This window comes from Agromyces albus (assembly GCF_004134825.1).
Classification (GTDB): domain Bacteria; phylum Actinomycetota; class Actinomycetes; order Actinomycetales; family Microbacteriaceae; genus Agromyces; species Agromyces albus.
Window position 1 is genome coordinate 55,543 of the sequence record NZ_SDPN01000011.1, and the last position, 55,779, is coordinate 111,321.

General features: G+C 67.0%; 57 protein-coding genes and 2 tRNA genes (2 of these 59 cut by a window edge). 32 read left to right on the plus strand and 27 right to left on the minus strand.

Annotated elements, in window-relative coordinates:
• Positions 1-1,202 carry the 3' portion of a Stk1 family PASTA domain-containing Ser/Thr kinase gene (gene pknB, locus ESP51_RS07970; RefSeq protein WP_129520368.1) on the plus strand. 493 nt of this gene lie to the left of the window's left edge, so the window shows 1,202 of its 1,695 coding nt (coding positions 494-1,695); its start codon lies off the left edge, out of view; its stop codon occupies positions 1,200-1,202.
• Positions 1,203-1,212: 10 nt separating this feature from the next.
• Here the strand turns inward: pknB and ESP51_RS07975 are convergent, their stop codons facing one another.
• The 3 genes from ESP51_RS07975 to ESP51_RS07980 are packed head-to-tail and all read right to left on the minus strand — an operon-like array spanning position 1,213 to position 2,820.
• Complete coding sequence (locus ESP51_RS07975; protein WP_129520369.1) at positions 1,213-1,851, minus strand: anthranilate synthase component II; 639 nt, start codon at positions 1,849-1,851, stop codon at positions 1,213-1,215.
• Positions 1,848-2,009 (minus strand): DUF4175 domain-containing protein, encoded by a 162-nt coding sequence (locus tag ESP51_RS20580; protein ID WP_164990458.1) that lies wholly within the window; start codon positions 2,007-2,009, stop codon positions 1,848-1,850. Before ESP51_RS20580 ends, ESP51_RS07975 begins: the two co-directional genes overlap by 4 nt.
• Position 2,010: 1 nt before the next feature.
• Positions 2,011-2,820 carry a class E sortase gene (locus ESP51_RS07980; RefSeq protein WP_241843053.1) on the minus strand — a complete coding sequence of 270 codons (810 nt, stop codon included), beginning with the start codon at positions 2,818-2,820 and terminating at the stop codon, positions 2,011-2,013.
• A gap of 72 nt (positions 2,821-2,892) precedes the next feature.
• On the opposite strand from ESP51_RS07980, the gene ESP51_RS07985 reads away from it, so the two are divergent.
• Positions 2,893-3,132 carry a cell division protein CrgA gene (locus ESP51_RS07985; protein ID WP_129520370.1) on the plus strand — a complete coding sequence of 80 codons (240 nt, stop codon included), beginning with the start codon at positions 2,893-2,895 and terminating at the stop codon, positions 3,130-3,132.
• A gap of 186 nt (positions 3,133-3,318) precedes the next feature.
• Here the strand turns inward: ESP51_RS07985 and ESP51_RS07990 are convergent, their stop codons facing one another.
• Positions 3,319-4,032, minus strand: coding sequence for a rhomboid family intramembrane serine protease (locus tag ESP51_RS07990; RefSeq protein ID WP_241843054.1), 714 nt, complete (start codon positions 4,030-4,032; stop codon positions 3,319-3,321).
• Positions 4,033-4,183: 151 nt separating this feature from the next.
• Complete coding sequence (locus ESP51_RS07995; protein WP_129520372.1) at positions 4,184-4,723, minus strand: peptidylprolyl isomerase; 540 nt, start codon at positions 4,721-4,723, stop codon at positions 4,184-4,186.
• Between the two features lie 119 nt (positions 4,724-4,842).
• On the opposite strand from ESP51_RS07995, the gene ESP51_RS08000 reads away from it, so the two are divergent.
• Both ESP51_RS08000 and ESP51_RS08005 read left to right on the plus strand, forming a co-directional pair.
• Positions 4,843-5,367, plus strand: a complete 525-nt coding sequence (locus ESP51_RS08000; protein ID WP_129520373.1) for a hypothetical protein — start codon at positions 4,843-4,845, stop codon at positions 5,365-5,367.
• A gap of 550 nt (positions 5,368-5,917) precedes the next feature.
• Entirely contained in the window at positions 5,918-6,169 is a 252-nt protein-coding gene (locus ESP51_RS08005) for a hypothetical protein (RefSeq protein ID WP_129520374.1), read from the plus strand.
• Positions 6,170-6,385: 216 nt separating this feature from the next.
• Here the strand turns inward: ESP51_RS08005 and ESP51_RS08010 are convergent, their stop codons facing one another.
• The 10 genes from ESP51_RS08010 to dnaA form a co-directional block, all read right to left on the minus strand.
• Positions 6,386-6,832 (minus strand): NUDIX hydrolase, encoded by a 447-nt coding sequence (locus tag ESP51_RS08010; RefSeq protein ID WP_164990459.1) that lies wholly within the window; start codon positions 6,830-6,832, stop codon positions 6,386-6,388.
• A 171-nt stretch (positions 6,833-7,003) separates the two neighbouring features.
• Positions 7,004-7,076: transfer RNA gene (locus ESP51_RS08015), tRNA-Ala, on the minus strand.
• A gap of 49 nt (positions 7,077-7,125) precedes the next feature.
• Positions 7,126-7,199, minus strand: a tRNA-Ile gene (locus ESP51_RS08020).
• A gap of 63 nt (positions 7,200-7,262) precedes the next feature.
• Positions 7,263-7,667 carry a DUF3566 domain-containing protein gene (locus tag ESP51_RS08025; RefSeq protein ID WP_129520375.1) on the minus strand — a complete coding sequence of 135 codons (405 nt, stop codon included), beginning with the start codon at positions 7,665-7,667 and terminating at the stop codon, positions 7,263-7,265.
• A gap of 6 nt (positions 7,668-7,673) precedes the next feature.
• Entirely contained in the window at positions 7,674-10,199 is a 2,526-nt protein-coding gene (gene gyrA, locus ESP51_RS08030; RefSeq protein ID WP_241843064.1) for a DNA gyrase subunit A, read from the minus strand.
• A gap of 79 nt (positions 10,200-10,278) precedes the next feature.
• Positions 10,279-12,288 carry a DNA topoisomerase (ATP-hydrolyzing) subunit B gene (gyrB, locus tag ESP51_RS08035; protein ID WP_129520377.1) on the minus strand — a complete coding sequence of 670 codons (2,010 nt, stop codon included), beginning with the start codon at positions 12,286-12,288 and terminating at the stop codon, positions 10,279-10,281.
• A 123-nt stretch (positions 12,289-12,411) separates the two neighbouring features.
• Positions 12,412-12,891 carry a DciA family protein gene (locus ESP51_RS08040; RefSeq protein WP_129520378.1) on the minus strand — a complete coding sequence of 160 codons (480 nt, stop codon included), beginning with the start codon at positions 12,889-12,891 and terminating at the stop codon, positions 12,412-12,414.
• Entirely contained in the window at positions 12,884-14,083 is a 1,200-nt protein-coding gene (gene recF, locus ESP51_RS08045; protein WP_129520379.1) for a DNA replication/repair protein RecF, read from the minus strand. Before recF ends, ESP51_RS08040 begins: the two co-directional genes overlap by 8 nt.
• A 104-nt stretch (positions 14,084-14,187) precedes the next feature.
• On the minus strand, positions 14,188-15,336 hold the full coding sequence (gene dnaN / locus ESP51_RS08050; protein WP_129520380.1) for a DNA polymerase III subunit beta: 1,149 nt from the start codon (positions 15,334-15,336) through the stop codon (positions 14,188-14,190).
• A gap of 457 nt (positions 15,337-15,793) precedes the next feature.
• Positions 15,794-17,215: a chromosomal replication initiator protein DnaA gene (gene dnaA, locus ESP51_RS08055; protein ID WP_129520381.1), complete on the minus strand. Its 1,422-nt coding sequence runs from the start codon at positions 17,213-17,215 to the stop codon at positions 15,794-15,796.
• Positions 17,216-17,627: 412 nt separating this feature from the next.
• On the opposite strand from dnaA, the gene rpmH reads away from it, so the two are divergent.
• The 8 genes from rpmH to ESP51_RS08095 all read left to right on the plus strand — a co-directional run bounded on the left by rpmH (position 17,628) and on the right by ESP51_RS08095 (position 22,104).
• Positions 17,628-17,765: a 50S ribosomal protein L34 gene (gene rpmH / locus ESP51_RS08060; RefSeq protein ID WP_010204566.1), complete on the plus strand. Its 138-nt coding sequence runs from the start codon at positions 17,628-17,630 to the stop codon at positions 17,763-17,765.
• A gap of 7 nt (positions 17,766-17,772) precedes the next feature.
• The gene (gene rnpA / locus ESP51_RS08065; RefSeq protein ID WP_129520382.1) at positions 17,773-18,249 is read left to right on the plus strand and encodes a ribonuclease P protein component; all 477 of its coding nucleotides are present in this window, start codon (positions 17,773-17,775) and stop codon (positions 18,247-18,249) included.
• Entirely contained in the window at positions 18,242-18,676 is a 435-nt protein-coding gene (gene yidD / locus ESP51_RS21025) for a membrane protein insertion efficiency factor YidD (RefSeq protein WP_422386834.1), read from the plus strand. The genes rnpA and yidD overlap by 8 nt, the downstream gene beginning before the upstream one ends.
• 8 nt (positions 18,677-18,684) lie before the next feature.
• Positions 18,685-19,638, plus strand: a complete 954-nt coding sequence (gene yidC, locus ESP51_RS08075; protein ID WP_129520384.1) for a membrane protein insertase YidC — start codon at positions 18,685-18,687, stop codon at positions 19,636-19,638.
• A 2-nt stretch (positions 19,639-19,640) separates the two neighbouring features.
• Entirely contained in the window at positions 19,641-20,138 is a 498-nt protein-coding gene (locus tag ESP51_RS08080) for a Jag family protein (RefSeq protein ID WP_129520385.1), read from the plus strand.
• A gap of 16 nt (positions 20,139-20,154) precedes the next feature.
• On the plus strand, positions 20,155-20,784 hold the full coding sequence (gene rsmG, locus ESP51_RS08085; protein ID WP_164990460.1) for a 16S rRNA (guanine(527)-N(7))-methyltransferase RsmG: 630 nt from the start codon (positions 20,155-20,157) through the stop codon (positions 20,782-20,784).
• Between the two features lie 517 nt (positions 20,785-21,301).
• Entirely contained in the window at positions 21,302-21,682 is a 381-nt protein-coding gene (locus ESP51_RS08090; protein WP_241843065.1) for a helix-turn-helix transcriptional regulator, read from the plus strand.
• 5 nt (positions 21,683-21,687) lie between these two features.
• Positions 21,688-22,104, plus strand: a complete 417-nt coding sequence (locus tag ESP51_RS08095; protein ID WP_129520387.1) for a VOC family protein — start codon at positions 21,688-21,690, stop codon at positions 22,102-22,104.
• A gap of 1,782 nt (positions 22,105-23,886) precedes the next feature.
• Here ESP51_RS08095 and ESP51_RS21175 read toward each other — a convergent pair.
• A complete protein-coding gene (locus ESP51_RS21175) occupies positions 23,887-24,018 on the minus strand; it encodes a hypothetical protein (RefSeq protein ID WP_277871072.1) in 132 nt (43 codons plus the stop codon).
• Positions 24,019-24,330: 312 nt separating this feature from the next.
• On the opposite strand from ESP51_RS21175, the gene ESP51_RS08100 reads away from it, so the two are divergent.
• Both ESP51_RS08100 and ESP51_RS08105 read left to right on the plus strand, forming a co-directional pair.
• Complete coding sequence (locus tag ESP51_RS08100) at positions 24,331-25,167, plus strand: ParA family protein (protein ID WP_241843055.1); 837 nt, start codon at positions 24,331-24,333, stop codon at positions 25,165-25,167.
• On the plus strand, positions 25,167-26,150 hold the full coding sequence (locus tag ESP51_RS08105) for a ParB/RepB/Spo0J family partition protein (RefSeq protein WP_129520389.1): 984 nt from the start codon (positions 25,167-25,169) through the stop codon (positions 26,148-26,150). The genes ESP51_RS08100 and ESP51_RS08105 overlap by 1 nt, the downstream gene beginning before the upstream one ends.
• A gap of 89 nt (positions 26,151-26,239) precedes the next feature.
• Here ESP51_RS08105 and ESP51_RS08110 read toward each other — a convergent pair whose 3' ends face one another.
• The 6 genes from ESP51_RS08110 to ESP51_RS08135 form a co-directional block, all read right to left on the minus strand.
• Positions 26,240-27,202 (minus strand): D-alanine--D-alanine ligase family protein, encoded by a 963-nt coding sequence (locus ESP51_RS08110; protein WP_129520390.1) that lies wholly within the window; start codon positions 27,200-27,202, stop codon positions 26,240-26,242.
• Between the two features lie 15 nt (positions 27,203-27,217).
• Complete coding sequence (locus tag ESP51_RS08115; protein ID WP_241843056.1) at positions 27,218-28,540, minus strand: aminotransferase-like domain-containing protein; 1,323 nt, start codon at positions 28,538-28,540, stop codon at positions 27,218-27,220.
• Positions 28,541-28,638: 98 nt separating this feature from the next.
• The gene (gene trxA, locus ESP51_RS08120) at positions 28,639-28,962 is read right to left on the minus strand and encodes a thioredoxin (protein ID WP_129520392.1); all 324 of its coding nucleotides are present in this window, start codon (positions 28,960-28,962) and stop codon (positions 28,639-28,641) included.
• A gap of 38 nt (positions 28,963-29,000) precedes the next feature.
• A complete protein-coding gene (gene trxB / locus ESP51_RS08125) occupies positions 29,001-29,975 on the minus strand; it encodes a thioredoxin-disulfide reductase (protein ID WP_129520393.1) in 975 nt (324 codons plus the stop codon).
• Positions 29,976-30,126: 151 nt separating this feature from the next.
• Positions 30,127-31,749, minus strand: a complete 1,623-nt coding sequence (murJ, locus tag ESP51_RS08130) for a murein biosynthesis integral membrane protein MurJ (RefSeq protein WP_129520394.1) — start codon at positions 31,747-31,749, stop codon at positions 30,127-30,129.
• Positions 31,742-34,246 (minus strand): DUF6049 family protein, encoded by a 2,505-nt coding sequence (locus ESP51_RS08135; protein WP_129520395.1) that lies wholly within the window; start codon positions 34,244-34,246, stop codon positions 31,742-31,744. Before ESP51_RS08135 ends, murJ begins: the two co-directional genes overlap by 8 nt.
• A gap of 187 nt (positions 34,247-34,433) precedes the next feature.
• Here ESP51_RS08135 and ESP51_RS08140 point away from each other — a divergent pair, with 187 nt between their 5' ends.
• From ESP51_RS08140 to ESP51_RS08170, 7 genes are all read left to right on the plus strand, one after another.
• On the plus strand, positions 34,434-35,870 hold the full coding sequence (locus ESP51_RS08140; protein ID WP_129520396.1) for a CCA tRNA nucleotidyltransferase: 1,437 nt from the start codon (positions 34,434-34,436) through the stop codon (positions 35,868-35,870).
• A 168-nt stretch (positions 35,871-36,038) separates the two neighbouring features.
• Positions 36,039-36,452, plus strand: a complete 414-nt coding sequence (rpsF, locus tag ESP51_RS08145; RefSeq protein ID WP_129520397.1) for a 30S ribosomal protein S6 — start codon at positions 36,039-36,041, stop codon at positions 36,450-36,452.
• Between the two features lie 5 nt (positions 36,453-36,457).
• Entirely contained in the window at positions 36,458-36,988 is a 531-nt protein-coding gene (locus ESP51_RS08150; RefSeq protein WP_129520398.1) for a single-stranded DNA-binding protein, read from the plus strand.
• Between the two features lie 69 nt (positions 36,989-37,057).
• Entirely contained in the window at positions 37,058-37,318 is a 261-nt protein-coding gene (gene rpsR, locus ESP51_RS08155; RefSeq protein WP_129520399.1) for a 30S ribosomal protein S18, read from the plus strand.
• Positions 37,319-37,329: 11 nt separating this feature from the next.
• Complete coding sequence (gene rplI / locus ESP51_RS08160; RefSeq protein WP_129520400.1) at positions 37,330-37,782, plus strand: 50S ribosomal protein L9; 453 nt, start codon at positions 37,330-37,332, stop codon at positions 37,780-37,782.
• Between the two features lie 591 nt (positions 37,783-38,373).
• On the plus strand, positions 38,374-39,747 hold the full coding sequence (dnaB, locus tag ESP51_RS08165; RefSeq protein ID WP_129520429.1) for a replicative DNA helicase: 1,374 nt from the start codon (positions 38,374-38,376) through the stop codon (positions 39,745-39,747).
• 52 nt (positions 39,748-39,799) lie between these two features.
• Entirely contained in the window at positions 39,800-40,162 is a 363-nt protein-coding gene (locus ESP51_RS08170) for a hypothetical protein (RefSeq protein ID WP_129520401.1), read from the plus strand.
• Positions 40,163-40,322: 160 nt separating this feature from the next.
• Here ESP51_RS08170 and ESP51_RS08175 read toward each other — a convergent pair whose 3' ends face one another.
• The gene (locus ESP51_RS08175) at positions 40,323-41,144 is read right to left on the minus strand and encodes a hypothetical protein (protein ID WP_129520402.1); all 822 of its coding nucleotides are present in this window, start codon (positions 41,142-41,144) and stop codon (positions 40,323-40,325) included.
• A 324-nt stretch (positions 41,145-41,468) separates the two neighbouring features.
• Between ESP51_RS08175 and ESP51_RS08180 the strand changes: the two genes are divergently transcribed.
• Genes ESP51_RS08180 through ESP51_RS08195 form a run of 4 tightly spaced genes read left to right on the plus strand, consistent with a single transcriptional unit; the run spans position 41,469 to position 43,793 of the window.
• Positions 41,469-41,819 (plus strand): PadR family transcriptional regulator, encoded by a 351-nt coding sequence (locus ESP51_RS08180; RefSeq protein WP_129520403.1) that lies wholly within the window; start codon positions 41,469-41,471, stop codon positions 41,817-41,819.
• Between the two features lie 2 nt (positions 41,820-41,821).
• Complete coding sequence (locus tag ESP51_RS08185; protein WP_129520404.1) at positions 41,822-42,196, plus strand: DUF1048 domain-containing protein; 375 nt, start codon at positions 41,822-41,824, stop codon at positions 42,194-42,196.
• Entirely contained in the window at positions 42,193-43,032 is an 840-nt protein-coding gene (locus tag ESP51_RS08190) for an ABC transporter ATP-binding protein (RefSeq protein WP_129520405.1), read from the plus strand. Before ESP51_RS08185 ends, ESP51_RS08190 begins: the two co-directional genes overlap by 4 nt.
• Positions 43,029-43,793, plus strand: a complete 765-nt coding sequence (locus ESP51_RS08195; protein WP_129520406.1) for an ABC transporter permease — start codon at positions 43,029-43,031, stop codon at positions 43,791-43,793. Before ESP51_RS08190 ends, ESP51_RS08195 begins: the two co-directional genes overlap by 4 nt.
• A gap of 93 nt (positions 43,794-43,886) precedes the next feature.
• Here ESP51_RS08195 and ESP51_RS08200 read toward each other — a convergent pair whose 3' ends face one another.
• On the minus strand, positions 43,887-46,127 hold the full coding sequence (locus ESP51_RS08200) for an MMPL family transporter (RefSeq protein WP_241843057.1): 2,241 nt from the start codon (positions 46,125-46,127) through the stop codon (positions 43,887-43,889).
• A 73-nt stretch (positions 46,128-46,200) separates the two neighbouring features.
• On the opposite strand from ESP51_RS08200, the gene ESP51_RS08205 reads away from it, so the two are divergent.
• The gene (locus ESP51_RS08205; protein WP_164990461.1) at positions 46,201-46,803 is read left to right on the plus strand and encodes a TetR/AcrR family transcriptional regulator; all 603 of its coding nucleotides are present in this window, start codon (positions 46,201-46,203) and stop codon (positions 46,801-46,803) included.
• Between the two features lie 125 nt (positions 46,804-46,928).
• On the plus strand, positions 46,929-48,863 hold the full coding sequence (locus tag ESP51_RS08210; protein WP_129520408.1) for an FAD-binding monooxygenase: 1,935 nt from the start codon (positions 46,929-46,931) through the stop codon (positions 48,861-48,863).
• On the opposite strand, the gene ESP51_RS08215 is transcribed toward ESP51_RS08210, so the two are convergent.
• Both ESP51_RS08215 and ESP51_RS08220 read right to left on the minus strand, forming a co-directional pair.
• Positions 48,851-49,564 (minus strand): IclR family transcriptional regulator, encoded by a 714-nt coding sequence (locus tag ESP51_RS08215; protein ID WP_129520409.1) that lies wholly within the window; start codon positions 49,562-49,564, stop codon positions 48,851-48,853. The two genes, ESP51_RS08210 and ESP51_RS08215, sit on opposite strands and share 13 nt — an antisense overlap.
• A gap of 96 nt (positions 49,565-49,660) precedes the next feature.
• Positions 49,661-49,975, minus strand: coding sequence for a DUF1905 domain-containing protein (locus ESP51_RS08220; protein ID WP_241843058.1), 315 nt, complete (start codon positions 49,973-49,975; stop codon positions 49,661-49,663).
• Positions 49,976-50,218: 243 nt separating this feature from the next.
• Here ESP51_RS08220 and ESP51_RS08225 point away from each other — a divergent pair, with 243 nt between their 5' ends.
• The 5 genes from ESP51_RS08225 to ESP51_RS08245 all read left to right on the plus strand — a co-directional run bounded on the left by ESP51_RS08225 (position 50,219) and on the right by ESP51_RS08245 (position 54,217).
• Positions 50,219-51,412, plus strand: coding sequence for a Re/Si-specific NAD(P)(+) transhydrogenase subunit alpha (locus ESP51_RS08225; RefSeq protein WP_129520410.1), 1,194 nt, complete (start codon positions 50,219-50,221; stop codon positions 51,410-51,412).
• Positions 51,412-51,783: an NAD(P) transhydrogenase subunit alpha part 2 gene (locus ESP51_RS08230; RefSeq protein ID WP_129520411.1), complete on the plus strand. Its 372-nt coding sequence runs from the start codon at positions 51,412-51,414 to the stop codon at positions 51,781-51,783. The genes ESP51_RS08225 and ESP51_RS08230 overlap by 1 nt, the downstream gene beginning before the upstream one ends.
• The gene (locus ESP51_RS08235) at positions 51,780-53,201 is read left to right on the plus strand and encodes an NAD(P)(+) transhydrogenase (Re/Si-specific) subunit beta (protein WP_129520412.1); all 1,422 of its coding nucleotides are present in this window, start codon (positions 51,780-51,782) and stop codon (positions 53,199-53,201) included. Before ESP51_RS08230 ends, ESP51_RS08235 begins: the two co-directional genes overlap by 4 nt.
• Positions 53,202-53,339: 138 nt before the next feature.
• Positions 53,340-53,924, plus strand: a complete 585-nt coding sequence (locus ESP51_RS08240) for a DUF308 domain-containing protein (protein ID WP_241843059.1) — start codon at positions 53,340-53,342, stop codon at positions 53,922-53,924.
• Positions 53,921-54,217, plus strand: a complete 297-nt coding sequence (locus ESP51_RS08245; protein ID WP_206737245.1) for a hypothetical protein — start codon at positions 53,921-53,923, stop codon at positions 54,215-54,217. Before ESP51_RS08240 ends, ESP51_RS08245 begins: the two co-directional genes overlap by 4 nt.
• A gap of 281 nt (positions 54,218-54,498) precedes the next feature.
• Here the strand turns inward: ESP51_RS08245 and purB are convergent, their stop codons facing one another.
• A protein-coding gene (purB, locus tag ESP51_RS08250; RefSeq protein ID WP_129520414.1) for an adenylosuccinate lyase crosses the window boundary here: on the minus strand, positions 54,499-55,779 show its 3' portion. Its footprint extends 102 nt past the window's final position; the window shows 1,281 of its 1,383 coding nt (coding positions 103-1,383); its start codon lies beyond the right edge, outside the window — the gene reads right to left on this strand; its stop codon occupies positions 54,499-54,501.

The following is a 55,779-nucleotide window of genomic DNA, read 5'->3' on the forward strand; positions in this document are numbered from 1 at the left end:
CGCGCGCCGTCTCCGACGGGTCGACGACGGTCGCGCAGACCACGGCGATCCTCGGCACCGCCTCCTACTTCTCCCCCGAGCAGGCCAAGGGCGAGATCGTCGACGCGCGCACCGACCTCTACTCGACCGGCGTCGTGCTCTTCGAGATGCTCACGGGCCGTCCGCCGTTCCGCGGCGACACCCCCGTCGCGGTCGCCTACCAGCACGTGAGCGAACGCCCGGTGAAGCCGAGCGTCATCAACCCGAAGGTCTCCCCCGCGCTCGATGCCGTCGTGCTGCACGCCCTCACGAAAGACCGGGCTCAGCGATACCAGTCCGCAGCGGAGTTCCGCGCCGACGTCGACATCGCGGCATCCGGTCGCGTTCCCGTTCATCGGCAACCCGATCAGGCGACCCTGCTCTTCGGCGCACCCACCGGCTCGCTCTCCACCTCCGAGCTCGCACTGCGCCAGCTCACCGAAGACGAGACGATGACGCGCACCCAGCGTCGCCCTCCAGCGATCTGGATCTGGTCGGGCATCATCGCCGTCGTCGTCATCGTCGTCGCCGTCATGTACTGGGCGTTCAACCTGCAACCCACCGACGATCTGCCGTCGACCTCCCGTGAGATCCCGGTATTCACCGGCATGACCTATGAGCAGGCCGCCGAGCAACTGCAGGAGCTCGGCCTGCCTGCGACACGCATCGACCAGACCGACGACGCGGTCCCCGCGGGCGAAGTCATCCGCACCAACCCCGTCGCCGGCGAGATCGTGAACGTCGGCGTCGCCGTAAGCATCTACGTGTCGACCGGGCGCGAGGCGGTGACGGTTCCCGATGTCAGGAACAAGCCCCTTGACCAAGCGAAAGCAGACCTCGAAGCGGCCGGGCTCATTCCGGGCACCGAAACCCGGCAGACCTCTCCATCCGTGCCGGCCGACACCGTGATGGGCACGAGCCCAGAACAGGGCACCTCGGTGGAGGCCGGGTCGACTGTCGACTTCACGCTCTCGAGCGGCCTCGTGACGCTCTCCGACCTCACCGGGCAGACGCTCGCCGCTGCATCCTCCTATCTCTCCGCCGAGAACCTGCAGCTGAATCCGGTTCCCAAGCCCGACCCGACGTGCAAGTCGCAGACCGGGTCACCCGTCACGCAGCAGTCGCTCGCCCCTGGCGACGTGCCACAGCATTCCGACGTCGAGCTCACGTACTGCGCAGGCTGACCGAGCAGGCTCAGCTCACCCGCACGAGCGGATTCAAGTGGAGCGCGCGGTCACGGGCCTCCGGCAGGCCTGCCACGGCGAGCCAATTGCCGAGCATGCGATACCCACCCTCGGTGAGCACCGACTCGGGGTGGAACTGCACGCCGTAGATCGGCGCCCGTTCGTGCCGGAGCCCCATGATGACCCCGCCTTGCGTGCGACTCGTCACGATGAGTTCGCTCGGCACAGTGCCATCGACGACGGCGAGCGAGTGGTATCTCGTGGCAGTGAACGGCTGCGGCACCCCGTCGTAGAAGGCGCTGTCATCGTGCGTGATGCGCGAGGTCTTGCCGTGCATCAGCTCTTCGGCGTTCGTCACGACGGCACCGAACGCCTCGGCGATCGCCTGGTGGCCGAGGCACACGCCGAGGATCGGCTGCCCGGTCGCGAGTGCGGCCTCGACGATCGGGATCGACACCCCTGCGTCGGCCGGCTTTCCCGGTCCGGGCGAGATGAGCACCGCGTCGTACTGCGCGATGCGAGCAGGCACGTCGGATGCCTGGATCGCGTCGTTGCGCACCACTTCGGTCTCAGCGCCGAGCTCCTGCAGGTAGCCGTTCAGCGTGTAGACGAAGCTGTCGTAGTTGTCGAGTACGAGAACGCGGGTCATTGATCCCCCACTGTGACGTCGATCGGATTCAGGTAGGCGTCGACCAGTGGGAACACCCACGTGAAGAGCGCGAAGACGACGGCCGCAGCGAGGATGAGCACGAGGATGATGCGCAGCCACACGGGGCCGGGCAGCACGCGCCAGAGTGCACCGTACATATCAGGACTCCCAGGTGGCGACGATCGAGGCGATCTCGGCGGGCGGGCCGGCGGAGATGGGCTGCCACGACTCGAGCACCCCGTAGGCGATGATGCGCTCGTCGGTCGAGTAGAGGGGGTTGCAGGTCGTGAGCGTGATGATGCGATCGGTCGGCTGCAGCTCGGGGCGGTGCGGCACCGGCGAGAGCACGTCGACGGCCTCGGGGGCCACGTACTCGAAATCACGGAATCGGTAGGTGTACCAACCGTCTTGCGTCTGGATGTAGATCGCGTCACCGAGCTGGAGCTGGTCGACCTCATGCATGCCGCCACCGTAGGCACTGCGGTGAGAGGCGATCGCGAAGTTGCCCACCTCTCCGGGCATCTGCGTGCCGGGGTAGTGGCCCACACCGAGGTAGTTGCTGTTCAGCACATCGAGCCCGATGCCTTCAGCCACGCGCCGCTGCGAGTCCTCGCCGAACCGGGGCACGTACATGATCGCGAATGCCTCGCCACTGGCGCGTTCGGCCGGTCCGACGACCGGGTCGCCGTAGTCGGCCGGCTCAGGCGGCGCCTCACTGCCGCGCGCGGCGCGATCGGCCTCGATCCATTCAGAGCTGAGATCGGATGCCGCGCTCGACTGCTGACCGGCCATGATCGCGTCGTTCCACCACAACTGCCAGCCGAGGAAGAGCAGGATCAGCGCACCGGCCGTGAGGAGCAACTCGCCGAGGATGCCGACGATGCTCACCGGGCGACGGCGACGCTCATGACGTCGGGCACGCCGATCGTCGATCACCTCGTCGCTCACGCCGGGCTCCGAATCGGACATACTCGCGATTCTAGCTCGCACGGTGAAGAGCCCGGCTGTGTGAGGCCGGTTCACTCGGATAGAATCTCCCTCATGGCACGTACGAAATCATCGAAGCCCGCGCGCGCAGAACCGGCAAGCGGCGAAGAGGCGCCGAACCCGGTGTGGTTCAAGCCGGTCATGTTCGGCTTCATGCTGCTCGGGCTCGCCTGGATCATCGTCTTCTACGTGAGCCAGGGCCGGCTCCCCATCCCCGACCTCAACTCGTGGAACATCCTCGTCGGCTTCGGCATCGCCTTCATCGGCTTCCTCATGACCACTCGCTGGCGCTGACCAGCTCATACGGCGAAGAGGGCGGATGCTGCGGCATCCGCCCTCTTTCGTGCATTCCCCCGCGCCTTCCTCGGAGTTATCCACAGGCTTACGAACGGGTCGGCGACCCGATGGCCCCCGAACTGGCCACAACTACATGCGTGTAACTCTCCCCAGCTGTGGAGAGAGCTGTGGATAACTCAGCAGCTAGCCGATCGGCAGCATGAAGTACCGCAGGCTGAGCAGCAGGAGCACCACCACGAGCGCCGCGAGCAGCCACACCTGCAGCGCCTGTTGCGATCGCTTCCGTGTCTCGATGTAGATCCAGCCGACGATCGCGCCCACGAGGAGGCCGCCCAAGTGCGCCTGCCACGCGATGTTCACGCCGGGCAGGAATCCGATCACGAGGTTGATGCCGAGCAGCACCAGAAGCTGGGTCGTCTGCCCTCCGAGCCGCCGCTGGATCACGAGGAATGCGCCCATGAGCCCGAAGATGGCGCCGGATGCCCCGACGACGGGCACGAACGGACTGCTGAGCCAGAGCACGCCGATCGAGCCGCCGAGGCCCGCGATCAGGTAGAGCGCGAGGAATCGCGAGCGGCCGAGCAGGCCCTCGAGCAACTGGCCGAAGATCCACAGCGTGTACATGTTGAGCAGCACGTGGAAGATGAGGCCGGTGGAGTGCACCAGCATCGTCGTGAGCATACGCCACGGCTCGAAGCTGCCCGGAGCCGAGTAGCCTCCCGCGTACAGCAGCTCGCTCGTGACGCCGAGGCCGGGAATCAACTGCAGGAGGAAGACCGCGAACGTGACGGCGATGATCGAGTACGTGACGATTGGCCCGCCGCCGCGGGCAACCGAGCGAAGGCGTGTGAGCGCGACCGGCTTCGTTCGCGGCGCCGAGGCGCGCTGCTCACGCATGCACTCGGGGCAGATCACGCCGACCGGTGCCGGTGTCTGGCATTCGTGGCAGATCGTGCGCCCGCATCGCTGGCACAGCACAAAGCTCTGCCGATCCGGATGCCGGTAGCAGGTGTTCGCGCGCTCGGGCCCGGCCTCGCTCACCGCCGTGTCAGGCCTGCTCGATGGTGACGCTCTCGAGCACGACGTCTTCGAGCGGCCGGTCGCGACCGTCGGTGGCCACGGAGGCGAGCTTGTCGACCACGGCCTGGCTCGCGGCATCCGTCACCTTGCCGAAGATGGTGTGCTTGCCCTGCAGCCACGTGGTGGGGCCGACGGTGATGAAGAACTGCGAGCCATTGGTGCCGCGGCCACCCTGGAGGCCGGCGTTCGCCATCGCAAGCACGTAGGGCTCGGTGAAGTCGAGCTCGCCGTTGATCTCGTCGTCGAACTGGTAGCCCGGTCCGCCGACGCCCTGGCCCAGCGGGTCGCCGCCCTGGATCATGAAACCGGGGATGATGCGGTGGAAGACGACGTCGCGGTACAGCGGGTCGGTGGTCTTCTCGCCGGTGGCGGGGTGGGTCCACTCGATCTCGCCGGTCGCGAGGCCGACGAAGTTCTTGACCGTCTTCGGGGCCTGGTGGCCGTAGAGGTCGACCTTGATCGGGCCGTGGTTTGTATTGAGGGTCGCGACAGCGGTGGGAATGGGCATGCCCTTATTCTGTCACGCACGGATTCGTCAACCGGCATGCCGTATTCGCACTCCCACCTCGCGTACAGCCGTTTCGGTGGCAAGATGGAGGAGTTCGCTGCACAACGATGGAGGTCGAGATGAGCCTGTCACGCAAGCGCCGGAAGGAACTCAAGCGGCTGCAGAGCAGTGCGGAGGAACTCTGGGGGGACCAGCAGCACGTGCTCGAGCACGCCAACGCCGTCGCTCGCGAGGCGAGCCGCCAACTGGGCCACATCACACGCGAAGAAGTCGTTCCGCGTGTGCGCACGGGGTACGAGAGTTATGTTCGTCCGGGAGTCGACCAGGCACGGCACGTCGCGCGCAGCACCGGCGAGGCCGTCGAGCGCAAGGTCGTTCCCGCGATCGGCAACGCTCTCGGAGCCGTGATGTCGATCGGTGACGTCGCCAACGACGCACGAGTGCGCCGGGCCGTGGCCCGTATCGCGCCCCGTTCGTTCGCTCCCCAGAAGAAGGGCCCCGGAGCGGGCACCTATCTCGCAATCGGCGCCGGCATCATTGCGGCGGCCGGGATCGCGTATGCCGTCTGGCAGACCTTCCGGGCCGATGACGAGCTCTGGGTGGCTGACGACGAGCCCTCAACTGGTGCTGCAACCGACATCTGAGTACCGTAGGTTCACGAACGGCCTCGCCTCTCCACAGGCGGGGTCGTTCACCAGTTAACGCGTTGGATCCCGATTCTCAACGAATCTGGGAATCGACCTTGCACTCCACGTGAGAACACCGATAGTGTCTCATTCGGTATCGAACGACCGAAGCCCTGAGAGGAGTTGATCCCTATGACGAAGCACATCTTTGTCCCAGCATCCACTGCCGCCCACACGGGAGTCCTCCTCACGTATCGGGCCGGCTGATTCAGCCCCGGCGACACGCCTCTTTGCGCGTGATCGCCACCTCCGCCCCTCGGGCGTGACCAGCGGCTCGTGCCGCAGCATCCGTCGACCGATCGCGTCACCACTGCAACGACGTCGGTGAATCGGATGCCGCACACGGCTTCCCGGCCATCCCGTCCCGGCGACTGACGCCCAGCGCGCTGCGATTCGGCGCGCCTCGCGATCCGAACGCCCACTCTTCCCACCACCGCGCCATGCCTGGCCCCCGTGCCTCGACGCGCATCAGCACCATCCACCACCACACACCAGTAAGGAAACCGAAGTGAATACCAGTTCTCTCACCGCAAGTCCGCCCCGATCGGAGCGGGCAATAGTTATCCGTGCCCAGGCACGCCGGCTGGGCGAGCGCATCGCCGTGCGCGCCGGTCTCGCGTTGATCGCGTGGGGTCGACGTCATGACGAGCACCGCACCCACGTCGCGATGTACGAGCGCCGTCACAACGAGCAGGTCGCGAACCGGCTCCGTGACGACGAGTTCGTCCGGGCCGTGCTCCTCGCGCGTCCGTTCGTCTGACGCCATGTGCGCCAACACCACGATTCCCCCGCTGGTCGACGTCGTCGCCCGCCGCGACGCCGCCGGCCGCGGGGGATCGTCATGCACACTGCGCGGCCGCGTCGCGGATGGTTCGGCCTCTCCGGGTCGGAACATCGGCGTCGCGGTCGCGCAGTGTGCCTTCGTCAGCGCACCCCGGCAACGGCGGCCGGCTTCGGCTCTGCCATGCCGCCTCGGCTATGGAGCGGCGGGCGGCACGCCGTCGGCGGGCTCTGCAGCGTTCAGTCGCAGCGCGATGTCGAGCAGGCTCACACGCCGGAGTCCAGGCACCTCGTCGAGCGCGAACCAGCGCGCCTCATCGCTCGAGCCGCCGATCTCGTTGCGAAGCGCGCCGCTGACGACCTCCGCCCGGTAGACCACCCGCATCGCATAGAGCGGCGACGCACCGGTGTGTCGCTTCGACGCGGGCACGACCATCGTGTCGATGCCGAGCAATCGGTCGACGGATGCCTCGTAGCCGGTCTCCTCGAGGATCTCGCGCTTCACCGCCTCGATCGGGTGTTCCGCCCCCTGCACACCGCCGCCCGGCAGCGTCCATCCGGACCGGCCGTGCTCGTTCCAGTGCGAGAGTAGGATCTGCCCGTCACGAATGATCACTCCATAGGCGGCGATGCGGATGTCCATCCCGTCACTGTAGCCCGAGCGTGGCGGATCGGCGGCGGTCGGCGCTAGGGTCGTGGCATCCGATGCCCCAGGGAGCCCGCGTGACCGAGACGACGAGCGGCGCGATTCGCTCGACCGAGGTCGACGAGTTCCTCGTCGCCCGATGGTTCAGCGTCTAGCCGATAAATACTGTGGAGCCTAGGAGATTCGAACTCCTGACATCCTGCTTGCAAAGCAGGCGCTCTACCAACTGAGCTAAGGCCCCGGACCCGAACGCCGGAGCATCCGAGAATTTCCTTCTGGAATTATCTGAGTGGGGATACGAGGACTTGAACCTCGGACCTCTTCGTTATCAGCGAAGCGCTCTAACCGCCTGAGCTATATCCCCGAAATTGGCCGAGTGAAAGACTACCCGACCGGGCGGGATTCTCCGAATCCACGCCGCTCCTCGTCAGTTGTTGGTGAACCCGACGAGGATGCCGCCCGTGATCTTGACGCTCAGGTTGTAGAGCACCGCCAGAATCGCTCCGAGCGCGGTGATCACCACGAGGTTGAGCAGCGAGGCGACGACGGCGAAGCCCATCACGTTGCCGAGGGAGAGCACCGCCGTGAGGTCTCCACTGGACCCGGCGACGTCTTGCACGAGCGAGTTGACCTGCTCGAAGATTCCCGTCGAGTTCAACACCGTGTGGACGAGGAACGTCGCGACGATGCTGACCACTGCGAGGCAGACCGCAACGAGGAACGAGAGCTTCACCGCCGACCAGAAGTCGATGTAGACGAGCCGGAGGCGCACCTGCTTTGCAGGGGTCTTCCGGTTCGACTTGCGGGCCAGCTTGTCGGCGACGCTACTCATAGACGATTACTCCTGTTCCGCGGGTTCGACGGCCTCGGTCTCGGCCGCCTCCTCCACGAGGTTGCGCTCGGAATTCTTCGCGATCGCGATGATGCGGTCGTCTTCCGCGAACTTCGCGAACACGACGCCCATCGTGTCCCGGCCCTTGGCTGGAACCTCGGCGACGTCAGAGCGTACCACCTTGCCGCTGGCAAGGACCACAAGTACCTCGTCGCTTCGCGAGGCGATGAGCGCGCCCGCGAGGTCGCCGCGGTCTTCGCTGAGCTTCGCGACCTTGATGCCGAGGCCGCCACGTTGCTGCTTGCGGTACTCCTCGACCCGGGTGCTCTTGGCGTAGCCGCCCTCGGTGACGACGAATACATAGGTGTCGGACGGGCTCAGCTTCTGGCCGTTGCTCTCCTCGCCGCCGGCGGCGGACTCGATCGCATCGGATTCGCCATCCGAACCGGCGACGACGGATGCCTCGAGCAGGCTGTCTCCGCCGCGGAAGCTCATGCCCTTCACGCCGGAGGTGCTCCGGCCCATCGGGCGGAGCGCGGCATCCGTGGCCTCGAAGCGGAGCGACATGCCCTTCTTCGAGACGAGCAGGATCTCGTCGTGCTCGTCGGCGAGCATCGCCGAGACGAGCTCGTCGTCTTCACGGAGGCTGATCGCGATGATGCCGCGCGAGCGGTTCGTGTCGTAGGCCGTGAGCTCGGTCTTCTTCACGAGGCCGTCGCGGGTGGCGAGCACCAGATACTGCGCCACCGCGTAGTCGCGGATGTCGAGGATCTCGGCGATCTGCTCGTCGGGCTGCATCTCGAGGAGGTTGGCGAGGTGCTGGCCCTTGGCGTCGCGGCCGCCCTCCTGGATCTCGTAGGCCTTCGCGCGATAGACGCGGCCCTTGTTCGTGAAGAAGAGGAGCCAGTGGTGCGTCGTGGTGACGAAGAAGTGCTCGACCACGTCGTCGGCGCGCAGCTGCGCGCCCTTCACGCCCTTGCCGCCGCGGTGCTGCGAGCGGTAGTTGTCGCTGCGCGTGCGCTTGACGTAGCCGCCGCGCGTGACGGTGACGACCATCTCCTCTTCGGGGATGAGGTCTTCGACCGACATGTCGCCGTCGTAGCCGGGCATGATGTGCGTGCGGCGCTCGTCGCCGTATTTCGCGACGATCTCGGCCAGCTCTTCGGAGATGATCGTGCGCTGGCGCTCGGGCGACGCGAGGATCGACTGGTAGTCAGCGATCTTGGCGGCGAGTTCGTCGGCTTCGTCGATGATCTTCTGGCGCTCGAGTGCAGCGAGACGGCGCAGCTGCAGTTCGAGGATCGCACGAGCCTGCAGGTCGTCGATGTCGAGCAGCGCAATGAGGCCGTCACGGGCCTCTTCGACGGTGGGCGAGCGACGGATGAGTGCAATGACGTCGTCGAGCGCGTCGAGCGCCTTGAGGTATCCACGCAGGATGTGCATGCGCGCCTCGGCCTCGCGGAGGAGGAACTGCGTGCGCCGCACGATGACGTCGATCTGGTGGTCGACCCAGTGCGCAATGAAGCCGTCGATCGAGAGCGTGCGCGGGATGCCGTCGACGATCGCGAGCATGTTCGCGCCGAAGTTCTCCTGCAACTGCGTGTGCTTGTAGAGGTTGTTCAGCACGACCTTCGCCACAGCGTCACGCTTCAGCACGATCACGAGTCGCTGGCCGGTGCGGCCCGAGGTCTCGTCGCGGATGTCGGCGATGCCCGACATCTTGCCGTCTTTCACAAGGTCGGCGATCTTGATGGCGAGGTTGTCGGGGTTCACCTGGTAGGGCAGCTCGGTGACCACGAGGCACGTGCGGCCCTGCAGCTCTTCGACGCTCACGACCGCGCGCATCGTGATCGATCCGCGGCCCGTGCGATAGGCGTCGTTGATGCCCTTGACGCCGAGGATCTGCGCGCCGGTCGGGAAGTCGGGGCCTTTGATGCGCTGGATGAGCGCTTCCTGCAGCTCTTCACGCGTTGCTTCGGGGTTCTCGAGGTACCACTGGGCGCCGGATGCCACTTCGCGCAGGTTATGCGGCGGGATGTTCGTCGCCATGCCCACGGCGATGCCGACGGAGCCGTTGACGAGCAGGTTCGGGAAGCGCGCCGGCAGGATCGCCGGCTCTTGCGTGTGTCCGTCGTAGTTGTCTTGGAAGTCGACGGTGTCCTTCTCGATGTCGCGCACCATCTCGAGGGCGAGCGGAGCCATCTTCGTCTCGGTGTACCGAGGTGCGGCGGCGCCGTCGTTGCCGGGCGAGCCGAAATTGCCCTGGCCGAGCGCGAGTGGGTAGCGCATGCTCCACGGCTGCACGAGTCGCACGAGCGCGTCGTAGATGGCCGTGTCGCCGTGCGGGTGGTACTGCCCCATGACGTCGCCCACGACACGAGCGCACTTGGAGAACGACCGGTCGGGCCGGTAGCCACCGTCGTACATCGCATAGATGACGCGGCGGTGCACGGGCTTGAGGCCGTCGCGCACCTCGGGCAGCGCCCGGCCCACGATCACGCTCATCGCGTAGTCGAGGTAGGAGCGCTGCATCTCGAGCTGCAGGTCGACCTGGTCGATCTTTCCGTGCACGCCGGGGCCGTCGTACCCGTCGTCGCCGGGGTTCAGAACATCAGATGTCAAGGAAACGCACGTCCTTCGCGTTCTTCTGGATGAAGTTGCGGCGGCTCTCGACGTCTTCGCCCATCAGCGTGGTGAAGATCTCGTCGGCGGCTGCCGCATCGTCCATGGTGACCTGCAGGAGCGTGCGGGACTCGGGGTTCATCGTGGTCTCCCACAGCTCCTGATGGTTCATCTCACCGAGGCCCTTGTAGCGCTGGATGCCGTTGTCTTTCGGGATGCGCTTGCCGGATGCGACGCCGGATTGGAGCAGCACGTCGCGCTCCTTGTCGGAGTACACGAACTCGTGCTCTGAGTTGGTCCACTTCAGGCGATAGAGCGGCGGCTGCGCGAGGTAGACGTACCCGAGCTCGATGAGCGGCCGCATGTAGCGGAACAGCAACGTGAGCAGGAGCGTCGTGATGTGCTGGCCGTCGACGTCGGCGTCGGCCATGAGCACGATCTTGTGGTACCTGGCCTTCTCGGTGTTGAAGTCTTCACCGATGCCGGCGCCGAACGCCGTGATCATCGCCTGCACCTCGTTGTTCGCGAGTGCTCGGTCGAGGCGGGCCTTCTCGACGTTGAGGATCTTGCCGCGAAGCGGGAGGATCGCCTGCGTCTCGGGGTTGCGGCCCTGCACGGCGGAGCCGCCAGCGGAGTCGCCCTCGACGATGAAGATCTCGGAGAGCGACGGGTCTTTCGATGAGCAGTCCTTGAGCTTGCCCGGCATGCCGCCCGACTCGAGGAGGCCCTTGCGCCGGGTCGCCTCGCGCGCCTTGCGCGCCGCGATGCGAGCGGTTGCCGCCTGGATCGCCTTGCGGATGATGTCGCGTGCCGGACCGGGGTTGCGCTCGAACCAGTCGCCGAGCTGATCGCCCGTGACCTTCTGCACGAACGACTTCGCCTCGGTGTTGCCGAGCTTCGTCTTCGTCTGGCCCTCGAACTGCGGTTCGGCGAGCTTCACCGAGATCACCGCGGTGAGGCCCTCGCGCACGTCGTCGCCGGAGAGGTTGTCGTCCTTCTCCTTGATGATGCCCTTCTCGCGGGCGTACTTGTTCACGAGCGACGTGAGCGCTGCACGGAAGCCCTCTTCGTGCGTGCCGCCCTCGTGGGTGTTGATCGTGTTGGCGTAGGTGTGCACCGACTCGGTGTACGACGTGGTCCACTGCATCGCGACCTCGAGGGCGATCTTGCGATCGGTGTCTTCGGTCTCGAAGGAGATGATCTCCTCGTTCACGACGTCGTTCTTCTTCGAGCGGTTCAGATATTCGACGTAGTCGACGAGACCGCGCTCATAGAGATAGGAATTGGTGCGAGGCCCGGCGGGCACGGTGTCGGACGCGGCCGTGTCGTCGGGGTCGATCTCGATGTGGCCGCTGCGCTCGTCGGTGAGGGTGATGCGCAGGCCCTTGTTGAGGAACGCGTACTGCTGGAAGCGGGCGCGGAGCGTCTCGTAGTCGAACTCGACGGTCTCGAAGATGTCGGGGCTCGGCCAGAACGTGATGGTCGTGCCGGTCTCGTCGCTCGGACCCGCCTCGATGAGCGGAGCATCGGGCACGCCGACGGTGTAGGACTGGGTCCACACGGAGCCCTGGCGCCGAACCTCGACGTCGAGCCGTGAGGAGAGGGCATTGACGACGGATGACCCGACGCCGTGCAGCCCGCCCGAGACCGCGTATCCCCCGCCGCCGAACTTGCCGCCCGCGTGCAGCACCGTGAGCACGACCTCGACCGTGGAACGACCCTCGGTCTTGTGGACGTCGACCGGGATGCCTCGGCCGTCGTCGATGACGCGCACGCCGCCGTCGGGGAGGATCGTTACATCGATCGTTGTGGCATGGCCCGCAAGCGCCTCGTCGACGGAGTTGTCGACGATCTCGTAGACGAGATGGTGCAGGCCTCGGGGACCCGTCGAGCCGATATACATACCCGGCCGCTTGCGAACCGCTTCGAGCCCCTCGAGTACCTGGATCTCATCAGCACCGTATGCCGGCGTCTGGGGCTTCGTCGGTTCCGCTGTCATGGGTGAATCGGGCTCCTGACCGTCGTTCTAGCGACTCTCGATCTTATCAAACAGAGAGTCGCTCCGAGGCCGGAAGCGCCGATCTGCCGCGATGACACAAGCGGATCGACTGATTTTGTCCGGTCAGCCGTAGGTATCGCGCGGACCACGCCCTGGAACCGATCTGGGACCCCTTTTCCAGGTGGGGGCGTCGGGCCCTTGGAAGCGGATCGTCTCGACCCCAGCGCCGGGGAACCTGGCAATGATCTCGGTGACCAATTGCGTTCGCATCAGACGCAATTGCGTGGCCCACGCGGTGGACTCGCAACGCACCTGCAGCACGCCGCCCTCGATCGCGATCGGCTCGGAGTGCTTCGCGGTCTCCTCGCCGGCGATCTCGCCCCACGAGGCGAGCACTTCGTGCTGCGACATCGGACCGCTCCAGCCGAGCTGGTTCGTGAGGCCGGCGATCGCGTCGCCGAGCGGCTTCGGGTCGCGGCCGGGTGTGAACGGCTCGCTGCCCGAGATATCCTTCGCGCGGTTGCGGGCCCGCGCCGACCGCGGCCGCGACTCGCCGCCGAAGACCTCGCGGAAGTGCTGGTACACGCGAGACGCCTCACTCATGGCCTACCTCCGCCGCCGTGCCCGTTTCGGGAGCGCCGGATTCGACGATCGTTCCGGCGTCGATCTGCACGATACGCGCCGTGAGCGGCACCGGCACGTCTTCGAGCACCGCTGCGGTCACGAGCACCTGTTCGAACCCCGCGATCGCGAGGGCGAGCCGCTCCCGGCGAAGCCGGTCGAGTTCGGCGAACACGTCGTCGAGCACGAGCACGGGATCACCCGTCGTCGAGTCGCGGCGAAGCAGCTCAGCGGATGCCAGGCGCAGCGCGAGCGCGAACGACCACGATTCGCCGTGGCTCGCGTAGCCCTTCGCGGGCAGGCCGTTGAGCAACAGCACCACGTCGTCGCGGTGCGGTCCGGCGAGCGTCACGCCACGTTCGAGCTCCTTCGGCCGGAGGCCGCGGAGGGCTTCGACGAATCGGGTGCGCGTGTCGCCGCGCGCGCCGGGTGCCGCTGCGGAATCCGCTTCACCGCGCTCGTCGTCGGGATCGGCGCCGTCGATCGAGAGGAGCGGGCGCAGCCCTGGAGCGTGGTCGGCGTCGACGATGGACCGGTAGGCCGCGGCGAGCGGATCGGTGAGCTCGGCGACGAGGGCGAGACGCTGGTCGATGAGTTCGGAGCCGAGCTCCACGAGACGTTCGTCCCAGATGTCGAGCGTCGGAAGCTTGTCGGCCGAGAGGCCGCGGGCACGCGCGCTCTTCAAGAGGGAATTGCGCTGCTTGAGCACTCGCTCGTAGTCGGCCATCACGCCCGAGAGCCGTGGTGTGCGCTGCACGAGCAGCTCGTCGAGCATTCGCCGCCGCACCGAGGGCTCACCGCGCACGATCGCGAGGTCTTCGGGAGCGAAGAGCACGCTGTGGGCGTAGCGCGGCAGCTCGCGCGTCTTCACCGGCGATCGGTTGAGCTGGGCGCGGTTCGCGCCCTGGCGGTTCAGCTGCAGCTCGACGAGCAGCTCGCGATCGCCGTGGCTCAGGAGCGCCCGCACGATCGCGGCGTCGGCCCCGGCACGGATCAGCGCCTGGTCGCCCGAGACCCGGTGCGAGCTGAGCGTCGAAAGGTAGCCGATCGCCTCGACGAGGTTCGTCTTGCCCTGGCCGTTGCGGCCGACGAACACCGTGGCTCCGGGGCCGAGCTCGAGCTCGGCCCGTTCGTAGTTGCGGTAGTCGGTGAGGGAGAGGCGGGCGACGTGCACGCTGGGCTCCCTTCGACGACGCGGCATCCGCGGCATCCGGATGCCCCCTGGCGCACCGGATCGCGCTTCACCACGCTACCGCCCGCCGCCGACGATGCCCGGCGTCAGCGCAGGAGCAGGTTCGGCTGCAGGAGGTAGCGGTAGGTGTCGGGGCCCGCCTGCTCGCGCGACGACTGGCTCGTGATGAGCACGGGGCCGGGCTTGTTCGGGTTCTCGGTCTTCGTGAACGAGATGCGCACGAACTCGGAATGCACGGCGCCGAGCCCGTCGAGGAGGAACTGCGGCTTCAGCGAGACGACCGTGTCGTCGCCGGTGAGGATCGCATCGATCGTCTCGGATGCCTGGGCCTGCTCGCTGCCGATCGCTTCGAGCGTGAGGCCGTCGGCGCTGAAGCTGTATCTCAGCGCCGCCTCGCGCTCGAGCACGAGCGCGACACGACGGGTGGCCTCGATGAGCTCGGCCGTGTTCATGACCGCGTAGTTGTCGACCGTCTCGGGGAAGAGCCGGCGCACGGGCGGGAAGTTGCCCTTGATGAGCAGCGACGTGACGGTCTTCTTGTCGGCGCTGAACGCGATGAGCTCGCGATCGTCGCGGCTCGTGATCGCGACCGAGATCGTGCCGGAGTGCCCGAACGTCTTTCCGACCTCCTGAAGAGTGCGAGCCGGCACGAGCGCGGTCATGGTCTCTTCGCTCGCGACGGTGCCGCCGTCCCAGTTGATCTCGCGCACCGCGACGCGGTAGCGGTCGGTGGCGACGAGGCTCAGGCTGTTCTCGCGAACCTCGAGCTGCACGCCCGTGATGACGGGGGTGACGTCGTCGCGGGAAGCGGCGACGGCGACCTGGGCCACGGCTGCCGCGAATTCCTCGGCCGGCACGACGCCCGACTCGGCGCCGATCTCGGGGATGCTCGGATATTCCTCGACCGGCATCGAGAGCAGCGTGAAGGTGGCCGTGCCGCACGAAACCGTGATGCGGCTCTCCTCGGTCGCGATGCGCACCGGAGCGTTCGGGAGGCGTCCGGCGATCTCCGCGAGGAGCCGACCTGAGACGAGCACCGTGCCGGTCTCCTCCACGTCGGCCTGGATCTCGGTCTGCGAGGAGACCTCGTAGTCGAAGGAAGAGAGCACGAGTCCGCCGTCGTTCGCCTCGATGAGCACTCCGGAGAGGATCGGCAGCGTCGTGCGCTGCGGCAGCAGCTTGACGGCGAAGGAAACGGCCTCACTGAAGACGTCGCGATTGACCTGGAACTTCACGGTTCTCCCGTCGTGGTGGTCGCTGGGTGCGTCCCATGCTATCCGCAGAGCCTCACCCGACGATGGCCATTCTCGAGCCCGACTCGTACCTGCTCGCCCGATGTGGAATGTGGAGGTTCTTGGCTCCCCCGGTTAAACATCTATCTCTTAACAGTGTTAACCGCTGTGGAAACTGTGGATGGTGTCATGCGATCCGCAGAACGACGCCGATCGGGCGCCATCCGATCTGTGCACAGTGTGTGGGTTCATCGACGGATGCCGCAGGAGAGCGGCATGGCTCATGCCGAGTTGTGCACAGGCGAGGCATCCGTCTCAACAGCTCTGGCCGGGTTGCTCGTTAACATTCCACAAGTTCTCCACAGCTGTGGGAATCGCCTCGAACGACCTTCCAGAGGCGCTCGAGGCGCGCTGGAGACGCGCTGGACGCGCCGAAGGAGGTCGTGTGCCGGCGGCGCGACTAGCGGTAGCGACTGACCTGCTTGATGCGGGCCGTGAGTTCGGTGACCTGGTTGTAGATGGAGCGGCGCTCTTTCATGAGCTCCGAGATCTTCTTGTTCGCGTACATGACCGTCGTGTGATCGCGGTTTCCGAACAACTGGCCGATCTTCGGCAACGACAGGCTCGTGAGCTCACGGCACAGGTACATCGCGATCTGGCGTGCCGTCGCGACGGCCTGCGACCGGCTCGAACCGTAGAGGTCGTCGACCGTGAGCTTGAAGTAGTCGGCGGTCGCGGTGATGATGTCGACCGGCGCGACGATGTTGTCGGTGTCATCCGTGATGAGGTCTTTCAGCACCGTCTGCACGAGCGGCATGTCGACGGGCGTGCGATTGAGGCTCGCGAACGCCGTGACCCGGATGAGTGTGCCCTCGAGCTCGCGGATGTTGCTCGAGACCTTCGACGCCATGTATTCGAGGATCTCGTCGGGCACCTGGAGCCGCTCGGACTGCGCCTTCTTGCGCAGGATTGCGATGCGCGTCTCGAGGTCGGGCGCCTGGACATCGGTGATGAGACCCCACTCGAACCGACTGCGCATGCGGTCCTCGAAGCCGGTGAGATGCTTCGGCGGAACGTCGCTCGTGATCACGACCTGCTTGTTGTGGTCGTGCAGCGTGTTGAACGTGTGGAAGAACGCCTCTTGCGTCTCGGCCTTGCCCTGGAGGAACTGGATGTCGTCGATCAGCAGGATGTCGATGTTGCGGTAGCGCTGCTGGAAGAGCGACCCGCGGTTGTTGGCGATCGAGTTGATGAAGTCGTTCGTGAACTCCTCGGAGCTCACGTAGCGCACGCGGATGCCGGGATAAAGGCTCATCGCGTAGTGGCCGATGGCGTGCAGGAGGTGGGTCTTGCCGAGTCCGGAGTCGCCGTAGATGAAGAGCGGGTTGTAGGCCTTGGCCGGTGCCTCGGCGACGGCGACCGCGGCGGCGTGCGCGAAGCGGTTGGACTGGCCGATGACGAAGCTCTCGAACGCGTACTTCGGGTTGAGCCGAGAGTCGCGTGGCCGGTCGGGGCCGGCATGCTCGAAGACCGATTGCGGTGATGCGGGCATCTCGACCGGATCGGTCAGGTCGTCGGCGAGCATCGACTGCGGTTCGGCGGCGCGTGACTCCTCGAGCTCGGGATTGACGACGACATAGAACGACGTGACCGCCGACGGCGCCTCGACGACGCTCATCGCGGAGAGAAGGGAGACCCGCATCCGCTGATTGAGCATGCTCGCGGTGAAGTCATTCGGCACCTCGAGATAGAAGGTGCCGGCGGCAATGCCCTTCGGCTCCACGAGATTGAGGAATCCCTGCAGCATCGGGGTGATCGCGTCATCGTTCGACAGTCGATCGAGGATCGTGGCCCAAGTATCTGAAATGGGCTGTTCTGTCATCGTTCCCCGCAATCAATCCGGTGCATCGCCTGCCGCTCATCGATCCCCCGATCGACGGAGCAAGCGGCGCGAGGCGAAGTATTCACAACGTTATCCACCTCCTGTGGGCAGATATCGGGAGTCGCCCGAGATTCCGCGCACGAAGCTGGGGATAACTGGTCTCAAACGCTATCCAAAGACCGGCCCCGCGACAAATGCCGGTCGAGGGATTCGACGGCGCGGGCGTGTCGGTGCTCAGGCGATCCTGAGGATCGGACGATAATGTCTCTTTTGAGCTGGGTCCGGTTTGACCACAGGGCCGCGAGGCCGTAGTTTTAATCAGTTGACCCCTGCCCTCATCGGGCACCCAGTTTTCCCGACGCCGCGCTGCATTCACTGTGCGGCGAGGAGAGCCGACAGCCGGAGAAGAAGAATGAGCAAGCGTACGTTCCAGCCGAACAACCGTCGTCGCGCCAAGGTGCACGGCTTCCGCCTTCGCATGCGCACCCGTGCGGGCCGTGCGATCCTCGGTGCTCGCCGTCGTAAGGGCCGCACCGAACTCTCCGCATAGTCACTCGGTGCTCGCCAAAGCCAACCGCATCACGAGCGCCGACGACTATCGAGTCATCGTGCGCCGTGGCGCGAAGGTCGCCGGTGCCCACACTGTGAGCTATGTCCGCTCACGGGAGTCGGGCACGGACGCACGCTTCGGCTTCATCGTTTCGAAGAAGGTCGGCACCGCTGTGCGCCGTAACCTCGTGCGCCGGCGACTCAAGGCCGCATGTGCCGACGCGGTCGCCAACGGCACCACCGACCTCGACGTCGTCGTGCGCGCCCTGCCGTCTGCCGCCGACGCCGACTGGCGGTCGCTGCAGGCCGAGGTGGCGGCAGCGATCGCGACTCGAGGCATTCGCTCGCGACGTGACTCCGGCGTCCGCGCCGCTCCGACCGGCGCGGAGGTTCCCATTGCGGTCGCAGCCGCTGCGCGGCATGCCGGCTCCATCGACACCGTCGCCGTCGGCACCGCCGAATCGAAGGGTCGCCATCGTGCGTGACGCGGCTCTCTTCCTGGTGCTGATCCCCCGCAACATCGGTGTGCTGCTCATCCGGGTCTACCGTGCGGTCATCTCACCGCTCTACGGCGATGTCTGCCGCTATTACCCCTCGTGCTCTGCCTACGGGCTCGGCTCGGTGCAGCAACGAGGACTCCTGATCGGCTCGATGCTGGCCGCTTGGCGAATCCTCCGCTGCAATCCCTGGTCGTCGGGTGGCATCGACGATGTCCGACCGGCCAGGCATGGTCGCTACCGCACCACGAGTTTCGGGTGGGTCGTTCCCGCCGGCTTCGGCAGTGGCACGGATGCCGCGGCCCATGCGCCGCGCGGTGCGCACGCCCACTCGCGTTCGAAGTTGCACTCGCACGACGCGGCGGGCTCCCAGTCGCTCACGTTCTCCTCCCCCACCGTGTCCCGGAAGGACTGATTCACCCAATGGATTTCCTCAGCCTGATCCTCTGGCCCATCAAATGGGTCATCGAGCTGATCCTCGTCGCGTTCCACTCGATGTGGGATCTCATCGGCCTCGACCCCGACGCCGGACTCACGTGGGTGCTATCGATCGTCGGGCTCGTGATCGTGGTTCGGGCCGCGCTCATCCCGATCTTCGTTCGTCAGATCAAGAGCCAGCGCCGGATGCTCGAGGTCGCACCGCAGCTCAAGAAGATCCAGGACAAGTACAAGGGGAAGAAGGACCAGTTCTCCCGCGAGGCGATGTCGCGCGAGACGATGGAGCTCTACAAGCGCACCGGCACCAACCCGCTGTCGTCGTGCCTGCCGCTGCTGCTGCAGATGCCGATCTTCTTCGGTCTGTTCTCGGTGCTGAACGACGCTTCGGTGCATGACAAGGCCGGTGTCGGGCTGCTGAACCAGAGTCTCGCCGATTCGTTCGCCGATGCCGTCTTCCTCGGCGCCCCCCTGAAGTCCACCTTCATCAACGCCTGGAACAACGGCGGCCCCTGGCAGGTCCTTGTCGTGGCCATCATCATGATCGTGCTGATGACCGCGTCGCAGTTCATCACTCAGCTCCAGATCGTCTCGAAGAACATGTCGCCCGAGACCAAGGCGAGCCCCATGTTCCGTCAGCAGCGGATCATGTTGTACCTGCTCCCCCTCGTGTTCGCGTTCTCCGGTGTCGCGTTCCCGCTCGGTGTCATGTTCTACTGGCTGGTCTCGAACTTCTGGACCATGGCCCAGCAGTTCGTCGTGATCCGGAACATGCCGACTCCCGGCAGCGAGGCCGCGAAGGCACGTGAAGCACGCCTCGCGAAGAAGGGCAAGCTCGTCGAGCCCGAGCCAGGAGTGGTCCAGGTCATCGAAGAACCGAAGAAGGCCCAGCGCCAGCAGCCGATCGGCAAGGCGCGCGCCAAGAAGCAGAGCGGGAAGTAACCATGACTGACGTGCAGCACGAGACCGAAGACCGATCGATCGCCCAACTCGAAGAGGAAGGCGACATCGCGGCCGACTACATCGAGGAGCTTCTCGATATCACCGACCTCGATGGCGACATCGACATCGACGCGCGCAACGGGCGCGCCTACCTCTCGGTGAACGCCGGTGAAGGCGCGAACCTGAATCTCCTCTCGAAGCCCGAGACGGTCAGCGCTCTCCAGGAGCTCACTCGTCTCGCGGTCCAGACGAAGACCGGTGTCTTCTCGCGACTGATCCTCGACATCGGCGGCTCGCGAGACACCCGCAAGGGTGAGCTGGCGACTCTCGTGACCCGAGCGGTCGAGCGCATCGAAGGCGGAGCCGCTGAGGCGTCGCTCCCTCCGATGTCGTCGTACGAGCGCAAGCTCGTGCACGACCTCGTGGCCGAGCGCGGATTCCACTCCGAGTCGCGGGGCGAGGGCGCAGAGCGTCACACCGTCATCACCCGCGTCGGCTGACGTTTCACGTGAAACGATGATCGACGGACTCGAGAAGGAGCCCGCAGCAGCGCAGGCCATCTTCGGTGACCACCTCGCCGCGGGCCGCGCTTTCACCGAGGCACTCGCCCGCCACGGGGAGGAACTCGGCCTGATCGGGCCACTGGAACTCCCCCGGCTCTGGACACGGCACATCCTGAACAGCGCACTCGTTGCGCCGTTGCTTCGCCCGGGTCGCGTGGGTGACGTGGGCTCTGGCGCCGGCCTTCCGGGACTGGTGCTTGCGATCATGCGACCGGATGTCTTGTTCACGCTCATCGAGCCGATGGAACGAAGGGTCGCGTGGCTCGAGCGCCAGGCGGCCGAACTGCAACTCTCGAATGTGACCGTGCTTCGCGCTCGGGCCGAGGAGTCGAAGCTCTTCGGGGCACTCGATCAAGTGACGGCCCGAGCGGTCAGCGCGCTGCGCACACTGATCCCGGTCACCGCTCCTCTGCTCCGTCCGGGCGGCGAACTGGTGCTCATGAAGGGCGCCGGCGTCGACGCAGAGATCTCTGCGGCCCAGAAAGCGATCCGCAAGTACCGGCTCCACGATGAAGAGGTACTGGTACTCGGCGAAGGGCTCGTCTCCGAGGTCACGCGCGTCTTTCGCGCGACCGTCGACTAGGCGCACGCTCCCCCGGTGGATGAGTACGTCGCTCGCGGCGGTATCGAGGCCACCAAATGATGGAAGATTGCGGGCGCTCTCCACGGGACTCTTTCTGCGGGCGCTTTACGGGCGCTCCCCGCGGTCACTTCCTGCGGGCGCTCGCGCCGGTCACTCGAGGACGTCCCCGGGTAGTCGAATTGGACGCTTGCGGCCGTATCGAGGCCACTTCCGACCAGCGCTGCCGGACCGGAGATCTCGAGTTGCGACCTTTCATCTTGCTCTTGAGACGGTAATGGATCGGCTGAGTCGGCCAGTCGTGGCATAGGACCCGTCTTCGCAATGCGGCGTCGCTGCGGCAGATGATGCCGAGCCGAGCTTGATCCAGTGCGGTTTCTGCCAGGGAGCGATTGTGCCACTCGTCTCTCGCATGTGTCGATGGCACCCTCGAGCCCCAGTTCCGGCCGCGCGTGGGCTGTGGGATGCTGGATCCGTGACGTTGGAGGACCTCGTCCGGCTGCGCCGGGCACGTGACTTGATGGACCGCGACTACGCGAAGCCGCTCGACGTTCCCGCGCTGGCAAGCGCCGCTCTCATGTCGCCGGGCCACTTCTCCCGCAGCTTCCGCGCCGCCTTCGGCGAGACGCCGTACAGCTACCTAATGACCCGTCGGATCGAACGGGCCAAGGCGCTGCTCCGACGAGGTGACCTGTCCGTGACGGAGGTCTGCTTCACGGTCGGATGCACGTCGCTGGGGTCATTCAGCTCGCGGTTCAGCGAACTGGTTGGCGAGAGCCCGAGTTCGTACCGTGCCCGGAGCCATGACGAGGCCGCGCCAATCCCGGCATGCGTCGTGAAGGTCTACACGCGGCCGGTCAGGAATGGAGAAGCAGCTGCCGCGCCTCGGCCCGTATCGTGAAACGCATGGATATCAAGCTTTCACAGACGTTCATCGCCGTCGATGACCATGACAAGGCGCTCGCCTTCTACCGGGATGTGCTCGGCCTCGAGGTGCGCAACGACATCGCGTACGAAGGGATGCGTTGGGTGACCGTGGGCTCGCCGTCGCAGCCTGACGTGAACATCGTTCTCGAACCGCCCATCGCAGATCCGAACGCCTCGCCCGCCGACAAGCAAGCCGCAGCCGAGCTGCTGGCGAAAGGCTTGCTGCGCGGTGTCATCTTCTCTACGGACGATTGCGACGCGACGTTCGAGCGCATCAGCGCCGCTGGTGGCGAGGTCCTGCAAGAGCCAGCCGACCAGTTCTACGGTGTCCGCGACTGCGCCTTCCGCGATCCGTCGGGAAACATGCTGCGCTTCAGTCAACCTCGCTCGCAGTGATCGCCTGGCGGTGCGAATCGCCTCCCACTAGCCCTATTGCCATGAGCCGTAGCAACAGAGACTGACCACTGAATCGCCGAGTCCACGGTGCCCGTCGGTTCACTGCCGAGTCACCTGCGGTTTTACGCATTCGGTGATAAGCGTTTCACGTGAAACATCGACTGCGGAGCGGGTAGCCTCGCGCCCGATCGGAGGTGGGTTGTTTCACGTGAAACATCCCTTCTTGCTCCGGACCCGTCGCTGCGTCGCGGCGTTTGCCGGGGGCACGGTCGGCATGCAGGATCTCCGCCTCCGCACGGCTCACCTCTGATGAAGCGAGAAAACCGCCCGGGAGATCAGGCGGCTCGGACCGCACTCTCCGTTCAGACGGATTCTCGCCAGGCTACGGCTGGGGAGCGAAACCCTCACGAGAACCGGACCGTTTCACGTGAAACAGCGGGTTGCTCCTGATCCACACCGTTTCACGTGAAACGGTGCGACGACTCCCCAAGGTCCGCCCGCGGGAATACTCGTCACGCCTCGTCTACTCTCCCTCGAAATATATCGTCACCCCCTGGCGTCCAGGAGAACTAGTCGAAGCGTCCCTCGGGTACAACGAGCTTGGGAGCTGAACCGCTCGTCACATCAGTAGTCCTGGGCAACAGGGTCACACGGGAAATCTTCCGCCAAGCAGTTGGAACACGCGTGCGTGTCGATGGGGCCGGTTAGGCTTGACTCTCGGATCGACCCGGTCGGGAACGAGCCGCGAGAGATGCAAACGCGCAGCGATTTGGAGTAGTCGGCATGGCACAAGGTGGGGGTCGCGGGTGGTTTCATCGCAAGCGCTCCCAACCGAACCCCGACGACCACACCGACGGCACAATCCATGCGAGAACTGGCAATGAGCCCCGGCAGGCGGATTCAGGGGACCAGGCCGCTGGCCACGACGATCTCCGGCAATGGAGTCCGGACGTACGCCGCGTCGTAGCCAACGACCAGCCCACCGGTGGCAGCCCCTCGCCCTCGATGGATCCCGCGGACGCGAATCGCGCCGAGCCGTTCCCAGCTCGAGTTGACCCTGATCGACCAGAGTCGGTCGCAGCGTTCGATGGGGAGTCGGTCGATAAACCCCTCCGGTCGCAGCCTCAGGAAACAGAGCGGCGCACAGGAACTGCCGCCCCGGTGGAGCCCACATGGGCGACGCCGAGCAGCTCTGATAGCGCAGCCGACCGTGGTGAGTCCCAGCCCGTCGCACCCGAGCGCGCGAGTGCCCCGTCAGGCCCGATGCTCACGTCAGGCATCGATTGGGATGCCGCGACGGCTGCTGCCTTGAGTGAGGAACCGGTGTACGGGCACCCGACGACTGCCGCAGACGGCGGCCCACCATCGAACGCCGACCGCCTCCTCGAAGACATCATTCGCGAGATCGTCGGGGATGCTGCGGCCGACACGGTCTCGTCATTAGGCGCGCCGCGACCTGATGCCCAGCGGGCCCGACCGCAATCTCCAAGTTCGGAGGCGCCACAGCCGGAGGCCGAGGCCGCGGTGCGATCACTCGCGTTCGGCGTCGACCGGCCTTCGCCGGCAGCGCCGGCGGAGTCGGCTTCAACATCTGCGCTCGCGCATCTCGGAGCAGTCGCGCCGGCCGAAGTGGGCGAACACTCGGAGGCAGGCGAGCACGCAGAAGCGGGCGAGTATCCGGAAGCGGCCCAGCACCCGGAAGCGGCCCAGCACCCGGAAGCGGCCGAGTATCCGGAAGCGGCCGAGTATCCGGGAGTGGCCGAGTACCCGGGAGTGGACGCGCTACCGGCGGCTGACTCGCAGCCGGTAGCCGACGCGCTCCCCGTAGCTGATGAGCACTTCGTGTCGGACGAGCGACCGGGAGCGGGCGAGCATCCGGTAGCGGATGAGCGCCACGTGGCAGGCGAGCTCCAAGAACCGATGATTCACGAAGAGCCGGCGCGTGATCCCGCGGAAGTTCCCTTCGAGACATCCCAAGCACGCGAGTACGACGGCACCCCAAACTCGGCGGTCACCGTTCGGGAATGGCCTTCGACGTCTCGATCGGTGGACATCCCGGCGGAAGCGGTCGACGATATACCGCAGGAGCCGGTTGCCGCGGCTCCATCGATCATCCCGATCGATGCCCCGATCGCAACACAAGCCCTCGATGTTTCACGTGAAACATCCCACGACTACGGAGGAACTCCCCTGGCCTACGAACTTGCCAATGAGACGCGACGTCGCATGGCGCTCGATGAGGCGGTACTCCCCCTCCCCCCGGCAACGCGAATCTTCACGATCTCGAACCAGAAGGGCGGTGTCGGGAAAACCACCAGCGCGGTGAACCTCGCGGCAGCGCTCGCCCGATCTGGCGCCCGCGTGCTCGTGGTCGACCTCGACCCGCAGGGAAACGCCTCGACGGCCCTCGGCGTCGACCACCGGTCCGAACGACAGAGCGTCTACGAGGTGCTGGTCTCCGATCTGTCTTTGGGAGAGGTCGTTCAACCCTCGACGGAGCACGAGCGGCTCGATTGCGTACCGGCGACGATCCATCTTGCCGGCGCCGAGATCGAACTCGTTTCGCTCGTCGCTCGCGAACAGCGCCTCAGGCGAGCGCTCGACGCCCATCTTGCGTCGATGGAGAAGCCGTACGACTACGTCTTCATCGACTGCCCACCATCGCTCGGACTACTGACGATCAACGCCTTCGTCGCCGCTCGCGAAGTGCTCATTCCGATCCAGTGCGAGTACTACGCCCTCGAGGGCCTCTCCCAGCTCCTCAGCAACATCGAGCTCATCGAGAAGCACCTCAATCCCGAGCTTCGTCTGTCGACGATCCTGCTGACCATGTACGACTCGCGCACGAACCTCGCGCAGCAGGTCGCCCAAGAGGTGCGCGACCACTTCCCGACCCAGACCCTCGAAACGATCATTCCCCGTTCTGTGCGGGTTTCCGAGGCGCCCAGCTATGGGCAGAGCGTGATCAGCTACGACTACGCGTCGAGCGGATCGCTGTCATACCGAGAGGCGGCCGCTGAGATCGCTCGGCGGAGCGTTTCGAACCCCGAGGAGTCACACTGATGGCAGCAACGAAGCGAACCGGACTCGGTCGAGGCATCGGTGCACTGATCCCAGGCGGCGATGACTCGAATCGCCACCCAGCGCGCCCAGTCGATGTCTTCTTCCCCGGCGCGGAGACCACGGCGACCGCGATGGCGGCGGTGGAGCAGGCCGCGGAAGCCGAGGGGCTGCTGGCGGTACCGGGTGCTCGCCTGGCGCGACTCGATCCGAATGACATCGTTCCGAACGCGCAGCAGCCTCGAAACAACTTCGATCCCGACGACCTCGCCGAACTCGTGCACAGCATCCGTGAGTTCGGTGTGCTCCAGCCGATCGTCGTGCGACCCCACCCCGAGCTCGCGGGGAAATACGAGCTCGTCATGGGCGAGCGTCGCTTGCGTGCAACGAAACAGGCCGGCCTCGACACGATTCCGGCTGTGGTCAAGGACACCGCGAACGAGGCCATGCTTCGTGACGCGCTCCTCGAGAACCTGCACCGGTCGCAGCTGAACCCGCTCGAAGAGGCGTCGGCCTACCAGCAGCTGCTCGCCGACTTCGGAATCACGCAGGAAGAGCTCGCTTCACGCATCGGACGATCCAGGCCACAGATCTCCAACACCCTGCGGCTCCTGAAGCTGCCCGAGGCCGTGCAGCTGCGGGTCGCCGCCGGAGTGCTGAGTGCCGGGCACGCGAGGGCGATCCTCTCCCTCGGTGAACCGAGCGAGATGCAGCGCTTCGCCGACAAGATCGTGAACGAAGAGCTCTCAGTGCGTGCCGCAGAGGCGATTGCGACGAGCGAGCCCAAGCCGTCGCGTACGAAACCTGCCGCGGGGAGGCGGCAGGACTTCCTCGACGACCTGTCGTCGCGCCTCGGAGATCGCCTGAACACTCGCGTCAAGATTGCGATCGGTGCCCGAAAAGGACAGATCAGCATCGATTTCGCGACGGTTCAGGACCTGCGGCGGATTCTCTCCGAGCTCGGTGAGGAACTCGAAGGCGTCTGATCTCCCAGTTGACGAGTTGGCGATCGAGCGACTGTGCCCTCACGCTCGGTGCTGCTCCGAAACGAGTTCGCCCGGCCGTCGTGCGGGAGTCAGCCCTGTGAACGGGCGATTGCCGATCGCACCAGTCCGTCGTACACGGTCGGCGCGTCGGTTCCGGATGCCTCGATCGCGAGGGGTACGAGCGACGTCTCGGTGAGGCCCGGCAACACGTTCGCCTCCAGGAACCACGGGCGACCCTCGGCATCCACCATGAAGTCGACGCGCGAGAGGTCGCGGAGCCCGAGAGTGCGATGCGCGAGGATCGCGGCATCCGATACCGCCGAAACTCCTGCCTCATCGAGGCGAGACGGCGCGTAGAACGTGGTCTCCCCCGCGTTGTAGCGGGCTTGGAAACTGTAGACGCCGGCCACGGGTTCGATCTCGACCACGGGGAGCACCTCGGGCCCGGCGCCGGTGTCGATGACGGCGACGGCGACCTCGGTGCCGAAGATTCGACGCTCGACGACCGCGACCTCGGCATACGTGAACGCCTCGACCATGGCGCGCGCGAGGCTGTTCGGGTCGTCGACGATCGTGACGCCCTGTGCCGATCCGCCGGAGGCCGGCTTGACGACGAGGTCTCCCTCGAGAGCCGAACGCACGACCTTCAGCACGCTCGATGCGCCGAGCTCACGAAACGCCTCGTGCGACAGAACGATCGATTCGGGCACGGCGAGACCGGCTTCGGCGACCAGGGAACTCGCGACCGGCTTCGACCAGGCCCGCCGGGCGGCGGCGGCCGACGATCCGACGGTCGGAACGCCGAGTGCGGCGAGGAGTTCGAGCAGCGACCCGTCTTCGCCGCTCGAGCCGTGCAATGCGGGGAAGACCACGTCGGGGCGCTCGTTCGCGAGGAACGGCAGCAATCCGGCATCCGGATCGCGCAGCACCACGCGATGCCCTGCGGCTGTGAGCGCATCGGCGACTCGTCGCCCGGAACGAAGCGAGACATCGCGCTCATGCGAGATGCCTCCCGCGAGAACGACGACGTGCAGCGCGTTGGAATCGCTCATGATCTGGGGTTTCTCCTACTTGAGGTCGGAAGGCGGAGCGGAGTCGTAACCATTGCCCTGCGGGAGCTGCAGCGACCCGGTGCCGGCGAAGGTGTCGAGCAGGTCGAGCTCCCCATTCACCACCGTGGCGAGCCGGCGAACTCCGAGCCTGATGGCCTCGGGCGTCGGATAACAGAACGAGAGGCGCATCGCATGACGGCCGCGGCCGTCGGCGAAGAACGCGGTGCCAGGTGTGTATGCCACGAGCTCCTTGACGGCGCGCGGCAGCATCTGCTTCGAGTCGAGCACATCGGGCATCGTGACCCAGACGTAGAACCCGCCGTTGGGGTTGGTCCAGCTCAGCTGCGGCAGGTACTCCCCCAATGCCTCGATCATCGCGTTCTTCCGCTCGCGGTAGACCCCACGGAACGTGTCGATCTGCGCGCGCCAGTCGGCGGTCGCGAGGTACTCCGAGACCACGAGCTGGCTGAACGAGCTGGGTGAGAGGATCGCGGACTCCGCGGCAAGGATGAGTTTCTCGCGGATCGCGTGTGGCGCAAGCGCCCATCCCACTCGGAAACCGGGCGCGAGTGTCTTCGAGAACGACCCGAGGTAGATCACGCGGTCTTCGTCGAGGGAGCGCAGCGCGTTGGGTGCGGGCTCGTCGAAATGCAGGAGCCCGTAGGGGTTGTCCTCGAGCACGAGGATCTCGTTGGAACGGCAGATCTCGAGGATCTCGGGCCGCCGCTCTGCAGAGAGCGTCACACCGGCGGGATTATGGAAGTTCGGGATCGTGTAGAGGAACTTGATGCGTCGACCCTGCCCACGGAGGTGGGCGATCGTCTGCCGCAGGGCTTCGGGAATCAACCCGTTCTCGTCCATCGCCACGTGCACGACGTTGGCCTGGTACGACCGGAACACCCCGAGCGCTCCCACATAGCTCGGCGACTCCGCGAGGATGACGTCGCCCGGGTCGATGAAGAGCTTCGCCACGAGATCGAGGGCCTGTTGCGACCCGGTGGCCGTCACCACGTTGTCGACCGTGCCGCGGATCCCCTCGATCGACATGACCTCGAGAATCTGCTCGCGAAGCTTGGGAATCCCCTGACCAGAGCCGTATTGCAGCGCCACGGCGCCCTGTTCTCGCATGACGCGTTCCATCGCCGAGGAGATCAGGTCGTGCGGCAGGGCCGACACGAATGGCATCCCGCCGGCGAGTGAGACGACCTCGGGGCGGGAGGCGACGGCGAAGAGGGCTCGGACTTCTGAGGCAGCGAGCCCGGCGGCTCGCTCGGCGTAGTTCGCGTACCAGGGGTCGAGATTGTTGCCGGTCCGCTGGGGGACGCCGTCAGAAGTCACAGCTTTTCCGTTTCTGCTCAGGATTTCCATGCTAGTTGGGGTGTGGGAATGCGAAAGACCCGCCCGGCGTGTGCCGGACGGGTCTTCGAGACCACCGACTACGAGATGTAGGCGGCGAGATCGGCTTCGAGCGCAGGCTTCGGCTTGGCGCCGATGACGGTCTTCACGACCTCACCTGCCTGGAACACCTTGAACGCGGGGATCGCAGTGATCTGGTACTTCATCGCGAGCCCGGGGTTCTCGTCGACGTTCAGCTTCACGATGTCGAGCTTCTCGGAGTGCTCGGTCGCGATCTGGTCGAGGATCGGGCTCACGGCGCGACACGGGCCGCACCACTCGGCCCAGAAGTCCACGAGGACGGCCTTGTCGTTCTTGAGGACCTCCTGCTCGAAGGTGGCCTCGGTCACTGCGCGTGCAGTCATTGCATTCTCCTTTTGGTGGAAGCGGATGTCGCGTCGCCTCAGTTGACGACGGCGAATTCGTTCTCGATCACGGCCGCGGCCGCTGCGGGGTTGCCGAGCGCGGCCAGGTAGTGTTCCGCGTCGAGCGCGGCGGCCGCACCGGATCCGGCTGCCGTGATGGCCTGTCGGTAGTACGGGTCGATGACGTCTCCGGCGGCGAAGACGCCCGGCACGGAGGTTCGTGAACTGCGGCCCTCGACGGCGATCGTGCCCTCAGGCGTCAGGTCGAGCTTGCCGTGCACGAGGTGGGTGCGAGGATCGTTGCCGACGGCCACGAAAAGGCCGTCGAGGTCGAGACCGCGCTCCTCGCCGGAGACGGTGTCGCGCAGCGTCACGCCGGTGACGGCGGTGGTGCCGTGGATCGCCGAGATCTCGGCGTTCCAGATGAATTCGATCTTCTCGTTGTCGAACGCACGCTGCTGCATGATCTTGGAGGCCTTGAGCGTGTCGCGGCGGTGGATCACGTAGACCTTGTCGGCGAATCGCGTGAGGAACGTCGCCTCTTCCATCGCCGAGTCGCCGCCGCCGACGACCGCGATGGTCTTCTGGCGGAAGAAGAAGCCGTCGCACGTCGCGCACCACGAAAGGCCGTGCCCGGAGAGCAGCTCCTCTTCGGCAAGGCCGAGCTTGCGGTAGGCGGAGCCGGTGGCATAGACGATCGTCGCGGCTTCGTGCTCGTCGCCGTTGCCGAGCTTCACGCGCTTGACCGGGCCGTCGAGCTCGAGCGACACGACGTCGTCGTAAACGACCTCGGTACCGAATCGCTCGGCTTGCGCCTGCAGTTTCGCCATCAGGTCGGGCCCCATGATGCCTTCAGGGAAGCCCGGGAAGTTCTCGACCTCGGTCGTGTTCATGAGCTCGCCGCCGATCTCGACCGAACTCGCGATGAGCAGCGGCTTCAGCTCGGCGCGCGCGGCGTAGATCGCGGCGGAGAACCCGGCCGGTCCAGAACCGATGATGATGATGTCGCGCAACGCTGACTCCCTAGTGCTCTCGCCTGTAAGTGGCATCCGCTCGATTCCGGAGGCCACGACATGGTGAACACAGTCTAGGTGCCGCCTATTCCGAGTCGCGAAGCGCACGCGGCCGAGAGCGGCGGATGCATCGGGAACGACTCACTCACGCTCAGCGGCGGCGCACCCGAGCAAACATCGGCGCAGCGAAGCCACGGAACTCGGGCGAACGGAGCAACCAGAGGCCGGCGAAGTACAACAGGGTCATGACCGTTCCGATGATCGCCATGGAGACGATCGCACTGAACTTGCTCGAGAGCGCGAAGCCCGCGGAGTGCGTGCCGCCGAGCGCCACGAGCAACAGCACGCCGGCGACCACGGGAATGACGAGTGCGATCAGGGACCTCGCGAAGGTGATCACGATGCGACGACCGTCGAGCGGCCCGATGCGCCTGCGCAACAGCACGACGGCGACGGCGAGCTGCACGGAGCCGGCGAGCGTCGTGACGAGCGCGATGCCGAATGCCACCCAGGAGCTCGGAAGCGCGATGCAGATGAGGGCGCCGACGATGAAGAGGATGACCTGCACGAGCGTGAACATGAACGGCGTCTTCGTGTCACCGAGCGAGTAGTACGTGCGCTGAACGATGAACAGCACGCTGAATCCGATGAGTCCGATGACGTAGGCGATGATGACGTTGCCGAACGACCAGACGAGCGGTTCGACGTCGGTGAAGACCCTCGCGAACAGGTATGCGCAGACGACGAGCACCGCAGCTGCGACGACGATGATCACCCCGACTCCGCGTACGGCGCTCGAGAGGTCGGCTCGCACCCTGTCGATGGCGCCGACCGCTGCGTGCTCGCTCATGCGAGTGAAGTAGGCGGTCGCGATCGATACGGTGATCACCGAGTGCGGCAGCATGAAGATGAGCCACGCGGTCTGCAGCGCGTACACCGAGGCCTCATCGGAGACAGATGCCGACACCCCGACCACGGATGTCTCGACGAAACCCGCGACGGTCGTGAGCAGGAGCATTCCGAAGGTCCAGCCGGCCACCCCGGCAGTCGATCGGAGTCCGACGCCGCGCCACTGGAAGTCAGGGCGGTATCGCAGGCCGGCGCGTCGCCAGAACCAGAACAGGATGAGCGCCTGGCTCGCCACACCGAGCGTCGCGCTGCCGGCGAGGAGCATGATCATGCCCACGCTCCACTCGCCGGCGGAGCGGAGACCGTCGGGGTCGGCGCCGAAGATGAGCGCGAAGGCCGCCAGACCCGCCAGCCCGACCACGTTGTTGAGCACGGGGACCCAGGTGAACGGACCGAATACACGACGGGCGTTCAGCACCTCGCCGAGGAGCGAGTACATGCCGTAGAAGAAGATCTGCGGCAGGCACCAGAATCCGAAGGCGACTGCGAGCCCGAACACGCCGGCGCTCATTCGCGAACCGATGAGCAGTGTGAGCACCGGGGTCACCAACGTGGCGATCAGCGCAGCGCCCGCGAGAATCGTGAAGCCGAGCGTTATGATCTTGTTGATGTACGCGGATCCGCCGTCGGCATGCGCGGCGGATCGCACGATGAGCGGCACGAGCACGGCACTCAGCACGCCGCCGGCCACCACGACGTAGATCGTGTTCGGCAACTGGTTGGCTGCCGCGAATGCGTTGGCGCCGGCTCCACTCGCTCCGATGACCGCCGCGAGCAGCGCGGTCTTCACGAACCCGAGAACGCGCGAGACGATCGTGCCCGAGGCGAGCAGGGCGCTCGCGCGGCCGATGCGGTCGTCAGTCATTCCGCGGCTCCGAGGCAGGCGCGCCGGTCGTCACGTCAGGCTTCGACACGGTGGAGCCGGCGTCGGATGCCGCTGGCGGCATGGGAGCGTCGGAAGCGTCGTTGGACGCGTCGGCACCGGCACTGTCGGCGGCGGCATCCGACTGGGCTGCGGCGGCGCGCTGCCGCCGGCGACGACTGATGTTGCGCCAGATGCCGATGCCGAAGACGAGCACGACGACGATGCCGAGCACGGCAGCTCCGAGTCCTTCCCAATCGGCCTGGACGTTGGCGGGGATGAGCACCGGGGTGCCGATCGGAACTCCCGTCGGCGAGCTGAGGCTGACGGCGAGCGAGACCTCGCCGCTGCCGACGCCCGCCGCGACGGGCACGCGCACCGTGCTGCGGGACTCAGCCTCGATCGTGGCTTCGACGCGGTCGCCGACGATGAGTCGACCGTTCGAAGGATCGACGTCGACGACGATGGTGACGGGGTAGGGCAGTGCGTTCAGCACGGTCGTGGGCACACCGGTCTCGCTGGAGACGACGTTGATCGGGCTGCCCGGCACCACCGAGACGGCGCCGAGCGTGTTGCGCTGCGCGAGCAACCAGTCGCCGACGGCACTGTGCCACGCCTCCTCTTCGTCGATCCAGGAGACGTCGAGGAGGGCGAGGAGGTCGCGGCGCGTCGGCCCGCTGAGCAGGCGCTCGTCGGTGAGCACCGTTGCGAACGCGGCGATCTCGGCTTCGGTGCGTACCATTCGATCGATATTCGAGCGGCGAGCGTCGGATTCGGGCAGGCTCGCGAGCGCTCGGTCGGCCGGCGGGGCACCAATGGCAGCGGAGAGGCTGACGGGCTGCGACCAGGCGATTGTGGCGAGTTCGTCGATCGTCGCCGACACGCGGCTCGCCTGAACGCCGGTACCGCGGTCGAACGTGGCGAGCACTGTCGTCGACTCGGTGCGCTCACCGGCGCCGAGGGCGAGCTCGGCCACGAGGCGGCCGGTCGCCGACCGCCACTCGGTGTCGGTCACCGCGACGGATGCCGCGCGCAACGGCGCAGTCAGCCGCTCGTGGGAGACCACCGCGCTCGAGCCGTTGATCGTCGAGGCCGCGTTCGCTCCCTCGCCGGCGGGCTCGACGTTGCCCGGCGCGAGGATCGTCGTCGTGAGCCCGGCCGCCTGGAGGAACTCGAGGTCACCGGCGGCGACGGTGTCGTCGGCGGGCCACGCCAGATCGGACCGCGTGTACGGCCAGTTGAGGAGGCCCTCGGTGGTCGGCACCTCGCCGGGGGGCGGCGACGGTTCGGCCGTGACATCCGTCTCCCCGTCGCCCTGGGGGTCGCCGGCATCGTCACCCTCGCCTTGTGCTTCCCCTTCATCGGCGCCTTGGTCGCCGTCGCCACCCGTGAAGTTCGCGGAGTCCAGCGCGTCGGAGAACGAGGTGGGAGTGAGGATTCCCGTGAGTCCGAGTTGGGCCTGAATGGCGAGGTCGGAGTCGGCATACGCGAGGGGGAATACTTCATTCGGCACACCGCGGAGGCGGTCGAGCCAAGCGGTGGCGGTGGCTGGGGCAGCCGTGCCGAGGGCACGGATCGAGGCGATGATGCGAGGATCGATCGCGATCGCCACCGAGCGGCCCGCCACGGCGTCGAGCTGGCGGGTCAGGAGCCCCAGGGGGCTCGTCCAGGTCTCGAGCTGTTCGGCATCGAGCAGGCCGGTGGCGTCGGCCGGCACCGTGAGCGGATAGGCGAGGGCGAGCGAGAACGGCGCACCCGTCGGCGCGTTCGTGTTCGCGAAGACGTCGGCACCGGCGGCGACGACCACGCCGTCGACGAGGAGCTCAGCGCCGAGTCCGATGATCGGCGACTCGGTGACACCGTCGAGCGAGTTGGGCGGAAGCGTGAAGGCGACGGACGTGACGGATCCGGCCGAGAGCGCGCGTGCCTCGGCATCGCCGAGCACCACTTCCGCAGCGTCGGATGCGTCGGAGGAGCCGGCCTCGTCGCCGGCCGTGGCTGCCACCCACGCGTCGAGCTCGGCGACCTCGTCGATCGCCTCTGCCGACCGCGTGAGCCGCACGGTGGCCGCGGCAAGCGACTCCGCCGTGGCGTTCTCGATCTCGACCGAGACCGTGACCGGTGCTCCGGGCGTGAGTGTGGTGCCGATCGTTGGGGCGACGTGCACGGCGATGCCGCCTTCGTCGGCGGGCGCGGCTTGGCCAGCGCGCTCCCGAGGCGCAGCGGCGGTGCCTTCACTCGACGACGCTGAGCTGTTGAGCGAGACGCCGGAGTCGTGAATGGTGACGAACGGGAACTCGGGCTCGAGGACGGCCCCCGCATTCGCGGAAAGGGGTGCAGCGACGACGGCGACGGCTGCCGCGGCGGCCAGCCCGATGAGGGCGGCCCGACGCCGTCGAGGGCGGGGCGACTTGCCCCTCGGGGCGCCGGGCTCCGCGGCATCCGTGGCCCGCTGCGGTCGGCGGTGGTGTCGACGCGCAGGGTTCGACTCGGCCACCATGCAGGCGATTCTATTGCGTGCCACTGAGCCGCCCGCTCGACGTCCACAGGCCATCCACAGGCAGGCGCCACCCGCTGCCACCGACACGGAAGGAGCAGCTCGCCGGCCGTACGACCCTCGTCGGCGCCGGCCCGGCGCGAGGTCACCGTCACGAGGCGGACCTCACGCCCCGCTTAACATAGGGAGCATGCAGACTGTCGCTGCGGCACTCGATCGGCTCGGCGAGCTGGCTGCTTCGCCGACCGTCGCCCGACTCGCCGCGGCGTTCGAAGCCGGCGGTCACGAGCTCGCCCTCGTCGGCGGCCCGGTGCGCGACGCATTCCTCGGACGGCCGGTGAGCGACCTCGACTTCACGACCGACGCGACGCCCGACGAGATCCTCGCCATCGTGAAGCCCATTGCCGAAGCCCATTGGGACATCGGACGCGCGTTCGGCACGATCGGCGCGAAGATCGCCGGCGAGACCGTCGAGATCACGACCTACCGCGCCGACTCGTACGACGGTGCCTCCCGCAAGCCCGAGGTCGTCTTCGGCTCGAGCCTCGAGGGCGACCTCACCCGTCGCGACTTCACCGTCAACGCGCTCGCCCTGCGACTGCCGCAATTGACCCTCGTCGATCCCTCGGGCGGCGTCGAAGACCTCGTGGCGGGCGTCCTGCGCACGCCCGCCACCCCCGAGCAGTCGTTCGGCGATGATCCGCTCCGGATGCTGCGCGCCGCCCGGTTCTCGTCGCAGCTCGGGTTCACCCTCGATGACGACACCCGCGCGGCCATGTCGACCCTCGCCGGTGCGATCGAGCGCATCTCGGCGGAGCGGGTTCGCGATGAGTTGTCGAAGCTGCTGCTCACGGGGTCGCCACGCGGCGGCATCCGTCTGCTGGTGGAATCGGGCCTCGCCGAGCGGGTGCTGCCCGAACTGCCGGCGCTCAGCCTCGAGATCGACGAACACCACCATCACAAAGACGTCTACGAGCACAGCCTCACGGTGCTCGACCAGGCGATCGACTACGAGGTCTCACGCGGCAACCTCGACTCCCCCGACCTCATCGTTCGCCTGGCGGCACTCCTGCACGACATCGGCAAGCCGGCCACCCGGCGGCTCGAGCCGGGCGGCGTGGTCTCGTTCCACCACCACGATGTCGTCGGCGCGAAGCTCGCACGCAAGCGCCTTCGCGACCTGCGCTTCGACAACGACACGATCGCCGCGGTCTCACGGCTCATCGAGCTGCACCTGCGGTTCTTCGGGTACGCGGATGCCGCGTGGAGCGACTCCGCCGTGCGCCGCTACGTTCGCGACGCCGGCGAGCAGCTCGAACGCCTGCACATCCTGACGAGGGCCGACGTCACGACCCGCAACCGGCGCAAGGCCGATCGGCTCGGATTCGCGTACGACGACCTCGAGGCGCGCATCGCCGTGCTCGCCGAAGAGGAGGAGCTCGCCGCGGTGCGCCCCGAGCTCGACGGCCAGCAGATCATGGCGTTGCTCGACGTGCCGCCCGGCCCTGTCGTGGGCGAGGCATACCGGTTCCTGCTCGAGTTGCGGCTCGACGAGGGCCCGATCGGTGCGGATGCCGCGGCCGAGCGCCTGCGCGCCTGGTGGGCGGCTCGCGGCCCCGCCGCCTGACTTCGACGCGAGGGAAGCTCAGGGCCGAATGGCATGCTGGGGCGGCATCCGCTACGATAGGCAGGTTGCCCGTGCGCCGCAGTTGCGGCCTCCTCGGGTCGACGTATGCACAACCCTCCTGCTGCAGAGAGTCTGTAGCCGTTTTAGTCCGAAGGAGGTGGGTTAGTCATGCACCAGTACGAGCTGATGGTAATCCTCGATCCCGAGATCGATGAGCGCACCGTTGCTCCCAGCCTTGACAAGTTCCTCAACGTCATCAGAAATGATGGCGGCACCGTCGACAAGGTCGACATCTGGGGACGCCGTCGTCTGGCTTACGAGATCAACAAGAAGGCCGAGGGCATCTACGCCGTCGTCGACTTCACTGCTGAGTCAAAGACCACCAACGAGCTCGACCGCCAGCTGAACCTCAGCGAGGCTGTCATGCGCACCAAGGTGCTCCGCGCCGAAGAGGCCATCGCCCAGGTCGCCGCTCACGCCAAGGCGCAGGAGGAGAAGGCCGCGAAGAAGGCCGCCGCTTCCGCCAAGGCCGGTGCGAAGGCTGCAGCTGCGGCCAAGGCCCCCGCCCAGAAGGACGCCTAGTCCCCATGGCCGGCGAGACCATCATCACCGTGGTGGGCAACCTCACTGCAGATCCCGAGCTGCGTTACACGCAGAACGGACTGGCGGTTGCCAACTTCACCATCGCATCCACTCCCCGTACGTTCGACCGTCAGGCGAACGAGTGGAAAGACGGTGAGGCGTTGTTCCTGCGCGCGAGCGTCTGGCGTGAATTCGCCGAGCACGTGGCCGGTTCACTCACCAAGGGATCCCGGGTCATCGCTTCCGGGCGTCTCAAGCAGCGTTCCTACGAGACGAAGGAAGGCGAGAAGCGCACCACCATGGAACTCGAGGTCGACGAGATCGGCCCGAGCCTGCGCTACGCCACCGCGTCCGTGACGCGCGCTGCATCGTCCAACCGCGGCGGCGCTGCCGGCTCCTTCGGGGGCGGCGGCGGCACCGACGAGCCGTGGGCGCCGAGCGCTCCCGCAACGCAGTCGGGCGCTTCCGCAGGCGGTGCCGGCGGCGATGTCTGGAACACTCCGGGCACGAGCTTCGGCGACGAGACCCCCTTCTAGTACTCAGCGGTATCGAGACGGTCGCTGCGCGACCACCTCGACCCGCGCATCATCAAGACAGGATCAGAAATGGCTGGAAAGAGCAGCGGCGATCGCCGCAAGCCGACCCGCGGGAAGGGCGCGAAGAACGCCGCCCCCGCGAAGTCGATCAGGGTCGGCGTCATCGACTACAAAGACGTCGCGACCCTTCGCAAGTTCATCTCGGAGCGTGGAAAGATTCGCGCCCGTCGCATCACCGGTGTCTCCGTGCAGGAGCAGCGCCTCATCGCCCGCGCCGTGAAGAACGCGCGCGAGATGGCCCTCCTGCCCTACTCGGGCTCCGGCCGTTAAGGAGCACGACAATGGCTAAGGTAATTCTGACGCACGAGGTCACTGGCCTCGGCACGGCCGGCGACGTTGTCGAGGTCAAGAGCGGTTACGCTCGCAACTTCCTCGTCCCCCAGGGCTTCGCAGTGGCGTGGTCGCGCGGTGGCGAGAAGCAGATCGAGCAGATCAAGGCAGCCCGCGCTGCACGTGAGCTGCACTCGCTCGAAGACGCGCAGGCCCTCAAGGCCAAGCTCGAGTCGAGCAAGGTCAAGCTGTCCGTGAAGGCGGGCCTCGGCGGCCGTCTCTTCGGTTCGGTGAAGACGGCGGATGTCGCGGCTGCTGTCGCCGACGCCGGCCTCGGCGAGCTCGACAAGCGCAAGATCGAGATCCCGACCCCCATCAAGGCGACGGGCGACCACGAGGCGACCGTTCGCCTTCGTGACGAGGTCTCCGCGACGATCACCCTCCAGGTGGTCGCGGCGAAGTAACTCGCGCGCACGAACACGGCGGCGGTCCGGGCTTCGGCTCGGGCCGCCGCTTCGTCGTTTGCGGGCCGGGGCCTGGGTCTGCCGGCCGGCGTCGTCTGCGGGCGCAATCAGCGTACTTCGCGGCCCCCATGCCGGCGAAGTCTGCGAGTGTCGTGGGCGGTGCTCGACCGCGTTTCTGTCCGCTTCTGGCCTACACCCGCTGGCGGTGCGAGCGCAAGTCCGCCTTCGCGTTTCCCACGATGTTGTACACAGGTGGGGGACACATAGGGGTGGACTTCTGAAGAACTTTTCGTTCACAGGTGTGGAAACACAAAACACCTGATCTATTCAGAATTCAACCCGTGTAATTCGCCAGAATTCCACAGTTTTCCACAGGCTGAGTGCACACCTTCTTCGGCGTTTCGCCCAGTTTGTCCCCAGAGTTATCCACAGGCTGGCTTGTGGTGTTGGCAGCGCTTCCATATCGTGAAGCAGCGTCCTTCGATCAGCGGGTTCCCACCCGGTCGGCCACTCATGTCAGAGGGTCAGACCACACTGGAGTTGCGGGCGCGGGTTACTCGCCCGGCGGAGTCGAAATCGGAGGTCATCGAGTTGTCGATCGCGCACATCGGGCTCGCCGAACCACACGACGGTGAACCCCGTAGAGGCGGTGAACGCACTCCCCCGCACGACCTCCTGGCCGAGCAGAGCGCGCTCGGTGGCATGATGCTCTCGAAAGACGCCGTCGCCGATGTCGTCGAGACGCTCCGCGGCGTCGACTTCTACGTGCCGAAGCACGAGCTCGTCTTCAACGCGATCCTCTCGCTCTACTCGCACGGCGAGCCCACCGACGTCATCGCCGTCACCGACGAGCTCACGAAGACCGGCGAGCTGCAGCGCGCCGGCGGCGTTGAATACCTGCACACGCTCACGGGAATCGTGCCCACGGCGGCGAACGCCGGATATTACGCCTCGATCGTCGCCGAGCGCGCCCTGCTGCGCCGCCTCGTCGAGGCGGGCACTCGCATCGTACAGATGGGCTACGCGGGCGAGGGCGAGGTCGTCGAGCTCGTCAACAACGCCCAGGCCGAGATCTATTCGGTCACGGGCTCGGTCGAGAGCGAAGACTACGTTCCGCTCACCGACGCCGTGACGGCCGCGATCGATGAGATCGAGGCTGCCAAGCACACCGACGGCAAGTTCACCGGGGTGCCCACGGGCTTCGCCGATCTCGACGACCTCACCAACGGCTTCCACCCCGGCCAGATGATCATCGTCGCCGCGCGCCCGGCGCTCGGCAAGTCGACGCTCGCTCTCGACTTCGCCCGCGCCGCCGCGATCGGCAACGACCAGCCCACGATCTTCTTCTCCCTCGAGATGGGGCGCAGCGAGATCGCCATGCGCCTGCTCGCCGCCGAGGCATCCGTTCCCCTGCAGAGCATGCGGAAGGGCACCGTCGACTCCCGCGACTGGACCACGATCGCCTCGACGCGCGGGCGCATCAACGATGCCCCGCTCTACATCGACGACTCGCCGAACATGACGCTCGTCGAGATCCGTGCGAAGTGCCGTCGCCTCAAACAGCGGGTCGGCCTGAAGATGGTCGTCATCGACTACCTCCAGCTCATGACGAGCGGCAAGCGAGTCGAGAGCCGCCAGCAGGAGGTCTCCGAGTTCTCGCGTGCGCTGAAGCTGCTCGCCAAGGAGCTGCAGGTTCCGGTCATCGCGCTCTCGCAGCTGAACCGTGGCCCAGAGCAGCGCGCCGACAAGCTGCCCGCGCTCTCCGACCTGCGTGAATCGGGCTCGATCGAGCAAGACGCCGACATGGTGATCCTGCTGCACCGCGAGAGCGCCTATGAACGCGACAACCCCCGCGCCGGCGAGGCCGATCTCATCGTGGCCAAGCACAGGAACGGCCCCACGCGCACGATCACGGTCGCGTTCCACGGGCACTTCTCGCGCTTCGCCGACATGGTGCAGGTCTGAGCCCTCAGCCTGCCGGCCCCGTCGCCGCGTACAGAAAGGGTATGGTCCCACCATGGACCAGCGCGTGCCCGAATCTGCCAAAGGCGCCGCTATGACCCCCTGGCACTGGGACCGACGGGCCGATGTCCTCATCACCATCGCCGGACTCGTCGTGATCTGTATCTGCACGATGCCCCTCTACGTGCTCAGCGGGCTGACCACGACGGGCCTCCACGACGAGTTCCCGACCTGGGTACTGCAGATCACCTTCGTCGTCACGCCGCTTTTCATCCTTGGGCTCACCTTCGCCGCGTCCCTGATCCGCCTGGCGATCAACCGACGCGCTTGGTGGATCCCGCCCGTCGGCTTGGTCTCCACCATCGTGCTCCTGTTGGTGGCGGGCCTCGCGCTCAGGACGATCGTGGCTGCTCGATAGGGCGCGTCGGCAGATGGTCTTCTGATCCTCACTCGGCCCCGGCAGCCGATCCTGCGGTCAATGAACACCCGGTGAGTGCCGCCGTACAGGGGTCGGCGCTTCTCTTCCCTCCGTTGCACTTGCTGTCGCCGTCGATCGCCGGCTCAGTCTGGATATGCGTTCAGATCGTTCCTGTGAGGTGCTCGCCATTCGGGCCGTTAAGCGAAAAGTGGGCTTCGGCGGGGATGCCGCTCTTGGTGGCTTCGCGGAGCAAGTCGGCAACGACGGTTATGTCGGCTGATTTCGTTAGGTCGGCAGTGATGAATGGCATCGAATCGGCGCGCTGCATCGCGTAGAGGTAGCTCAACGAGCTCATACGTCCGATATTCTCCAATGCGATTGCCAGCTCTTCTGACGGCCAAGCTGAGGAGATCCCGACGGAAACACGAGTGGTCACCTCGCCGGTCCAGGCCACCGTTACCCACGGCACATCACCGCCGCCCTCGCTCAACGTGCCGCGCACCGCGGGCAGGATGGTCGTAAGCGTTGTTGACGGAGCCATTGATGCGTGCAAGCTCGGTGCATACGACGTCCCATCCACAGAAAGAACCTCAGGGATAGACCGAAGCGCGATCGCAGTCCGGACGCTGCCGCCCGAAATCGCACCGAGGCTGGTTGGGGCAATGCCAGGGCCGCCGGGAAAGCGAAGGGCGAGCCGAATCGTGTGACCGTGCCGCTGCGCGTCTTTGATGAGTGGGGTGAGTGCCACCGGCAAGCTGGTGATGTCAGAGGGTGAGTCGGCGTCGACGATGAGCTGGATGTACCACTCGCCTGGTTTGTCTTTGCGATCGACGTCGTAGACAGCTGCTTCCGCGGATTGGACACCGCGAAGTTCTTCCACAGAGTCGGCGAGGTCCGCCGCCGCCTGCAGTGATCCTTGTGGAGGATCAGGGCGGAACGAGCAGGCTGCGAGGGTCAAAGCGGCCAACGTGAGCCACGTCATGCCAGCAACTAAACGCCGCTGGTTCGGTCTGCGCGTTCTCATTCGCTCAGCCAACCGGCGTTGGCTGCACAAACGCCGTGCGTCGGGCCCTCATAGTGCGGAGGCTCGCCCGACGTCGGCCCATATGTAGGAATTGGCCATGTTCCGTGGAATCCCGCCCGCTCCGACGTGGACAAATGCCGTGGATTCGGCGCCACTGCCACATCTCCGCGCGGAACCTACACTCAGCAAAAAAGATCGCTATTCAGTGTTGCTATCTACCGGTACTCATGCTTACTATGTACCAGTAGTCAGCAACACCGAGTAGTTGAGAGGAGGGGTTCCATGAGCAAGCAAACGACGGAGATGCTGAAGGGCACGCTCGAGGGCATCGTCCTCGCGATCCTGGCCGTGCAGCCGGCATACGGCTACGAGATCACGGCCCGGCTGCGCGACCAGGGCTTCTCCGACATCGCCGAAGGCACCGTCTACGCCCTGTTGGTCAGGATCGAACAGCGCGGCCTCGTCGACGTCGAGAAGGTCCCGTCCGAGAAGGGGCCGCCGCGCAAGGTGTACTCGCTGAACGCACAGGGCGGCGAGTACCTCGAGGAGTTCTGGGGAACGTGGAGCTTCCTCGCAGAGCGCATCGAACAGCTCCACCAGCGCATCGAACGAACGAACGAAGAAGGAGAGTAGTCATGGCTGCGAAGTGGTACGAGCTGATCACCGGATCGCTCGAAGACAAGAAGGCGTACCGCAAGTACAAGGCCCGGATCGCGGCACTGCCAGAGCCTTACGGTACTGCTGCGAAGGCCTACGAGCGCTACTTCATGTACAACGGCGGCATCACCGACGGCGACTCCGCCGTGATGATCACGATGCTGAACGACTTCGCCGATCTGTGGGAGCGGGCCGCCGTCGACCAGACGCCGGTCGAGGACATCGTCGGCGACGACCCCGTCGAGTTCGCCGAGGCCTTCGCCGCGGCCTATGCCGGCAAGCGCTGGATCGACAAGGAGCGCAAGCGTCTCACCGAAACCATCCAGAACCTCGAACGAAAGGACGAACGATGAACACCACCGCCACCAACAGTGCGTCGCAAACAGCCATCCGCGTCCAGGGCATCACGAAGTCGTTCAAAGACCTGCACGTGCTGCGGGGCGTCGACTTCGAGGTGAAGGCCGGCAGCATCTTCGCGCTGCTCGGCTCGAACGGCGCGGGCAAGACCACCCTGGTTCGCATCCTGTCGACGTTGCTGAAGGCCGACGCGGGCACCGCGACGGTGTACGGCTTCGACGTCGCCACGAACGCCGGCGACGTGCGCGAGTCGATCAGCCTGACCGGCCAGTTCGCCGCGGTCGATGAAGTGCTCAGCGGCCGGGAGAACCTGGTGCTGATCGCCAAGCTGCGTCACCTGAAGAATCCGGGTGCGATCGCCGACGAGCTGCTCGCCCGCTTCTCGCTCACCGAAGCAGGCAGTCGCAAGGCGGCGACGTACTCGGGCGGCATGCGACGCCGACTCGACATCGCGATGAGCCTGATCGGCAACCCGCCGATCATCTTCCTCGACGAGCCGACGACCGGACTCGACCCTCAAGCGCGAATCGAGGTGTGGCAGACCATCAAGAAGCTCGCGAAGGACGGCACGACCGTGCTGCTCACGACGCAATACCTCGATGAGGCCGAGCAGCTCGCCGACCGCATCGCGATCCTGCACAAGGGCACGATCATCCAGAACGGCACGCTCAGCGAACTCAAGCAGCTCCTCCCGGCCGCCAAGGTCGAGTACATCGAGAAGCAGCCCTCCCTCGAGGACGTGTTCCTCGCCCTCGTCGGCGACACCGGCGAGATCGACAGCGCCGACGGCCGCACCGAACGTGCGGTCTCGGCAGGAAAGGAATCCCGATGACCAGCCATGTTCTGAGCGACACCCGGGTTCTCACCGGCCGCTCGCTGACTCACATCCTCCGTAGCCCCGACACGATCATCACCACCGCGGTCACCCCCATCGCACTGATGCTGCTGTTCGTGTACGTGCTCGGCGGCGCCATCAACACCGGATCCGACGAGTCGTACATCAACTACATGCTCCCCGGCATCCTGCTGATCACGATCGCGTCGGGCATCGCCTACACCGCGTATCGGCTGTTCCTCGACATGCAGGGCGGCATCTTCGAACGATTCCAGTCCATGCCGATCGCGAGGTCGAGCGTGCTCTGGGCGCACGTGCTCACCTCCGTGGTCTCGAACCTGATCTCGGTCGCGATCGTCATCGGCGTTGCGTTCATCATGGGGTTCCGCACCGGAGCATCCGTGGGCGCCTGGCTCGCCGTCGCCGGCATCCTGACGCTGTTCACCCTCGCCCTGACCTGGCTCGCCGTGATCGCCGGACTCTCGGCGAAGACCGTCGACGGCGCGAGCGCGTTCAGCTACCCGCTGATCTTCCTGCCGTTCATCAGCTCGGCGTTCGTGCCCACCGACACGATGCCCGGCCCGGTCGCCTGGTTCGCCGAGAACCAGCCCGTGACCTCGGTCGTGAACTCCATCCGAGCCCTGTTCGCCCAGGAACCCGTGGGCAGTGACCTCTGGATCGCCCTCGCCTGGCTCGTCGGCATTCTCGTCATCGCCTACGGTTTCGCGATCGCCATCTACCGTCGCAAGATCAGCTGAGGTCGAGCGCTGCTCACGAACAGCACAACCACACGACGGATGCCGCCCGCCTCCCCATTGGGACGCGGGCGGCCTTCGTCATTGTGGGCAGGCTCACCCCATCGCCTCCGCCGTCGCGCGCGCCGGTGCGGGGGTGCCCGCGTGCTCTGGCTCATCACGCCACCCGAAGCGATCGTGGAAGCGGCGGAGGAATGGCGGCGCCCACCAATTGGCGCGTCCAGCCAGGCGCATGAACGCCGGCACGAGCACCCCCCGGATGATGGTGGCGTCGACGACTATCGCAAGGGCCATGCCGATGCCGAGCTGCTGGAGGAAGGTCACCTCGCTCGTCGCGTAGACGGCGAACGAGATCGCGAGGATCAGCGCGGCGGCGCTCACGAGTGGCGCCGAGCGTGCGATGCCGCGCGACACCGAGGCGACGACATCGCCCGTGCGGTCGTAGTCCTCCTTGATGCGGGCGAGGAGGAAGACCTCGTAGTCCATCGAGAGCCCGTACGCGATGCAGAACATGAGGAGCGGGATGCTCGGCTCGATCGTGCCGGTCGGCGCGAATCCGAGGATGCCGCTGAGGCCGCCCTCCTGGAACCCCCAGACGAGCACCCCGAACATCACCGAGAGCGACAGGAGGTTCAGGATCGAGGCCTTGAGCGGTGCGACGACGCTGCCCGTCATGATGAAGAGCATGACGAAGGTGACGAGCAGGATGAGCCCCGCGACGAGCGGAAATCGCTCGAGGACGCCGGCCCGATAGTCGGCGAGCTCAGCGGGGTAGCCGCCGACGATCGCGTCGAACGGCGCATCGAGGGCACGGATGTCGCTGACGAGGTCGATCGGGTCGGCGGCGAGTCGCTCGGTCGTCGGGAGCACTGAGATCCACGCGGCGTCGCCGTCGCGGAAGCGGTCGACGCCGAACGGCCCGGGGTCGCCGATGCGTTCACCGTCGACGTACGCGCCCGTCGCGGCGTCGACGCGCTGGATGCCGCCGAGCAGTGAGGCGGATTCGGCATACTCGGCGATCGCGGCATCCGTCGCCGACTCGGTCACGATGTAGACGCTGTCGGCGTCCTCCGCAGCGAAGTCCGACCGGATCGTGTCGTACATCGCGCGGACCGGTTGCGTCGCGCGCAGGATCCGATCGTCGGGCGGGCCGAAGTTCGTCGCGAGCGCCGGCGCGCCGAGGGCGAGCAGCACGACGAGCCCGAGCCCGCCCGCGAGTGCGGGACGGCGCATGACGCGGGTCGCGGTGCGGTACCAGAAGCCCTGCTCGGGCGCCGCCGCGGCCGTGCCGGCCGACGTCGTGCGCTCGGGCCGCGCGACCCGGTGTCCCAGCAACCGCAGGGCGGCGGGGAGCAGCACCGTCGAGCCGATGACCGCGGTCACGACCACAGCGATGCCTGCGTAGGCGAACGACGAGAGGAATGGGAACGGGAACACGAAGAGCACGGCGAGCGCCGCCGCGACCGTGGCGCCACTGAAGACGATCGTGCGCCCGGCCGCGCGCACCGCGGCCCGGACCGCGTCGGCGACCTCGCGGCCCGCGGCGAGCTCCTCCCGGAAGCGGTAGGTCATGAAGAGGCCGTAGTCGACGCCGAGGCCGATGCCCATGACGAGAGCGATGTTCGAGGCGAAGGTCGAGATGTCGGTGAACTCCGACACGATTCGCAGGATCGCGAGCGAGCCGGCGACCGAGAAGAGCCCGACGGCCATCGTGACGAGCGCGGCGCTCAACCTCCGGTAGACGAGCCAGAGCAGCCCGATGACGAGCGGCAGGATGATGAGCTCGGCACGGAGGAAGTCGGTTCGCGCCTGCTCGGCAACGGCTCGGAACACCTCGTCGCTCCCGCCGAGGTGCACGGCGATGGCCGCATCGTCGGCACCCGCGATGACCTCAGCCTCGAGCTCGGGGAGGAGTTCGCCGCGCACGTGATCGGCGTCGCCGGCGGCCCAGGCGAGGATCAGCGCGGAGTCGCGGTCGTTGCTCGCGAGGCTCGCCGGACCGTCGGGCGACCAATACGACCAAGCATCCCCGACGCCATCGAAGGCCGCGATCTGCTCGGTGAGCCCCGCTCCGGCCACGGCGACGTCGGCATCGTCGACGTCGCCCTGCTTCGCTTCGACGAGCACGGCGATGTTCGGGCTGCTCGTCTTGAAGCGCTCTGCGAGGAGCTCGCGCGCCGCGACCGACTCCGAGCCCGGGGCGTCGTAGCGATTGAGCGAGAGCGACTCGATGGCGGTGACGGCGAGCGCCGCGAACACGATGAACACGGCAACGGATGCCGCGACGACGGACTTGGGGAACCTGGACACCGAACGGCCGATCACATCGAACCTCACCTAGAATATGCGAGTAAGTAGTCGCAAAGTAGAATACGAGCAATTACTCGTGTTTGTCGATGTGTGGAGTGCGATGTCGGCGGATTCCCAAGAAACGAAGCGGCAGGCGCGCGGTCGCGCGCGGATCGACCAGATCCTGCTCGCGGCGGCTGAGACCTTCGGCGACCTCGGCTACGAGTCCGCGACGACGAACGCGATCGCCGCGCGAGCCGGCATCTCGCCGGGCTCCCTCTACCAGTTCTTCAAGAACAAGGAGGACATCGCACACGCGCTGTCCGAACGATATGCCGAGCAGCTGAGCGGCGTCGAGCTCGGCACGGGCGGCGTCGAGCCGGCGACCCTCGAATCCGCCGTGCACGCGGCCATCGTGCCCATCGTCGAGTTCAACCGGGCGAACCCCGGCTACAAGGCACTCTTCGCACGCACCGACATGCCGGCGAGCATGCGCGAGGCGGTCGCCCCCGTCAGGGAGAACCTTCACGGCCGCGTCCGAGTGGGAGTGGCGCGCCTCCTGCCGCACCTCGACGACGGCGACCTCGAACGCACGGTGCTCGTCGTCATGCACATGGTGCAGGGACTCATGCCCCTCATCGTCGCCGCGCCCGACGCCGAGCGCGCCGCGCTCATACGCGAGCTCGAGCGGAGCCTCGTGGCCTACCTGCGATCGGTCCCGTAGGGCCGCGGTTGTCTGTCACTACGGAGGGGCTTACGATGGGCTGAGCGATATCAGAACCCAGCGTTCTATTATCGAACATCAAGCTCGAAACATCCGCAGTGCCCACAACGAAGTGAGGAGAAGCCGTGCAGTTCCACCACTACGGCTACGTGTCCGGTGACCCGCGCGTGAAGCCCATCGCGGGCGTCGGCATCGACCGCCCCGAGGAACTCCCCGACGAAGTCGACGTGCTCATCGTCGGTGCGGGGCCCGCGGGCATGATCGCCGCGGCGCAACTGTCGCAGTTCCCTGACGTCGTGACCCGCATCGTCGACCGCCGCCCCGGTCGGCTCGAGATGGGCCAGGCCGACGGCATCCAGGCCCGAAGCGTCGAGACGTTCCAGGCGTTCGGGTTCGCCGAACGCATCGTCGCCGAGGCCTTCTGGCAGACCGAGATGGTGTTCTGGAAGCCCGATCCCGCCGATCCGTCGCGCATCGTGCGGACGAAGCGCACCCCCGACGATCCGAGCGGCGTCAGCGAGTTCCCGCACCTCCTCGTCAATCAGGCACGCGTGCTCGACTACTTCGCCGAGGTGATGGCGAACTCGCCCACGCGCGCCGAGCCTGACTTCGGGCTCGAATTCGAGAGCCTCGAGGTCGCCGAGCAGGGCGAGTACCCGGTGACGGTCACGCTCGTGCACACCGCCGGTGAGCGCGAAGGCCAGCGCCGCACCGTGCGCGCGAAGTACGTGATGGGGGCGGATGGCGCGCACAGCAGGGTGCGCGCGGCGATCGGATGCCACATGGAGGGCGACCGGGCCAACCACGCGTGGGGCGTGATGGACGTGCTCGCGGTCACCGACTTCCCCGACATCCGCCTGAAGGCGTCCATCCAGTCGGAGGCGGGCAGCATCCTGCTCATCCCGCGCGAGGGCGGCTTCCTGTTCCGCATGTACGTCGACCTCGGCGCGGTTCCGCTCGACGACCATCACCACGTGCGCGAGACCACGATCGAGCAGGTCATCGCGAGGGCGAATGAGATCCTGCACCCGTACACGCTCGACGTGAAGAACGTCGCGTGGCACAGCGTGTACGAGGTGGGTCACCGCCTCACCGACCGGTTCCACGACGTCGAGACGGATGCCGCCGGCACGCGCACGCCGCGCGTGTTCATCGCCGGCGACGCCTGCCACACCCACAGCGCCAAGGCCGGCCAGGGCATGAACGTGTCGATGCAGGACGGCTGGAACCTCGGCTGGAAACTCGGCCACGTGCTCGAGGGGCGCGCCCCCGAGAGCCTGCTCGCCACCTATTCCGCCGAACGGCAGGTCGTCGCGCAGAGCCTCATCGACTTCGACAAGCAGTGGTCGGCGATGATGGCGAAGAAGCCCGAGGAGTTCGCCTCGCCGTCGGAGCTCGAGGAGTTCTACGCCCGCACGTTCGAGTTCCCCGCCGGGTTCATGACGCAGTACGCGCCCTCGTTGATCGTCGCCGAAGCGACGCACCAGGCGCTCGCCGAGGGCTACCCGATCGGCAAGCGGTTCAAGTCGGCCATGGTCACCCGCGTGTGCGACGGCAATCCGGTGCACCTCGGCCACCACGCGACGGCCGACGGCCGGTGGCGCATCTATGTGTTCGCCGATGCGGCAGGGGTTGGCGAGTCACAGCTCGGCGAGTCACGGCCGGGAGCGGCATCCGCTGTCCTCGATCTCGCCGAGTGGCTCGCGACGTCACCGGACTCGCCGGTTACCGCGACCCCCGAGGGCGCCGACCGCGACGCGTGGTTCGACGTGAAGGTGATCACCCAGCAGCCGTACACCGAGGTCGACCTCGGGGTCGTGCCCGGTCTGTTCCTGCCGCGCACCGGGCCGTTCCAGCTCATCGACTACGAGAAGGTGTACGCCGCCGCCCCCGCCGACGACATCTTCGAGTCGCGCGGGATCGACCGCGCCGGCGCGATCGTGGTGGTGCGTCCCGACCAGTACGTCGCGAACGTGCTGCCGCTCACGGCGACCGACGAGCTGGCCGCCTTCTTCGGGCCGATCCTTCGTGCCGGCCGGCCCGCCGTTCAGGTGCCGTAGGCTCGCGCCACGCTCTCGGCGGCGAGCTTGAGGCGGTCGGCGATCTCGGCCTCGGGCCGGGGGAACGAGACGTGGATCACCGCGATCGCCGCCGGCGGCTGCCCCGGCAGCGTCAGCGGCACGGCGATCGACCTGAGCGACGGCACGACCTCGTCGTGGCTCCGCGCAAAGCCGCGCGCACGGCTGTCGGCGATCTCGCGGCGGAGCTCGTCGGGCATTTCCGGCGGCCACGCGCTCTCGGGAAGGCCGAGCAGGATCGCCTTGCCGGGGCCGCCGCGAGTGATGGGATGCCGGTGGCCCGGCCGGTACGACACGACGGCCACGGTCTGGCGGGGCGACGCGCTCACGAGCGTGACCGCCTCGTCGGTGTCGACGAGCACGGCGAGCAGGCACGTCATGCCGAGCTCGTTCGCCACGTCGTTGAGCTCGGGCAGCGCGAGTTGCTGCAGGTCGCGGGCCACCCCCGAGGCGAGCGCCGCGAGGCCCGTGCCGAGCGCGAGGCGACCGGATGCGTCGCGCGTCACGAGGCCGTGATCCTCGAGCGTGCGCAGCAGTCGATAGGCCACCGAGCGATGCACGCCCATCGCGCCGGCGAGCTCGTCGATCGAGAGGTTCCGGTCGGCGGCGGCGAGGATCTCGAGCATCCGGATGCCGCGGCTCAGCGTCTGCGACCCCGCCGGCGTTGCCGCGCTTCCTGCCATGAGCCCGTGCCCTTCTGCGTCTGGGGCGAGCTCATCGCGATACTCGGTCGATTCGCCCTCGTTCGATACTAGGACGACTCGACCGGTAATCGAACGTCAGGAGCGACGCGCGGTCAGCTTCACGTGCACCGTTGCCCCGGCCTCCTTGCCGATCGCGCGACGCACGGGCGCGGTGACTGCGAGCTTGTGACGTCCATCACCGAGCGCCATGAAGGAACCGTGGAACGGAACCCCGTCGACCGTCCCCTCGACCTTGACGAGTCCTCGCGTGCCGAAGAACTCGGCAGAGCGGGGCCAGATCACGTAGGTCCAGCCGCCTGGCGCAGGGCTGCGTTCGAGCACGGCGTCGAATGACACGTCGATGGGGCCGATCTCTGCTCGCGCGTGCGGTGCGCTCGTCATGGTGACCATGATCTCCTCCTTGAATCCGGTGTACAAGTGAGTCGGAGCCGTGGCCACGATCTCGACAGGGGGCAGCGCGCGACACGCAAGAAAGTTCCGCGCAGCGGAGGAACCCGCGATCTTTCGCGCGGCAAACGGCCGAATCATCGAGCGGATGCCGCGTCGCCACGTACGCTGAACGACACGTGCAGCGCCGCCGCCCGGACTCCCCGTGAGCGACACCGCTGCACTCCCCCGTCGAGAGGAGCGCCCGTGAGGGTCGGCATCGCGAGAGAGCGACGAAGCGGCGAGCGGAGGGTCGCCGCCACACCGGATACCGTGCGCCAATTGGCCGGACTCGGCCTCGAGGTGCTCGTCGAGCACGGCGCCGGCGAGGAATCCGGTCATTCGGATGCCTCCTACGAGGCCGCCGGGGCCGACGTCGTCGACGCCCTCGAACTCGGCGATCTCGACGTGCTCCTGCACGTGCGGCCGCTCGAACCCGAGACGCCCGCGCGCTTGCGCCCAGGCGCCGTCACGATCGGGCTCGCTTCGCCGTCGACGGAGCTGCCGACCGTGGAGGCCCTGCGCGACGCGGGCGTCACGGCCTTCGCCCTCGAACTCGTGCCGCGCATCTCCCGCGCGCAGTCGATGGACGCCCTCACGAGCCAGGCGCTCGTCGCCGGCTACCGCTGCGTGCTCGAGGCGGCGATGCGGTTGCCGCGGTTCTTCCCGCTCTACATGACGGCCGCGGGCACGATCCCGCCCGCGAAAGTGCTCGTGCTCGGCGCCGGGGTCGCGGGGCTCCAGGCGATCGGCACGGCGAAGCGGCTCGGCGCCCGAGTCTCGGCGAACGACGTGCGTGCGGCCTCCGCCGACGAGGTGGCGTCGATGGGCGGCACCTTCGTGCACCTCGATCTCGACGCGGCCGACGCGGGAGGCGGCTACGCGAAGGAGCTCGGCGCCGACCGGGCTGCACGCCAGCGACAGTTGCTCGCCCCGCACGTGGCCGACGCCGACGTGCTCATCACGACCGCCGCGATCCCCGGTCGCCCGGCGCCGCTGCTCGTCACGGCCGAGATGGTCGCCGCGATGCGACCGGGCGCGGTCGTCGTCGATCTCGCCGCTGAGTCGGGCGGCAACGTCGAGGGCTCGGTCGCAGGGTCGGATGTCGCAGTGCCGACCGCCGACGGCGGCGGAATGGTGACGATCGTCGGCATGAAGGATGCCGCGTCGACGATGCCCGGCGACGCGTCGCGTCTCTACGCGAAGAACGTGGCGAACCTCCTCGCCCTCATGACGCACGACGGCTCGGTCGAACCCGACTTCAGCGACGTGGTGGTGGTGGACGCGTGCCTCACGCATGACGGCGAGGTGCGGCATCCGGCCACCGCCGATGCGCTCGAAGCGGTGGTAACCGGTGAGGGTGGTTTCGGTGGGTCCGACAGACAGGAAGGAACGCGCTGATGGATGACGGCATCGCACTCCTCACGATCACCGTGCTCGCCGTGTTCGTGGGCTTCGAGGTGGTCTCGAAGGTGTCGAGCACGCTGCACACGCCGCTCATGTCGGGCGCGAACGCGATCCACGGCATCATCCTCGTCGGTGCGATCATCGTCGCGGGCCAGGCGGGCGACGGCTGGACGCTCGCCCTCGCGCTGCTCGCGGTCGTGCTCGCCACGGCGAACCTCGTCGGCGGCTTCGTCGTCACCGATCGCATGCTCGAGATGTTCCGCGGGCGCAGGTCGAAGCCCACGGAGCCCGCGGCATCCGCGGCATCCGCTGCATCCCCCGCCCCCGCGGCGACCGACACCGACGCGAAGGAGGCCGGCCGATGATGCTGCTCTCCCCCACCTGGACGGCGATCCTCTACCTCGCGGCGGCCGTGTGCTTCATCCTCGCCCTCAAGGGGCTCAGCTCGCCGAAGACCGCCCGCCGCGGCAATCTCATCGGCGCCGCCGGAGCGCTCGTCGCGGTCATCACCGTGTTCCTCTCGGTGAGGCTCGAGAACATCCCGTGGATCATCGCGGCGATCGCCGTCGGCTCCGCGATCGCCGCGCCCGTGGCACGCCGGGTGCAGATGACGCAGATGCCGCAGCTCGTGGCGCTCTTCAACGGCGTCGGCGGCGGTGCAGCTGCGCTCGTGGCACTGCTCGAACTCGGGCATGCCACGCCCGACGCCGGCGACACGACGGGACTCTACGACCTGACGAGCGTGCTCAACCCGTGGGTGGGTCTCGCGATCGCCTTCACCCTGCTCGTGGGTGCCGTCTCCTTCGCGGGCTCCATGGTAACGTTCGCGAAGCTGCAGGAGCTCATGACGACCAGACCTGTGGTGTTCCCGGGGCTGCCGGTCATCATGGCCGCCGTGCTCGTGGCGGCGATCGCGGCATCCGTCGTCGTCATCTTCACCGGCGCCATCTGGATCGCGGTCGTGCTCATCGTGCTGGGCGTCGCGACCGGCGTGCTCCTCGTGCTGCCCGTCGGCGGCGCCGACGTGCCGATCGTCATCTCGCTGCTCAACGCGTTCACGGGCCTCGCCGTCGCGGCCTCCGGGCTCGTGCTCGGCAACGTGCTCCTCGTCGTCGCGGGCACGCTCGTGGGTGCCAGCGGAACGATCCTGACCCGCGCGATGGCGTCGGCGATGGGACGCAGCGTCGCCGGCATCCTCTTCGGCGCCTTCCGTGGCGGTTCGACCGCCGGGTCGACCGTGGCATCCGATCGACCGGTGCGCTCCTCGAGCGCGGAAGACGTCGCGGTGCTCCTCGGCTACGCCCAGCGCGTGATCATCGTGCCGGGTTACGGCCTCGCGGTCGCGCAGGGCCAGCACACGATCGCCGAGCTGCAGGCGGCGCTCGAGGCGCGCGGCATCGAGGTGATCTTCGCGATCCACCCGGTGGCCGGGCGCATGCCGGGCCACATGAACGTGCTGCTCGCCGAGGCGAACATCCCGTACGAGGCGCTCAAGGAGATGAGCGAGGTGAACCGCGAGTTCAAGACGGCGGATGTCGCGCTCGTCGTGGGCGCGAACGACGTCGTGAATCCCGCGGCGAAGACCACGCCCGGCTCGCCGATCTACGGCATGCCGATTCTCGAGGTCGACGCCGCCCGGCAGGTCGTGTTCCTCAAGCGCTCGATGCGACCGGGCTTCGCGGGCATCGAGAACGAATTGCTCTTCGAGCCGCAGACGACGCTGCTGTTCGGCGACGCGAAGGACTCGCTCGGCAAGGTGCTCTCGGCGGTGAAGGCGCTGTAGCGCGGCGCGGCGGGGCCTCGCGCGGCGTCGCGGTGGGGGCGCGTGGCACGGCCAGCGGAGTGCAAGCTGCCCCCAGACGGCGGCGCTCGGCCCGACGCGTAGGATGGATCGGTACCCCATCGGATGAAAGAGGTCGCCGTGGCCGCCGCCCGCGATACCGCTCCGGAGCTGTCCCGATTCTGGACCGTTCCGGTCGTCCGCGGCATCCTGGCGATCGTGCCGGCCGTGGTCATCACGTTCTCTCCGAATCACTCGCCCGAGTTCGGCCTGCTCGTGTTCGGCGTGTGGGCGATCGTGTCGGGGCTCGTCGTCGGCGCGCTCGCGATGCGGTTCACGGCCGATCGCGGCATCCGCTCGCTCTTCGTCATCACCGCGGTCGTCACCGTCGTGGCGGGCCTGCTCGCCGTGTCGGTTCCCGGCGGGCTGCCGTTCCTGCTCTACCTCGTGAGCGTGTGGGCGGCGGTGACCGGGTTCGTCGAGCTCTACGCGGGCCTGCGTGCCCGCGGCCGCACCCCGGCTGCTCGCGACTGGATCGCGGCCGGCGGGCTCACGGCGCTGCTCGCGCTCGTGTTCCTGTTGCTGCCGCCCGACGCGGTGACGGCGGTCGGACTCCTCGGCGGCTACCTCGTGATCCTCGGGGTCTACCTCGTCATCGGCGGGTTCTCGCTGAAGTGGGCCGCGGCTCCCCGCGCCGACGCCTCCCGATCGGAGCCCCAGTCGTGACGCAGCCCTCCGGTGAGTACAAGCCGAGCCGTCGCGAGGTGCTGCGGCCGGCCGAGTACGTCGGCGGCGCCGCGATCTCGGCGATCTTCACGGGTGTCGTGGTGCTCATCGTGACGCGTGAGCTCACGCTCTCCCTGATCGTGGCCGGCGGCGTGTTCATCGTCGTGCTCGTCGTGCTGGCGCTCCTGGCGATGGCCGTGAAGCCGGATGCCGCGGAGTCCGCCGAGCTCGGCGAGCCGCGCCGTCCCGACGGGCCCGACGAACCGGGCGCGCCGGGCCGCGGCGGCCACTGACGAGTTTCCCGGCGCCCTGATCTCGTGGCGGACCTGCCAAGTCTCTCGGCGCCCTGATCTCGTGGCGGACCTGCCAAGACCGGCGGTTCCCTGTCCGCCGGTTGCCCCGACCCTCCGCGTGGCTCATGTGAGACCCGCCTCACATGAGGCGCGATTCACACGACCCGAGCGGCAAGCCTGTGCCGGGGCGGATACCCGCATCCTGACCGCGCACGGGCCGCGCTGCGGGCCCCGGCGGTCCACTCAGGGCTGAATCGACGAGCGCGGCGCCGCCCCCGCGCTCAGCCCAGCTCGTCGACGAGCTTCGACGCGATGCCCGTATAGCCGCCCGGCGTGAGGGCGAGCAGTCGCGCTTTCGCGTCATCCCCGATCTCGAGGCCCTCGACGAAGGCGGCGAGCTCGGCGGCGCCGACGCGCTTGCCCCGCGTGAGTTCCTTGAGCAGCGCATAGGGGTCGCTGATCGACGAGCGGCCGGCGACGACCTCGGCACGGATGACGGTCTGGATCGCCTCGCCGAGCACCTCCCAGTTGTCGTCGAGGTCGGCGGCGAGCAGGGCCGTGTCGAGGTCGATCTCGCCGAGGCCGCGCTGGATGTTGTCGAGCGCGAGCAGGGAATGGCCGAAGCCGACGCCGATGTTGCGCTGGGCGCTCGAGTCGGTCAGGTCGCGCTGCAGGCGCGAGGTGACGAGCGTCGCGGCGAGCGAGTCGAGCACCGCCGACGAGAGCTCGAGGTTCGCCTCGGCGTTCTCGAACCGGATCGGGTTGATCTTGTGCGGCATCGTCGAGGAGCCCGTGGCGCCGGCCTGCGGGATCTGGCGGAAGTAGCCGAGTGAGATGTAGGTCCAGATGTCCGTCGCGAGGTTGTGCAGCACGCGGTTCGCGTGCGAGACGCGAGCGTAGAGCTCTGCCTGCCAGTCGTGCGACTCGATCTGGGTCGTGAGCGGGTTCCACGAGAGGTCGAGCGACTCGACGAACTCGCGGGACACGGTCGGCCACGCGACATCCGGAGCCGCGACCACATGCGCCGAGAACGTGCCGGTCGCGCCCGAGAACTTGCCGAGGTACTCTGTGGCCTCGACCTGGTCGGCGATGCGCGACAAGCGGTGCACGAACACCGCGAGCTCCTTGCCCATGGTCGACGGGGTCGCAGGCTGGCCGTGCGTGCGCGAGAGCATCGCCGCGTCGCGGTGCTCGACGGCGAGGGCGGCGAGGGCGCCGATGACGGCGCGGTACTTCGGCAGCCACACGTCGCGCACAGCGTCGCGAACCGTGATGGCGTACGAGAGGTTGTTGATGTCTTCACTGGTGCAGGCGAAGTGGGTGAGCTCGGCGATCGAGTCGAGACCGAGCAGCTCGAGGCGGCGGCGCACGTAGTACTCGACGGCCTTCACGTCGTGCCGAGTGGTGGCCTCGAGCCCCGCGAGCTCGTCGATGTCGACCTGGCCGAACTCCGTTACGACCGAACGCAATCGCGACTTCTGTTCGTCGGAGAGCGGCGTCGTGCCGAAGAACCCGCGATCGGTCTGGGCGATGAGCCACTCCACCTCGACGAGCACTCGCGC

What these genes read in the sequence shown, in the direction of transcription:
- ESP51_RS07975 (WP_129520369.1), bottom strand. Translation starts at nt 1,851, where the DNA reads ATGACCCGCGTTCTCGTACTCGACAACTACGACAGCTTCGTCTACACG.
- ESP51_RS20580 (WP_164990458.1), bottom strand. Translation starts at nt 2,009, where the DNA reads ATGTACGGTGCACTCTGGCGCGTGCTGCCCGGCCCCGTGTGGCTGCGC.
- ESP51_RS07980 (WP_241843053.1), bottom strand. Translation starts at nt 2,820, where the DNA reads ATGTCCGATTCGGAGCCCGGCGTGAGCGACGAGGTGATCGACGATCGG.
- ESP51_RS07985 (WP_129520370.1), top strand. Translation starts at nt 2,893, where the DNA reads ATGGCACGTACGAAATCATCGAAGCCCGCGCGCGCAGAACCGGCAAGC.
- ESP51_RS07990 (WP_241843054.1), bottom strand. Translation starts at nt 4,032, where the DNA reads ATGCGTGAGCAGCGCGCCTCGGCGCCGCGAACGAAGCCGGTCGCGCTC.
- ESP51_RS07995 (WP_129520372.1), bottom strand. Translation starts at nt 4,723, where the DNA reads ATGCCCATTCCCACCGCTGTCGCGACCCTCAATACAAACCACGGCCCG.
- ESP51_RS08000 (WP_129520373.1), top strand. Translation starts at nt 4,843, where the DNA reads ATGAGCCTGTCACGCAAGCGCCGGAAGGAACTCAAGCGGCTGCAGAGC.
- ESP51_RS08010 (WP_164990459.1), bottom strand. Translation starts at nt 6,832, where the DNA reads ATGGACATCCGCATCGCCGCCTATGGAGTGATCATTCGTGACGGGCAG.
- ESP51_RS08025 (WP_129520375.1), bottom strand. Translation starts at nt 7,667, where the DNA reads ATGAGTAGCGTCGCCGACAAGCTGGCCCGCAAGTCGAACCGGAAGACC.
- gyrA (WP_241843064.1), bottom strand. Translation starts at nt 10,199, where the DNA reads ATGCAGCGCTCCTACCTCGACTACGCGATGAGCGTGATCGTGGGCCGG.
- gyrB (WP_129520377.1), bottom strand. Translation starts at nt 12,288, where the DNA reads ATGACAGCGGAACCGACGAAGCCCCAGACGCCGGCATACGGTGCTGAT.
- ESP51_RS08040 (WP_129520378.1), bottom strand. Translation starts at nt 12,891, where the DNA reads ATGAGTGAGGCGTCTCGCGTGTACCAGCACTTCCGCGAGGTCTTCGGC.
- dnaA (WP_129520381.1), bottom strand. Translation starts at nt 17,215, where the DNA reads ATGACAGAACAGCCCATTTCAGATACTTGGGCCACGATCCTCGATCGA.
- rpmH (WP_010204566.1), top strand. Translation starts at nt 17,628, where the DNA reads ATGAGCAAGCGTACGTTCCAGCCGAACAACCGTCGTCGCGCCAAGGTG.
- yidC (WP_129520384.1), top strand. Translation starts at nt 18,685, where the DNA reads ATGGATTTCCTCAGCCTGATCCTCTGGCCCATCAAATGGGTCATCGAG.
- ESP51_RS08080 (WP_129520385.1), top strand. Translation starts at nt 19,641, where the DNA reads ATGACTGACGTGCAGCACGAGACCGAAGACCGATCGATCGCCCAACTC.
- rsmG (WP_164990460.1), top strand. Translation starts at nt 20,155, where the DNA reads ATGATCGACGGACTCGAGAAGGAGCCCGCAGCAGCGCAGGCCATCTTC.
- ESP51_RS08090 (WP_241843065.1), top strand. Translation starts at nt 21,302, where the DNA reads ATGGACCGCGACTACGCGAAGCCGCTCGACGTTCCCGCGCTGGCAAGC.
- ESP51_RS08095 (WP_129520387.1), top strand. Translation starts at nt 21,688, where the DNA reads ATGGATATCAAGCTTTCACAGACGTTCATCGCCGTCGATGACCATGAC.
- ESP51_RS08100 (WP_241843055.1), top strand. Translation starts at nt 24,331, where the DNA reads ATGGCGCTCGATGAGGCGGTACTCCCCCTCCCCCCGGCAACGCGAATC.
- ESP51_RS08105 (WP_129520389.1), top strand. Translation starts at nt 25,167, where the DNA reads ATGGCAGCAACGAAGCGAACCGGACTCGGTCGAGGCATCGGTGCACTG.
- ESP51_RS08110 (WP_129520390.1), bottom strand. Translation starts at nt 27,202, where the DNA reads ATGAGCGATTCCAACGCGCTGCACGTCGTCGTTCTCGCGGGAGGCATC.
- trxA (WP_129520392.1), bottom strand. Translation starts at nt 28,962, where the DNA reads ATGACTGCACGCGCAGTGACCGAGGCCACCTTCGAGCAGGAGGTCCTC.
- murJ (WP_129520394.1), bottom strand. Translation starts at nt 31,749, where the DNA reads ATGACTGACGACCGCATCGGCCGCGCGAGCGCCCTGCTCGCCTCGGGC.
- ESP51_RS08135 (WP_129520395.1), bottom strand. Translation starts at nt 34,246, where the DNA reads ATGGTGGCCGAGTCGAACCCTGCGCGTCGACACCACCGCCGACCGCAG.
- ESP51_RS08140 (WP_129520396.1), top strand. Translation starts at nt 34,434, where the DNA reads ATGCAGACTGTCGCTGCGGCACTCGATCGGCTCGGCGAGCTGGCTGCT.
- rpsF (WP_129520397.1), top strand. Translation starts at nt 36,039, where the DNA reads ATGCACCAGTACGAGCTGATGGTAATCCTCGATCCCGAGATCGATGAG.
- ESP51_RS08150 (WP_129520398.1), top strand. Translation starts at nt 36,458, where the DNA reads ATGGCCGGCGAGACCATCATCACCGTGGTGGGCAACCTCACTGCAGAT.
- rpsR (WP_129520399.1), top strand. Translation starts at nt 37,058, where the DNA reads ATGGCTGGAAAGAGCAGCGGCGATCGCCGCAAGCCGACCCGCGGGAAG.
- rplI (WP_129520400.1), top strand. Translation starts at nt 37,330, where the DNA reads ATGGCTAAGGTAATTCTGACGCACGAGGTCACTGGCCTCGGCACGGCC.
- ESP51_RS08170 (WP_129520401.1), top strand. Translation starts at nt 39,800, where the DNA reads ATGGACCAGCGCGTGCCCGAATCTGCCAAAGGCGCCGCTATGACCCCC.
- ESP51_RS08175 (WP_129520402.1), bottom strand. Translation starts at nt 41,144, where the DNA reads ATGACGTGGCTCACGTTGGCCGCTTTGACCCTCGCAGCCTGCTCGTTC.
- ESP51_RS08180 (WP_129520403.1), top strand. Translation starts at nt 41,469, where the DNA reads ATGAGCAAGCAAACGACGGAGATGCTGAAGGGCACGCTCGAGGGCATC.
- ESP51_RS08185 (WP_129520404.1), top strand. Translation starts at nt 41,822, where the DNA reads ATGGCTGCGAAGTGGTACGAGCTGATCACCGGATCGCTCGAAGACAAG.
- ESP51_RS08190 (WP_129520405.1), top strand. Translation starts at nt 42,193, where the DNA reads ATGAACACCACCGCCACCAACAGTGCGTCGCAAACAGCCATCCGCGTC.
- ESP51_RS08195 (WP_129520406.1), top strand. Translation starts at nt 43,029, where the DNA reads ATGACCAGCCATGTTCTGAGCGACACCCGGGTTCTCACCGGCCGCTCG.
- ESP51_RS08205 (WP_164990461.1), top strand. Translation starts at nt 46,201, where the DNA reads ATGTCGGCGGATTCCCAAGAAACGAAGCGGCAGGCGCGCGGTCGCGCG.
- ESP51_RS08215 (WP_129520409.1), bottom strand. Translation starts at nt 49,564, where the DNA reads ATGGCAGGAAGCGCGGCAACGCCGGCGGGGTCGCAGACGCTGAGCCGC.
- ESP51_RS08220 (WP_241843058.1), bottom strand. Translation starts at nt 49,975, where the DNA reads ATGGTCACCATGACGAGCGCACCGCACGCGCGAGCAGAGATCGGCCCC.
- ESP51_RS08230 (WP_129520411.1), top strand. Translation starts at nt 51,412, where the DNA reads ATGGATGACGGCATCGCACTCCTCACGATCACCGTGCTCGCCGTGTTC.
- ESP51_RS08235 (WP_129520412.1), top strand. Translation starts at nt 51,780, where the DNA reads ATGATGCTGCTCTCCCCCACCTGGACGGCGATCCTCTACCTCGCGGCG.